Origin of the sequence: Vibrio xiamenensis, from assembly GCF_900100015.1 — a bacterium.
Classification (GTDB): domain Bacteria; phylum Pseudomonadota; class Gammaproteobacteria; order Enterobacterales; family Vibrionaceae; genus Vibrio; species Vibrio xiamenensis.
Genome location: NZ_FNDD01000033.1, coordinates 1 through 57,671, shown reverse-complemented (window position 1 = coordinate 57,671; position 57,671 = coordinate 1). Strand labels below are relative to the sequence as shown.

Below are 57,671 nucleotides of genomic sequence, written 5' to 3'. Positions count from 1 at the left end.
TGTTAACCCGGAATATTTGGTCGCGGAGCTACTTTACAGCGGTTTAACTCGTTTGCGCCCAGACATGAAAGTCGAGGCGGATCTGGCCGAATCATGGACCGCGAACGACGATTTAACCGAGTGGACGTTTAAACTGCGCTCAAACCTTAAGTTTCATGACGGCTCAGCGTGCAGCGCCAAGGATGTTGCCGCCTCGCTGTTGGCGATTCTTGACCCGAATAACGCCGCCAGTGGACGTAAAAATATTGGCCCAATTCAGTCAGTCAGCGCGAAAGGCACAGACTTAGTCGTTATCACCCTGACCCAGCCTTATGCTGATCTTCCGGTTAATCTGGCTTACCCATCGGCGAAAATTGTTCCTGCCGCCATTGTTGAGCAAGGTATGGATGCACTCGCGCAAAAAGCCGTGGGTACCGGGCCGTTCAAACTGGTGTCATACGAACCAGAACGTAAAATCGTGGTAGCGCGTAACCCAGATTATTACGACCCAGCGCGTCCACACTTAAACGGTGTGGAAGTGGTGGTCTATCCAGACTCAACCGCAGCCGGTTCAGCGCTGATTTCTGGCGATATCGATTTGATGATGGCGATCTCTGCAACCGACTATCAACGCTTCCAAGGCGAAAGTCAGGTGGATGCGCTGCGTGTGCCATCGGGTCAGTTCCTTAACATCAACATGGCTTGCGACCAAAAGCCATTTGACGATCCAAAAGTTCGCGAAGCATTAGCACTGAGCATTGACCGCGATGCGATGCTGCAATTCGTCGCCGACGGTTTCGCCACTGCGGGTAACGACACGCCAATCAGCAAAGCTTACCAGTACTTTGATGCGTTGCCGCAGCGTAAAGCCGATCTTGCTAAAGCCAAAGCGCTGCTTAAAGAAGCCGGTTACAGTGACGGTTTGAATATCAAATTGGTGGCGTCAGACAAACCGGAAACTCGCGCCCAATTGGCGATTGCGGTTCGTGAAATGGCTAAACCTGCTGGCTTTAACATCGAAGTCGAAACCATGGCTCACGCCACCTATCTTGACCAAGTGTGGAAGAAAGGCAATTTCTACGTCGGATTCTACAACATGCAGCCTACGGTTGACGCGGTATTCTCGCTACTTTACACCTCAGACGCGCCATGGAACGAAACACGTTGGAACAACGACAAGTTCGATGCGGCAGTGAAAGCGGCGCAGAAAACCACCGATAATGCAGAGCGCACCAAGTTATATGCCACCGCGCAAACGCTAATGCACGATGAAATCCCATCCATCATTCCAACCTTCTTTGACATTTTGGCGGCGCAGCGCACCTATGTTGAAGGTTATCAGCTTCATCCACGTGGCGCCGTGTTCCGCCTCGATGAAGTGTGGTTCGGCCCGAAAGCGCCTAAGCGCTAGTTAACGCGCAAAATAGACTGCCACGCAGTGTGCGTGGCAGTGCTTGCGAACAGTTGGAGAAAATGGACGTATGACTCCTACGTATCTTGTTAAACGGCTGCTGCTGGTCGTTTATACCTTGCTGGTGGTTTCGATGCTGGTATTTGGCATTACCCAAATTTTGCCTGCCGATGCCGCCGTGACCATGCTTGGCCAAAACGCCACACCCGAAGCGCTGGCTGCGCTGCGTGAACAGCTTGGCCTCAACCAGTCAATTTGGAGCCAATATTGGCATTGGTTTAGCCATGTTCTTGAACTTGATTTCGGCACCTCAATGCGCACAGGTCAACCGGTTGCAGGCGCGATGTTTGATGCGCTCGGGCGTTCACTGCTGCTCGCGGTGTTGTCATTAAGCCTAATGCTGATTATCGCCATACCGCTCGGCGTTTGGGCGGCGCTAAAACGAGGCAAAGCCGCCGATTTAGTGGTGAGTTTTTTCTCTTACATTGGCGTGTCGTTTCCGGAATTTGTGACCGCCACGCTATTGATGCTGCTGTTTTCTAACTACTGGCATCTGTTACCCGCGACAGGCTATGTGCCGCTGGGTGAAGATTTTGTTGATGGCCTTTTGCATCTGATTTTACCGGCGATCACGGTATCGATGATTTTGGTTGCTCACGTGTCACGCATGGTGCGCTCGGAAATGGTTGATGTGATGAAGACCGACTACATTCGCGCCGCGACACTCAAAGGCCTATCGCGCCGCCGAGTAATTTTTCGCCATGGTTTGCGCAACGGCTTGTTACCAACCATTACCATCGTCGCCCTTGATGTCGGCTATTTGCTTGGCGGGATTGTGGTGGTGGAAGAAATCTTTGCCATTCCCGGTATTGGCCGCGCCTTGATTGTTGCGGTGACCTCACGCGATTTACCCTCAATTCAAGCGGGCGTGATGATTCTTGCTACCACGTATTGCGTGGTCAATTTCCTAGCTGATCTCGCCTATGCCTGGCTCGATCGCCGTATTCAGTTTTCATAAGGAGGCGTAATGTTAGATGTCGTTAAACGTCTGCTCAAGACGCCGCAAGGCCTGATCGGGTCTGTGATTGTACTCTTGGTCATCATTATGGTGTGCGTTGGGCCTTGGCTTGCGCCATATCAATACGATCAGCTATCGATTTTGGCGCGTTATAAAGCGCCGAGCAGCGAATATTGGCTCGGTACCGACCAGTTTGGTCGCGATTTGCTAAGCCGTATTTTGGTCGGTGCACGGCCAACGATTTTACTGTCATTGTTTGCCACTCTTATGGCGACAGTGATTGGCGCCGTGATTGGCACTGCCAGTGCTTATTTGGGGGGCAAAATCGACGAGTTCATTATGCGCACCATGGATGCGATTATGTCGATCCCAAGCCTTTTATTTGCGCTTTTGATTGTCAGCACTCTTGGCAAAAGTGGCATGAACGCGGTGCTGGCGATCACCATCGCGTTTGTGCCCGGAATGGTGCGTATTGCGCGCAGCGTGTCGCTGGCGGTGCGTCGCCAAGACTATGTCAACGCGGCGATTGCGCGTGGTGAATCGACCCGCTTTATCATTTTACGCGAGATGCTGCCTAACATTGTCGCACCCATTATCGTCGAATCCACCATTCGCGTGGCGTTCGCTATCATGCTGTTTGCGACCTTGAGCTTTCTAGGCCTTGGCACTCAGCCGCCAGAGCCGGAATGGGGATTGATGGTGTCAGAAGCGCGGCGTTATTTCTTTCAAGCGCCATGGGGCATGTTGATGCCCGGGCTGGCGATCGCGATTGTCGCGATTGGTTTTAACTTGCTGGGCGATGGCCTGCGCGATGCACTCAATCCGAGGAATCACTGATGAGCAATATTTTAGAAATCGTTGATTACAGCCTCGAATTTGAGGTACCAAACGGCACGCTGCGAGTGCTCGATTCAATCAATTTGACCGTTAAGCGCGGCGAAGTGGTGGGGCTGGTGGGGGAATCCGGCAGCGGAAAAACCACCTTAAGTTGGTCAATCATGCGCCATATGGCAGAAAATGCCCGTGAAGTGAGCGGTGAAATTCGTCTTGAAGGGGAAGATCTGACCAAAGCATCGATGCTGCGCATGGAAACCTTGCGCGGCGGCAAATTGGGAATGATTTTTCAAGACCCAAGCGCATCGCTTAACCCAACCATGACGCTTGGCGAGCAAGTGGTCGAAGTGTTAATGCGCCATCGCGGTCTAGATCAAAAAGCCGCGTGGCTTCTTGGCGTGCAGTTGCTCACCGATGTGGAGCTGAAACAGCCGGCAGAGATGATGAAACGTTATCCTCATGAAGTATCTGGCGGCGAAAAGCAGCGCGTATTAATTGCCACCGCATTTGCCTGCGAGCCCGATTGCTTGATTTTTGATGAGCCGACCACTGCGCTGGATGTAATCAGTTCCGCGCAAATTCTCGCTTTGTTCGACAAATTACGCGAGCAGACTCAAGTGGCGGCGCTATACATTAGCCATGATTTGGCGTTGGTATCGCAAGTCGCTGACCGGGTTTGCGTACTTAACAAAGGCCGCATTGTCGAACAAGCGCCAGCTCGCGATATTTTTGCCAATCCACAAGACCCGTATACACAGAAATTGGTTTCTGCGGTGCCAAACCCGAATCAGCGTCTGCTCGATGAACCCAGCAAACGCTTTAGCGATCTGCTGAGCGTTAGTGATCTCAGCGTCTATTACGGCGGACCAAGTTTTGTCGACCGTTTGTTAAGGCGTCCTAAAGCGCCGATGTGCGCGGCCAACAAGCTGAATATTCAAGTTGGAGAAGGGGAGATCGTTGGCGTGATTGGTGAATCGGGCTCAGGGAAATCCACTCTCGCCAAAGCGCTTTCTGGGCTGGTCGCTTATCAAGGCAATATCGATTATTGCGGCAGTGAAATCAAAAGCGCCGCGGATATGGACAAAGACTATCGCCGCCGAGTGCAAATCATTTTCCAGCATCCGGATGCCTCGCTCAATCCTCGGCACAAAATTCGCGACATTCTTGCTCGCCCGCTGCGACTATATAACGGCTGTCAAAAAGGGGAAACCGAAGCGCAGGCGATAGCTAGGCTATTGGTGGAAGTAGATTTGCCTGCTGAATTTGCTGACCGTTATCCCCATGAGCTGTCCGGCGGGCAAAAACAGCGTGTGGCGATCGCCAGAGCCTTTGCGGCAAAGCCGCAGTTAGTGATTTGCGATGAAATTACCGCCGCGCTTGATGTCTCTGTTCAAGCTACGGTGGTGAAGCTGCTGCTCGATCTGCGCCGTCGCCACGGCACAGCTTATCTGTTTATTACCCACGATTTGAACCTCATTCGTCAAATTGCTCACAAGCTGGTGATCATGTATCGCGGCGATCTGGTTGAGACCACCGATGTGGAAACCTTAGCCAAACAGGGTGGTCAGCACCCTTATACCCAAGCATTGATGGAGGCGATTCCAAAACCCGCCAACACGTTGCAAGGTAAAGTTATTTAAAGGAATAAAGCGTTTTTATGAATCAAAAACAGTTGTTGGAACAAATCGATCGCAAGGCGTGTATCGAATTTCTCGCTCGCATGGTGCAGCACAAAAGCTACAGCGAAACCGAGGGTGAGCGCGAGTTAGCCCGTTATATGAATGAGCAAATGCTCAACCAAGGTTTAGACAGCGAGTTGCAACCGGTCCCCGGCGAGCGGCTTAATGCCATCGGGCGTTGGGCTGGTCAAGGCGGCGGTTCGAGCTTGCTGTTTAACGGTCATTTGGATACCAATCCGGTAACCGAGGGTTGGACGGTGGATCCGTGGGCAGGCAAAGTCGATGCGCAGTTTATCTATGGCATTGGCGTTTCGAATATGAAAGCTGGCGATGCGGCGTATTTTTGCGCGGTGAAAACCTTGATGGACGCGGGAGTGAGACTCAAAGGCGATGTGATTCTGACTTATGTGGTTGGCGAACTGCAGGGCGGCATCGGCACCATCGCCGCGATTGAACAGGGCGTGCGCGCCGATTACTTTATCAATAGTGAGCCGACCGACCTTAACGCCATGACGATGCACGCGGGTTCGTTGATGTTTACTATTGAGCTCATCGGCGATACGCGCCATTTGTCTAAGCGTGAAGAGGCGGTTGACGCCCTTGCTGCGGCGTCAGAGTTAGTGCCTATCATCAACAGCATGACGTTCAGCGGCGCGAAATCAGACGAGCATTTAAAAATTAACCGTGGCCATATTGGTGTGGTTCACGCTGCGCTGGGTCGCAACCTTGAAGAGTGGCGTCCACCGCAAGTGGCTGATTTTGCCAAGCTGCGTGGCTCGGCACGTTTCGCGCCAGGACAGAACGTGGATAGCGTCGTGGCCGATATGCAGCAAAAAGTTGACGAGCTGTGTGCCCGTCACCCCGGCCTTAAAGGCAAAGTGATCAACGACAGCGCGACCATGCCGCTGATGCAGCCGTTTGAAGTCTCAGCTAGCTCCAAGATTGTGAAATCGATTAATCGCGCCTATCAAGAAGTACGCGGCTGCGATCAACCGACGGGCGCGATCACGCCGCCGGCATTTTACGGCACCGATGCGGCGCACTTTTACCAAATGCTTGGCATGGAAGGTGTGGTGTGCGGCCCAGGTGGTAAGTACAACACCATGCCCGACGAGCGCGTCGAGCTCGATGACTTTATCGATATGATTCGCATCTACATGCTAACCATCATCGATATCTGTCAGTTAGCATAAAGGCAGAAAAATGAGTGACCAACCAGATTTAGCCGCAGAATACGCGCCGCGTATCGCCAGAGTACGCGACGCTATGCAAGCGGTGAACGCCGATCTTTTGGTGGTGGATCAAGCTGAGTTGATGCAGTGGCTTGGCGGTTTTACTTCCTCAGAAACTTTATATCGAGTGCTTTTAGTCCCCGCTCAAGGTGAGCCTTGGTACGTGATTCGCGATATTGACCGCGCGCCTTGTGTCAACGCGTCGTGGGTCAGTGACATCGTCAGTTATGAGGATGAGAACAACCCTTGGCAAGTGGTGATGGACTCCATCATCGCCAAAGGGTTTGCCAATGCCCACATCGCATTTGACCATCACTCCTATGGTTGCACGGTAGAGAGTTGGTCTAAATTGTCTCACGGTTTAGGTGAGGCGCAATTCGTGGCGCTTGACACCAGTGGCGATGTGCTTCGCCAAGTGAAATTTACCAGTGAAATCGCCAACCTTAAACGCGCCGCGCGTATTGCTGACCATACCATGCAGACCATCAGTGAGCAGATCCGCCTTGGTGATAGCGCCCGCGAAGCGGCCGCGATTGCATCCGCGAGCTTTATGCGGCTAGGAGCCGATAGCGGCGATGCCGGGCCAATTGTGCGCTCAAGTGGTGACAACGAGTTTTTGCACTCGCATCAACTTGATGAACCACTGCAAACTGGCGATGTCTTGCATGTTGAATTGATTCCGAAAGTCGCTAATTACAGCGCGCGCTTAATGCGGCCGATGGTGTTTGGCGCAGCGAGTGAAGCGCTCAAGTACACCGCAAAGCAACTGATTGATATTCAAGACCAGCAGATTGCTGCGATGAAACCCGGTGTCAAAGCGTGCGATATCGACCGAATTGTTCGCGAGCAAGTGTTGGCTGCGGGGCTGAGGTCGAGTTACACCAATGTCACTGGTTATGCGCTTGGCCTGTATGCGCGCACGCCTAGATTGTCAGATTTCTCGCTCTGTTTTCATCCCAAAGCCGAATGGTTGCTGGAAGAAAACATGGTATTCCATATGTATATCTCGGCAGGGCGTTTAGGTTTTAGTGAAACGGTGCGGGTTGGTAAAGAGGGCGGCGAACGTTTAACTACAGCGCCGAGAACCTTATTGCAGTGTTAATATTTTTCTGAGTCCCTTAAATTAAATGTCTTAATCCAATGGCGCTAAAACAGCGCCATTGTTATTTGTTCAATCGTGAAGATTAGAGAAATATTATCGATATAATCACTTGTATCCTTTAATTAAAGTTGGTTTTAATTTTATTATTAATGCCGTGTATGTTTAGTCTAAAAATACGTAAGTTAAGCGTTTAAAAATTATTTTCATCGCAATGTCGAACTTAAATTTAATGAAATAAGGTCATGTATTATTGTTTTTTGTTTAGCGGTTCTTTTTATTGTATTGATATATAGGGATTTATTGTAAATATTGGGCTGGTTTTTTGACAGTGTAAGCGCTGTGTTTCTCAATCATCCTGTGTAGATTTTTTCTAAACGGTTTTTATTGATTAACTTATTGTATGTCATTCTTTATCTTCATATTGCTTTTCGATTTCAGAATCTTCATTTCATTTTAATCACTTCAACGATACCGTTTATCTAGGTTGCTATATCAAGACTTTAATTGAATTTCCTATTTCGAGATTGAAAAGTAGATGTGTCAATTTTGTCTTTTAGGGTTCGCAGCAGTTATGTATTTCGCAACTGTTTAGTTTTCAAATATTACGCTTTTAACTCGTATTGAATAACAAGCGCTGAACGGAACGAAGATTATGGAAAATATCACCCCTGTGATCATGGCAGGCGGCGTTGGCTCGCGGCTTTGGCCAATGTCACGCACGCAAAGACCCAAGCAATTTTTGAAATTGGTCAGTGATAAAAGCATGCTGCAAGAAACGGTGCTGCGTGCCGACGCGCTGGCATCTTTGCCCAATATTGTCATTTGCAATGAAGAACATCGGTTTTTAGCCGCTGAGCAGCTGCGTGAAATTGACCGGCTTGGACAGATTATTTTGGAGCCGCAAGGTCGTAATACCGCGCCGGCGATTGCCCTTGCCGCCCTTTACTTGCGGGCTCACAGCGAAGATTCGCTCATGCTGGTATTAGCCGCTGACCATGTCATCACTGAGCAAGCGGCGTTTGAGAGCAGTGTTAAACAAGCGGTGAAGGCTGCCAAACAGGGCAAGATGGTAACCTTTGGTATCGTCCCCGATCATCCGGAAACGGGTTATGGTTACATTAAGCGCGGCAAGGATTTGGGCTGCGCCTATCAGGTTGAGCAGTTTGTTGAAAAGCCCGATTTACCATTAGCTGAGCAGTATGTTGCCAGCGGCGAGTTTTACTGGAACAGCGGCATGTTTCTGTTTAAGGCATCGCGTTACTTAGATGAGCTGGCGCAATATCGACCAGACATCTTTGAAATTTGCCAGCAAGCGGTCAGCGACCCAACTAGCGATATGGATTTTGTGCGCGTGGATGAGGCGATATTTGCCACTTGTCCGAGTGATTCGATTGATTACGCGGTGATGGAGAAAACCCAAAGTGCGGTTGTGGTACCGCTTGATGCAGGTTGGCATGACATCGGTTCTTGGGATGCGCTGTGGGACATGGTGGTCAAAGATGACTCAGGCAATGTTAAACGCGGCGATGTGCTGACTCACGATTGTCTCAACAGCTATTTCAATGCAGAAGATAAAATGATCGCTGCGGTGGGGGTTGATGACATTGTGGTGGTGGAAACCAAAGATGCAGTGCTAATTGCCGATAAGCATCACGTGCAAGACATCAAGCAAATTGTCGAACAGCTGAAATCGACTGGGCGCAGCGAACACAGTGTTCATCGCGAAGTGTATCGACCTTGGGGTAAGTACGATTCTGTCGACGTTGGTGCGCGCGATCAAGTTAAACGTATCACGGTGAATCCCGGCGAAAAACTCTCACTGCAGATGCATTATCACCGCTCTGAACACTGGATCGTGGTTTCTGGTACTGCCAAAGTGACCAACGGTGAGACAACCAAATTGGTCAGTGAAGATGAGTCGATTTATATTCCGCTTGGCTCGGTTCATGCCCTTGAAAACCCAGGCAATATTCCTCTTGAAATGATCGAAGTGCAAACCGGTAGTTACCTTGGTGAAGACGATATTGTGCGTTTCGATGACCGTTATGGCCGAAAATAGTCAAAGGAGAGCTCATGGCAACTACTCAATTACTGTCGTGTTTTAAAGCCTATGATATTCGCGGCAAATTGGGCGAGGAGTTGAATGCCGATATCGCCTACCGAATTGGCCGTGCCTATGCCCAGTTCACCAAAGCCAGACGAGTCGTGGTCGGTGGTGATGCCCGTGAAACCAGCGCTGGGCTCAAACAGGCATTAGCCGATGGGTTGCTTGATGGCGGCTGCGATGTGATTGATATTGGATTAGTGGGCACCGAAGAGATCTACTTTGCAACCTGGCAGCTGAATCTCGATGGTGGAATTGTCGTGACGGCGTCACATAACCCAATTAATTACAACGGCATGAAACTGGTGCGTGAGCACTCAAAACCAATTAGTAATGATTCTGGGCTGAACGAAATAAAACGTTTAGCCGAGAAAAATGAGTTCGATGCAGCGCCAGTTCGCGGTGAATATCAAACTCGCAGCAACTTAACCGCTTATGTTGATCATCTGCTGTCGTACATCGACGCCACAAAGCTCAAACCGCTTAAGCTGGTGGTGAATGCGGGAAATGGCGTAGCAGGACATGTGATTGATGAGATTGAACGCCGCTTTGAAACGCTCGGCGCTGCTGTCGAGTTTATCAAAATGAATCATCAGCCGGATTCAAGCTTTCCTAACGGCATCCCCAATCCACTTTTGGTCGAAAATCGCGCGCAAACGGCACAGACGGTGCGCAACCATCAAGCCGATATTGGCATCGCATGGGATGGCGATTTTGACCGCTGTTTCTTTTTCGATCAGCACGGTGATTTCGTTGAAGGTTATTACATTGTCGGTCTGCTCGCCGAAGCTTTTTTGCAAAAAAATGCTCATGAAACCATCATTTACGACCCGCGCGTCTACTGGAACACCGAAGCCATTATTGCCGAGTGTGGTGGCCGAGGCGTGAAATCGAAAACGGGTCATGCTTATATTAAAGCGCGCATGCGCGACGAAGATGCCATTTATGGCGGTGAGATGAGTGCGCATCATTACTTTCGCGACTTTGCTTATTGCGATAGCGGTATGATTCCCTGGCTGCTATTGATTGAACTGCTAAGCATTAAAGATAAACCGCTCAGTGACTTGCTTGGCGATTGCAAGGCGCGTTTCCCAAGTTCAGGTGAAATCAACTTCACAGTCAATTCACCAGAGCAGATTATGAGTGGCATTGAGCATTATTCGTGGCCTCAAGCTGCGACCATTTCTTATATCGACGGCTTAGATGTCTGCTTTGACACTTGGCGGTTTAATTTACGCATGTCCAACACCGAACCTGTGCTGCGTTTAAATATCGAAACTCGCAAGGATAGCAAGTTATTATCAGACAAACTGACAATGCTCACCTCGCTCATCAAGCACTTTGATGACAAGGGTCTATCGGATGTCACTCTAAGCCAAACTTGGTCAGTGAAATAACCTCTTTTGGCGAGGTTTATTTGTCTCATCACTATCAATTTCTCTTCCACTAACACGCTACGATCAGAATATTAACCGTACGCTAATACAGCCTTGGCGTTTGTTGATTACGGTTAGTTAAGCCGCACAAAAAATGTTCGGCTTAGCCGTAAACGTCGTTCTTGATCGAACTTTTTAAGGCGTGTGAGGGAGCAAGGCTATGACTCAAAGTGACGCATTTACCACAGTGTTTGGCATCCGCTTTTTTAATACCGGTTTAAACACCATGGCGAATGACATATTAGGCGGGAAATACAATCACAAAATGATTGTGACCCCCAATGTCGACCACGTGATTCGCTATGAAAAGGATCGCCAATTTCATGATATTTACGCCAAAGCGGATGTGTATTTAAACGATTCTCGGGTTCTCAAGTTATTCTCACAAGCGATAGGCAATCCCATCAACAGTTTGGTTTCGGGCAGCGATTTAACCGCGCGGCTGTTTGAACAACTTGTGAGTCATCAATCGATATCGATCGCCATTATCGGTGCCAGCGACGAAGTGGTCGAGAAAATCGCCGCGATTTATCCCATTGCCAAGCTCACCCATCATAATCCGCCGATGGGGTTTGATAGCGATGAAGGTCAAATCGATAAATGCGTTGCGGTGTGTCAGCAAGCCGATGCCGACATTATTTTTCTGGCGGTAGGTAGCCCTAAACAAGAGATTGTGGCTGATCGGTTACGTGCCCGCGGGGTGAGTGGTTGCTATCTGTGTATCGGCGCATCGCTTTTGTTTCTGGCAGGTGAAGAGAAGCGCGCCCCGGAGTTTGTGCGCCGAGCAAATTGCGAATGGCTGTTTCGACTGGCGCAAAGTCCCAAGCGTTTGGCGAAGCGTTATCTGGTCGATGGCTGGCAGATTTTTCCTATTGTGCTCAAAGAGCGCCAAGCGTTAAAAAGGCCGCGAGCGTAGTAACGTCACGCGCAGCCAAATTAGCGGGAAACAGCAAGGTGAGTTATTGCTGGTGGAACGGCAAGTAGCTTGCAAGCTCGACCATTTTATCCTGCATATATTGCTGTTCTTGCTGCAAAAAACGCTCCACAGCAGTGCGAAACGGCGCGGTGGCAATCCAATGTACTGACCAAGTGGCAATGGGCTCAAAGCCGCGTTGGATTTTATGTTCGCCTTGAGCGCCGGGGTCAAAATGGTCCAGTGAGTGGGCGATGCAGTATTCAATACCTTGATAGTAGCAAGTCTCAAAATGCAAGCTATCAAACTCTTGTTCACAGCCCCAATAACGGCCGTATAACGTGGTGGTGTCTTTAAACGACCACGCTGCTGCCACTGGGCGCTCATCAATGTAAGCCATCACTAACACGATTTGCTCAGGCATACAGGTGATCAAACGCGAAAAAAAGTCTTTATTGAGGTGACCATAGTGGCCGTGTTTGAGGTAAGTGAGTTGGTAGAAATCAAAGAAAACATCTAGCAAATCAGGTGTGATGTCTTCACCGTGATAATAGCGTAATTGAATGTTTTGGCTTGCAATTTTAGCGCGCTCTTTGCGCACGTTTTTGCGCTTTCTGGAAGTAAAGGTTTGCAAGAAGTCATCAAAATTCTGGTAGCCGCGATTATACCAATGGAATTGACAATCTTGGCGCGTCATCAACTGTGCGCTTTGCCAAGTTGGCAGCGAGTCTGATGGGATAAACAGCCCAGACCAACTGGAAAATTTGTGCTCATCACAAAGCTCTCGCACCGTGGAAACGAACAGCGTTAGTACTTCATCAAAGGTGATTTTGTCGCGAGCGTAAATTAGCCGCGGGCCGGTTGATGGGGTAAAGGGGATCGCCGTCACCAGCTTGGGAAAATATTCATAACCGGCTTGCTGCCAAGCTTCTTGCCACGACCAATCAAACACGTACTCGCCCCAAGAATGGGTTTTAAGATACAGCGGCATGGCGGCGATAAGCTGGTCATCTTGATGCAAGCTTAAATGCAGTGGATGCCAGCCGGTGTCATCGCAGACGCAACCGCTTTCCTCAAGCGCCAGCAAAAAAGCGTGGCGCAAAAAAGGGTAGTCATTGTCGCAAAGCGCATCCCACTGGTTTGAGTCTATTTCATTGATCTGATGGTGAATGCGGAGTGTGGGCATGGCGAGTTCCTAAGCTTCCTTGCTTGAACAAGTTTCTATCCTAGCGAGCGTGGCGGGCCATTTCAATCTCGGCTTGAGCAGAAAATTGCCAGTGCCTTGATGGCCAATCTTAATCGTTAATGGCTGAGGTTGCGTTCCATCACACCAAGCCATTGCTGCAGTTGTTGTTGCTGTCCATCGCTTAGGCCTTGAGTCATTTGCTGTTTGATTTCTGCCCGTAGCTGCTTAATTTGAGCAAATAACACGATTCCCTCATCCGTTAAGCTGAGCAGTGATTGGCGCTTATCTTGCTGCGATTTTTCTCGCACCACCATCTTTAGCTCAATTAATTCGTTTACCAGGCGAGTAATTTGCGCCTTGTCCTTTTTGGTTTGCACCACCAAATCGTGAGCAGTGCAACGCTCGAATTCGCCAATATGTAGCAAGATTAAGCCTTGGAAAAAACTTAATGAAATGTGCTGTTTAGCCATTTGAGTGGTGATGGTTTCGCGCAGGCATTGAGACAGGTGCGCGATGTGACGTTCAATACTACTACTTTTCATATGGTTGATATTGTCAACTACCTAGAATATGGTTGACTATATCAACCAACTACTGCGTGCGACAAATGAATTTACGTAAAATTGCGATCACATTACCGGCACCGATATGCATCGTGGCTAGCATTACTTGTTTTATGACCTACCTCAACCACGGCATGAATCAAGAATTTTGGTTCAATTGGCTAAGTGCATTCGTGTTTTCACTGCTGGTGATTGTGCCGATTGCGGGATTGATGATCATGAAAATATCGATATGGGTGGCCAAAATGCTCCCTAATATTAACCCACTGTACCAAAAGCTGATTCAGTGTGTATTTATTGCCTTGTGCATTGAATCGATTCTGGCAGTGATTTCAGCTCTTGGTACGCAGAATGTGACAGACGTTGCGAGCTTTGTTTCAGTTTGGGCGTTTACCTTAGTTCGCGCGTTGCCACTAGGCTATGTGATTGCAATGATCATGGTATTTATCGTCAAACCCCGTATTCAACGAGCTTTAGCGCAAGCTTAAGCCGCGATTCATCCATTATTCAAAAGTTCATAACTGTTACTAGATAGCCGTCAGCCGTATTGTGTGGCGGCGGGTTGAATGGATTGAAACTCAATGCTGAGTTTAACGTAGGAATCCTCTGTTATTGCTTAGTCGATTTGATATCGAAGTTAGGATATCGGCGAGAGCGCTGAGCGGAGGGGAAAATGACGATCGATTTTGCAAATTACACTGTGTTGGTGGCTGATGACTCACGGCTGGTGTGCAGCAGTATCAGCTCCCATCTGAAAAAGAATGGTGTAGAGCATGTTGATCTTGCCTATCGAGCCTCAGAAGCGATTGGGCTTTGCAAAAGCAAACATTACGATTTGATTATCTGCGATTACAACTTTCACTCTGAGTTAAACGGTTACCAAATTCTCGATGAGTTAAAGTATTATCGCTATCTGCAAGCCGATACGGTGTTTATGTTTTTGACTGGCGAAAACGATCCGAAAATCGTGCGTTCGATTCTCGATAGTGAACCCGATGATTATCTGCTGAAACCACTGAACATGCGCTTTTTCCTTAAACGCTTGCAAGCCGCGGCCAACAAAAAAGCTGAATTGCTGCCCATCTACCAACACTTGTTTGAACAAGACTATAAACGCGCGGTAGTGGCGTGTGACGCTTTGATTGCCAAGGGCAGCAAATACATTAAGTTGATTCGCAAATACAAAGCCCAAAGTTTGATTCAGCTTAAGCAGTTCAATTTGGCTCGGTCAGAATATGAAATCCTGCTGAAAGCGGATGATTTTGACTGGATTAAAACCTCGCTTGCCAATACCTTGATTGAAACCAATCAAATGGACAAAGCGCTGGTGGTACTCGATAGCGTTGCTGATAAGCAAGCCAACCCTTATTACCATGATGAAATGTCCAATATTGCGGCGCTGGATAATCAGTTGCCGCAAGCGATTGATCATCTCAAGAAGTCGACCATGCTGCTCGATGCAGGCGCAGAGCGTGACCTAGTGATTGCTAACTTATCGCTGGCAGTTCAGTCGTACGATGATGCGCTAAGTTATATCAAGCGTTATTACGACAAAAATATTCATACCTTTCGCGGCGGTGATTACACCAAAATCAATTATTTACGCTGTTTTCTGTACAAATTTACCGATCATGGTGACAAAAAGCTGTTTGATCATTATTTAGAATGTTTAAAAACCATTCTATTTTCAGTGAGCAAGAATGAGAACTTAGGCGACCAATACCAGTTGATTTTGGCGCATATTGATATGATTAACCATGACTATCATTCGGCTATCGATAAAGTGAAACGCGCACTGCCAAATATTCAAGACTTCCACTTTTATGACTTGTTTCACCTGTGCTTCTTATTAGAACGTTTTTCGTTTTTCAATGAGGTCAAATACTTGCTTCCGCAGTGTCGCCGCGCGATTAACCGAGAGCAGCACGCGAGCATCTTTCGTAGCCAAGTCTTGATGTTAAACGCGCTTGAGCAGCATTTGCATCGCACTCTGCAGGCTATCTCCGGGTTGAAAAATAGGATAGTCAGTCGCGGCAAAGTCATCACTAAAAACGAAACGAACGCCTGCCTTGATGATTATTTGGGATTACATGATTTATCGCCGACGTCGAAGAAGTTGTGTCTCTCCATTGTGCAATTTATTGCCAAGATGTCGGCTGGGTATCAAGGCAAATACGATGTATCGAGCAAGCTTGAACAGTGTCATTTAGTGATGACGAAACTCTATAGCGTCAAAGAGTTACGCGATCTCAATTATTTGCCACTTTACCAAGCCGCGCGTGCCAAATTTCCTATCGCAGAGTTTGAGCAGGCGGTCGTGTGAAGAGCAACAAGGAATATGAATGTGCAAACAGGGCTCGCTACATGGCGAGCCCTGCGCTTTATGCCACCTCTTCATTCAGCGAAATTTAGCTAAGTTTTCGATTAATATTCATTATCTCTTGTTGCCATTGCGCTTGTAATTGCGGCTTTTGGTGCTTGGGCTTGCGCGCCAAATCATCATTCAGGCGCTGCTCAAGTTCAATTAAGCGCTCGAGTAATGCGTCTTGGTTACATTCGCCATCATCGACTTTACCCATTTCTAAAAGGGAAGGGCAAAGCGAAGTATCCATTTGGCCTTGAGACGCATCGTGATTCTCATCGAGCTGTTGATAGACCTGCGCTATGTCCAAATACTCGGATAGCGTTTGATTTTGAATCAGCCAAAAACGGTTGCAAGCGTGCTCAATGACGTTGCGGTCATGGCTAACAATCAGAGCTGCACCTTGATAATCATTGAGGGTTTCAATTAGCTGCTGCTTACCTTCAATGTCCAAATGGTTAGTGGGTTCATCCAAAAACAGCATGTGATAGCGCGCAAGGCTTAAGCCGATAAACAGCAGCCGAGCCCGTTCGCCGCCGCTTAACGCTGAAACTTTCTGGTTGTGTCTTTGATATTCAAATCCAGCGCTTATCAACGCTTGTTTACGCAAGTCATCACTGAGCGCGCAAAACGGCATAAGTGCATCGCTAAGGTTTAACTTATCGTCCACCTGCTCAAGTGATTGGTCGTAATAACCAAGTGTGCATTTGGGATGAAACGCTATTTTCCCAAATACCGTTTGGTCGAGGATTGACGAATGTTGAGCGGCTTCTTGATACGCGCTAAACAACCGCTTAAGCAGGCTCGATTTGCCTTGACCATTGGCACCAATAAGAGCGATACGATCGCCGCTTTTGATTTGCTTTAACGCCATGCTAAACAGTATTTGGTCGCTGGATGGCGGCGTGACATCAAGCTGCTCGATATCGAGTAAGCGGTTTGCCGGCAGTGACTCACCTTGCAAGCTCAAACACCAAGGCGCAGCTTGCGCCAGTTTGGTTTGTTGTTCTTCGAGGCGCTCTTTACGCGCTTGTATGGTTTTGGCTTTGCGCGCCAAATCTTCGTTGTCATACACCTTGCCCCAAGTGGCGAGACGCTTGGCGCTTGACTCGAGGCGGTCAATTTCCTTTTGCTCGGCGTAATGACGCAGTCTGTCGGCTTCATTACGTTCGCTAAGGGCGAGACGCGCTGCAGAGCAAGGCAGGTTGAAGTGGTGCAAGCGTTTATCTTGCACTATCCAACTGCTGGTGGTGACGTTATCTAACAAACGCTCATCATGTGACACCAGCACAAATGCGCCTTTCCAAGTGCGTAAATAGTGCTCAAGCCACAGCAGCGCAGGAAGATCAAGGTGGTTACTTGGCTCATCAAGCAGCAACACATCTGGGCGATGAATCACGGCGCGCGCCAGCAATAACCGCATTTGCTGACCACCGCTTAGGTGTTTAGCTTGCTGATGCCAGCTTTGCGGCGCGAAACCCAGTTCGCTAAGCAGAACGTCGACGCGCCAATGCTCTTCGGTATCAAGATGTTCGGCAAGCGCCTGATGGGTAGTGGCGTTGGCAACGCTTGGCGGCAATTGTTGCTCGACATAACCGACGACACAGTGATGAGCGATAGCGATTTGGCCGTGATAGCCGTCTAACTGCTGACTGAGGATTTTTAGCAAGGTGCTTTTGCCGCAGCCGTTATGACCAATTAGGCCAATTTTATCGTGGCGATTCAGGGTTAAGTTAACCTCTTCAAACAAAGACGTTTGAGGGGATGAAAAGCTCAAGGATTGGGTGGTTAAAAAAGTACTCATAATAAACTCAAGAATTTGGCGCGTACGCGACTGTTGTCAGTTGCTGACAATAATTCTTTGAGCTCGAGGAAAAGGAACTCGCTGATTGTGCGATTTAAATGGACGTTTCGCTCAAGCCAGAATTATCGCAGCGCGATAAAACAAACTCTTGAGCGAGCCTCAATACCAAATAAACGTGGATGAATTGAATTCCACATAAGCATAGATGACCTCCTTGTTTTTATTGGGAAAACCGCATGGTTTTCGATGAATCGATAACGCGAGTATATAAAAAATCGCCGCTGACGGTAAAGAGCAAACCAATCAAGATGACCATTTTATATAACATATAATCCGTTAATTGAGGTTTGTACTGGTTACTAAAGCGCTGTAAATTAAGGCTCTTAATCCCAATATCTGCCGTTAAATCGCAGTGACTCTCACACGGGCGAGCTTTTAAGCTTCTGCCGACTTGATTGGTGTCATGCGCTTTAGTGCGGCGAAAGCCAAGTGTAAGGATACCTATGTTAACGGCGTTTATTGCGGCCATTTTGCCAGTGATGATCATTGCTCTGCTTGGCGCGGTGCTCAGTGCCAGAACCGAATATCTTGATGATCCCAACTTACCGAAACTGATTGTTAACGTCGGCATGCCGTGTCTTTTGTTTCACTCAATGCTTGGCAGTCATATTGATTTTCTTGGTATGACCAAGCTGGTTCTCGCCAGCAGCGCGACTTTGGTTGCCATGATGGTGGTTTCTTGGTTGCTACTTAAAATCATGAAGCTGGATATTCGTTTCTATTTGCCGGTTTTGGTCAACCCAAATACGGGCAACTTAGGGATTCCGATTGCTTATGCGCTGCTTGGTGAACAAGGCCTTGCTGGCGCGGTGATCATCTCTTCGATCATCGAAATCAGTCACTTTACCCTTGGGCTTGGGTTGATGTCGGGCAGTTATTCGCCGAAAAAACTGGTCGCCAACCCGCCAGTGATCGCGTTGATTGTGAGTGGATTACTGCTTGGCTTAAATGTGCCCATTCCTGATTTCATGCTGCGGGTGTTTGATTTGCTTGGCAGTATCACGGTGCCGATTATGCTTTTGATGCTGGGTCGTTCTTTAGCGCATATGCGCGTGCATGATACCCGTTGGGGACAACTGCTGTTTTTGGCTTTCTATCGCCCAGGTATGGGGCTGTTGATGGCGTGGATGGCCGCGAGCTTGTTTGGTTTGTCGCCGCTGCATACGGCGAATTTGTTGATTGCCAGCTCGATGCCAGTGGCGGTGCTGAATTATATTTTCGCGACCCGCTACAACGGCCCAGTCAACGAGGTAGCGGGGCTGACATTTCTTACCCTGCCAACGGCGCTCATCGCGCTGGTTATTATCAAAGTGTTTGTGATTGTGTAATCAAGAAAAAAGCCGCGTGCAGATGGCCGAAAAGAGATCGGCGCGCGGCTTTTTAGTGTGAATGCGTAGCGGCGCTTAGGCGGCTCGATGCATAATTGGATATGACTGCGAAACTACAGTGAGCGCACTGCGCGTGATGCTTGATCATAAAACCCAGATAGGGTGCGCATCATGGTGGCGACTTCGCCAAGTTGATCGTTAAGATTCATCCGTTTGAGGGCATCGACCAAACATTGCTCGCGCACATCGCGGTACTGGTTACAAAACTCCGCGCCCTTATCGGTTACACCGTAAAAGGTGTCTTTGCCTTGGCGCGTTCCTTCAACCAATTCAAATTTGGCTAATTTTCGCACCGAGTACGAGACGGTGTGCAAATCGTCAATGTTGAGAGTAAAAGCCACATCGGCGATACGTTTTGGGCGATTGCGATGATAGATGTTGTGCACCACCAGAATGTCGAGTGGGCTGAGCTCTGGCATACCCGAAGTGGAACTGCACGACTGCATCCAGCGTTGGAACGCGTTGTTCATCATAGTCAGCGCATATTCAAATTCGCTCAGCGCCATCGCATCTTCGCTGGCAAGGTGGGAAGAAGACACGATCGGCATGTGTTGAGAAGGCGTTGGTTCGTCGCTCATGAGTTATCCTTGAGTCATGGTCATTGGCAGCCAAGTGACGATTTGCGGAAATACGGTAATGATCGCCACCGCGGCCATCAGCAAAAAGAAAAACGGCAACGCCGCTTTGGCCACGTAGAGGATATTTTTACCGGTTAAACTTTGAATCACAAACAAATTAAACCCAACCGGTGGGGTAATTTGTGACATCTCAACCACCAGTACGATGTAAATACCAAACCACAGTGGGTTAATGCCCGCTTGTGTCACCATCGGCAGCACCACGGAAGTGGTCAGTACCACCACCGAAATGCCATCCAAAAAGCAGCCTAAAATCACAAACAGTATGGTTAAGCACAGTAGCAGCATATAGGGCGAAAGGTTAAGCAGCGCTATTTGTTCTGCCAGCAGGCGTGGCAAGCCGATAAAGCCCATCGCCACGGTAAGAAAAGCCGCGCCAGCGAGAATAAAGATGATCATGCATGATGTCTTTACTGCGCCCATGAGGCTGTCTTTGAAGGTTTGCCAGCTTAATGTGCGACTGCTGGCGGCTAATACCAGCGAGCCTAACACGCCAAATGAAGCGGCTTCGGTTGGGGTGGTAATACCCGCATAGATCGAGCCTAAAACAAACGTCACTAAACAGGCGACGGGCACCAGCTTAATGATGCCCGCAAATTTTTGCGCGCGAGTGTAGTGAGTATCATCAATGGGCATGCGCTGATGGTTTTTCAGCGACCAAAACACCGTGTAGCCAATAAACATTAGTACCAGCATTAAGCCGGGCAATGCGCCGGCGATAAACAGGCGGCCAATCGATACTTCTGCCGACACGCCGTAAACAATTAAAATGATTGAAGGTGGGATAAGTAGCCCCAGCGTGCCTGAGCCCGCCAGTGTGCCGATTGCCATATGGTCATCGTAACCTTTGCGTTTTAGCTCCGGCAGGGTCATTTTGCCTATGGTCGCTGCGGTCGCCGCTGACGAACCAGACACAGCGGCAAAGATGCCGCAGCTTAAAATATTAACGTGAAACAGGGCGCCAGGAATGCGGCTTAGCCACGGCGTGAGGCCTTCAAATAAGTCATCGGAAAGCCGTGAGCGAAACAGAATCTCGCCCATCCATATAAACAGTGGTAGCGCGGCCAAAGACCAATCAGACACTGCACCCCAGGTGGTGGTGGCGTAAATTAGGCCAAAGGCGTCATTGCCAATCAGTAACATGCCCACCGCGGCGACCGATACCAGTGATAGTGCGACCCACGTGCCACTTGCGAGCAGCGTAAATAGCACCACTAATAAAACGCTGCCGATCCATAATTCATTCATCAGCGTCACCCAATTCAATGTGGCTCGATTCTGCCAGTTGTTCTTCTTCTGATTTGGCAATCAGAGTGCCAAATAACCAGTTACACAGCGCACTGTCGATAACCGACAGGGCAAAAATGGCAGCCCCGACTGCCATTGGCAGTTGCACTGCCCAAAGCGGCATCGGAATGTAGCCGGAAGTGACTTCTTCAAACTCCCAAGATTCCCACACCATGTTGCCAAGGTGGTAAGCAAGAAAACTGACAAACAGCGCGGCAAGGGTTAGCACCGCACGCTCTACCCACAGCAAGCTGCGTTGGGGTAGGCGTGAGGTAAACAGGCTAACGCGAATGTGCGCGCCGCTTTGAAATGCATAGGCGAGCGCTAGAAAGCTGGCCGATGCGAGTAAATAACCGGCCAGATCATCACTTGATGGGATCACCACGCCAAACCAGCGTCCGACCACTCGAGTGAGAATAACTAGGCATATCAGGACGATACAAAATCCAGATAGCACACCAGAGCCAAGATAAAGCGTATTCAATCCGCGACGCATCGCTACCCCCTAAACGCCTACTGCCTATGAAATCGAGTTAAAAAGCTTGCTATAACCCGAGTTTAAGGATGGTAAGCGTCGAGTACCGCTTTACCTTCAGCGCCGGCTTCGTCAGCCCACTCTTTGGCCATCACATCGCCGACTTTTTTTAGTGACGACATCAGCTCAGCACTTGGTTTAGCGACTGTGATGCCGTTATCTGAGAGCGCTTTGGTTTTTTCAACCGTCTCTTTTTCGGCCATTTCCCAACCGCGTTTTTCGGCTTTATCTGCCATCGCAAGTAGCTCACCTTGCACTTCTTTTGGCAGGCGTTTAAATGCGCGCTTATTGACGATAACCATGTTCTTCGGAATCCACGCCTGAACATCGGTGTAGTTAGAGAGGTAATCCCACGCTTGGCTGCTCACGCCAGTGGTTGGCGAGGTGATCATCATATCTATGATACCAGTTGAGAAAGCCTGAGGAATTTCAACGGTTTGTACTGTGGTTGGTGTGGCGCCAAGCAGTACTGACAGGCGAGACAAGGTTGGGCTGTAGGCGCGCATTTTGCCGCCTTTCAAGTCGTCGATAGTTTTGATTGGCGCCTTGCTGTAAATGCCTTGTGGTGGCCAAGGCACAGAGTAAAGCAGCATCATACCATCTTTATCGAGTTTCTTTTCCAGCGTTGATTTGGAGGCGGCGTACAGGGCTTTGGCTTGCTCAAAGTTAGTGGCAAGAAAGGGAATATTATCCAGCTTATAGATCGGATCGCTGTTACCCAAAATACCGATAAACACTTCGCCAATCGTCACTTGTTGAGTGCGGACCGCACGTGCAATTTCGGTATGTTTAATTAGTGATGCGCCAGAGTGAACGACGATTTCCAGCTCACCCTTGGTGGCTTGTTTTACGTCTTTAGCGAATTGAATCACGTTTTGGGTATGATGGGTGGCGTCGACGTAAGGGGTTGCCATGTCCCAGCGAGTGGCGGCAAAACTGGCGCTGCTGACGAGTGCGGTGAGTGTCAGCAGTGACTTAGTTAACAATGTAGAGTGTTTAAAAAAAAGGTGTGTTGCTGAGATATTTTTTGCTGAGTTAGCCGTCGCAAGTGGTTGCGCACTCACTTTAACAAGTGTTTTGAACATGGCCTTTGTCCTTATCCAGTTGGGTTCCTTGGCTCATCACGCAAAATACGTCCTATCCATTTTTGCGTACTTTGATTGGGATTTGAGTGCGATAAATATTCATTCACCGCGTCAATTTCATCCCAATTGAATGATTACAATAGCGATATACAAACAAATTGACAACAATTGAAAAGCGAATAGGATGTAATTTACATTCAATTTGTATTTGGTGGCCATTCGGTAACCAGTAAGACGTAGCAACGGCATCGAAGGGAGAATCGATAATGAAGCTCAATTGTGATCTTGGGGAGAGCTACGGAATTTGGCAGATTGGGCGAGATGACGCCGTCATGCCCCACATTGATATGGCCAACATTGCCTGCGGCTTTCATGCCTCTGACCCTGACGTAATGGCGAAAACCATTCAAAGCGCGCTAGAACATGATGTTCAAATCGGTGCGCATCCCGGTTATGACGACAAAAAAGGTTTTGGCCGTCGCTCAATTGCTCATCAACCGGATGAACTCAAACATCTGTTTATTTATCAAATCGGTGCGATGCGCGGCATGTGCCAGCTGTTTGGTACTGATATCAGCTATGTTAAGCCTCACGGCGCTTTGTATAACGATATGATGGCGAATCAAGCCGTATTTCAAACTTTGATTGAAGCTATGGCTAAGGCCAGAATCGGTGTGCCGCTGATGATTTTAGCGCGTAAAGATAACCAAGCGTATCAGAAAATAGCGAAGGAACATGGCGTTGAATTGTTGTTTGAAGCGTTTGCCGATCGCGCCTACAACGCCGATGGTCAATTGGTGGCGCGCACTGTCAACGGTTCGGTGTATCACGATGCGCAGCAGATCATCGCGCAAGTGACGCAGTTGGTGCAAAGCGGCACGCTGACCACTATCGATGGCGAAACCTTGGCGTTGCATGCCGATACCGTGTGTGTGCATGGCGATAACGATCAATCGGTGGCGACCATCGCCCAATTACGAAAAGCGCTGTCATGACCAAACGAGTGATTCGCTTGTCGGAAACCCACATGATGGCGTACGTCGGCGATAAGATTAACGTTGATCGCGTGTCAAACATCGCAGCGCTGTGTGAATTGCTTGGTGAGCAATTTCCGCATTTAATCGAAATCATTCCCTCGTATACCAGCGTGATGGTGGCGTTTTCGCCGCTGGAAGTCGACGGTGATGTGCTTGAGCAGCATTTACATGCGCTGCTTAGGCAGTTTGAATCGCTGCAAAGTTCGGTTGAGGCTAACTTGATTGAACTGCCTGCGTATTATGATGTATCAGTGGCACCAGATTTGAACTTCGTGGCTGAGCGCAATCAATTGTCGGTTGAGCAAGTGATCGACATTCATAGTCAAAACCACTACACCGTATGCGCAATAGGTTTTGCACCTGGATTTGCGTTTCTTGGTTCAGTGGATGCGCGCATTGCCACGCCGCGCCATTCAGAGCCCAGACTTAAGGTGGCCAAAGGCAGTGTTGGTATTGCCGACCAGCAAACGGCGGTGTATCCGGCGCAGTCGCCAGGCGGCTGGCAGATCATCGCCAATTGCCCGGTGTCTTTGTTTGACCCAGACCAGACGCCCATGACGCCATTTCAAGTTGGCGATAAAGTGCGTTTTAAGCCTATTGACCGGCAAACCTTTATCGAGCTTGGAGGTGTGTTATGAGTCGCTTAATTGTACAAAGCCCAGGCATGCTGTCCTTGATTCAAGATTTAGGCCGCAGCGGCGTCGGTCACCTTGGCTTAAGCGCGGGCGGGCCGGCAGATTTGCATGCCTTTTGCTGGGCAAATCGTTTACTTGGCAATCCAAGCGGTGCCGCGGCACTGGAAATCACCCTCGGCCAAGCGAGTTTTCGCGCTGAGCAGGAAATCGCTCTAGCACTGACTGGCGCGAATATGTCGGCAAGCATCGATGGCGAGCCGATTGAGCATTGGCGCTCGTTTGTGCTCAGACAAGGGCAAGTACTTAAGCTTGGTTTTGCGCGCCGCGGGTTTCGCGCTTATCTTGCGGTCGCAGGAGGGATTCGCGGTGCCATTGCATTTGGCAGCGTCGCAACCGTAGTACGTAACCAAATGGGCGGTTTACCACAGTCGCCGGGGCGCGCGTTAATCAAAGGTGATGTGCTTGAAAGCGCAGGGTTGCGGTTTAATTTGGCAAGCTCTCATGAGCAATGGGTGCCAAGCCGATTTATTCCCGATTATCGCGAGCACATCGACATTGGCATGTTTGAAACGTATCAGAATTCGCTGTTTAGCGATGAGCAGAAACAGCAATTTTACCAAACCGATTACACCATCAGCGATAAGCTAGACCGCATGGGGATTCGCCTGCAAGGAAACGCGATTCACCCCGCGCAAAACGGTGTCATTTCCGAAGGTATTGCGCCGGGTTCGATTCAGTTTCCGCCAAGCGGCCAGCCGATCATTTTGCTTAATGATCGTCAAACCCTAGGTGGCTATCCCAAAATTGGCTGTGTGTCGAAATTGAGTTTGATGCGCCTTGCTCAAGCTCGCCCGGGTACGACGCTAAGGTTCTATCGCGCCGACATCGCCGATGAGAGTCAAAAACTGCAACAGTTCATGCGCTTCTTTTCGTTATAACTTCTTTCGCATTTACTTGCGGCGTCGTCCTCTTACGCCGCACTTACCTCAAGTGACCAACCGCCAAGTCGAATGTGAAGGATTGGCGGTTTGTCTTCTATCTGCAGCAAATTTCATCCGTCATTCGATGACAAGAAAATCGTCATGTTCCTGAAATCGTTACATGAAAGCTTATTAGCCTCGTATTGCGCGTGGCTAGGTGTTGTCGGCGCGCGACACGAAAAACGGCTTTTATTTAACGACACAACCAGAGGAATGGTAATGAAAGGACAGATTTTTTCACGCGCTGCGCTTGCCGTAGTCATGCTAAGTGGTTCATCGCAGGTCTTAGCAGACGATTTTGCTAAGTTAGATCAAGCGTTGCCAACACAGACAGATGCTAGTTCCATCGCGCCAGTATTTGATTTTGACAGCGATAGCTGTTTGCCAAGTGCTGGGGTTAGCCGCAGCGGCGAACAAAACGGCGGCCTGAAACCGAGTGGCGGATTGACAAGCGGGTGTCGCAGTGAAAACTTTCTCGATCTCTCAAATAGTTATCATCGTTACGCGTGTATTGAAAGCGATGGTGATCAGTACTGCGGCCATTTTTATGCACTCTATTTTCTTAAGGATCAGATTTTAGATGGCATCGAAAGCGGCCATCGTCATGATTGGGAACACGTGGCGATTTGGACCAAAAATGGCACGGTTACTCACGGTAGTTACAGCGCGCATGGTGATTTGACGACTGAGGCTAAAGCGGATCTCGATAGTGAAGGGGACCACATCAAGTTTGTCTATCACAAAGATGGTTTGCTGACTCACGCGATGCGCTTTAGCAAAACCGATGAACAGGCGGAAAACCCATATGGCGAGTTTGTGACGCCAGAGATTGTCAGCTGGTACAGCATGGAAGGTGACAGCGTTAGCAACAGCGAGCTGCGCAATAAGCTCAATACTTTTGATTACGGTTCAGCCAATGTGCCAATCAAAGACAGTAATTTCCTCACCAACCTCAATGACGGTAAGCCAGATAGCTATCCGACCTTTACCAGCGACAGCGTCACCAATGCGTAATAAATACGCGAATATCAACCAGCTCATGCAATAGCAGTAAAGTGGTGATTTTGTATTTCACTCAAAATGCTGAGTTTTGGTGGTTATTCGGGCGCCGAGGTCAAATTCGGCGCTTTTTTGTATAAGGTGTTGTCGATACTTGGCTGAAAAATATCCTAAGTATCATGCCTTTAATAATAATTCCCGCTCAACATGGTGATAAAAATGAACAACACTCTAAAAACTTTGGGACTTGGCTTGGTGATATTGAGTAGCAGTTTTGCTGCTTTGGCAGAGGAGCCGACCTTGTGCCAGGCCAAAGAATATCAAATGGCGCTGCGCTATCAGCAGCAGTCCGCTGAAATCAAGGCGATTCAATTGCAAACCTATCGCTTTGCTCGCCAACGTTTGGCCGAAATTCTTCAAGCGGATCAGGGCAAAACTGACCACAAAAGACTGGCGGTGGTGATGGACTTGGATGAAACCATTCTCGATAACACACCGCTGCTGGTGCGTGATATGCAAAACTGCCAAGATTACACTACGTGGGATACTTGGGCGGATTGGGAAATTAATGGCCATCCTGAGTTGATTCCAGGTGCTAAAGGATTTATCGAATACGCCGACCAGCAGGGCGTGAGTCTTTACTATGTGTCTGACCGTTACGATGAAAACAAAGCCAGTACTATCAAGACTCTAGAAGAACTTGGCTTACCACAAGTCTCGGAAAGCACGGTTTTGCTGTATAAATTATCCAAGCAGCAACGCCGTGACAGTATTGCCAAAAATCATCGTATCATCATGTTAATGGGTGATAGCTTGCCAGATGTGTCGGCGGAATTTAAGAACAAACAAGACACTCAATATAACCGGGATTTGGTAGAAAAAAATGCCGTCCACTTTGGCCAAGATTGGATCATCTTTCCCAACGCCAGTTACGGCGCGTGGAAAAAAGCCGAGCTTAGTGCATGGCAAAGCAAATAGTCATTGTAAGAAGCTAGAAATAGCATATGTAAACGGGCCGTCGGGCTCGTTTTTTACCCAAAGTGTTCGTTTGAGTATCACTGGCTAAGGTAAAAATGTTGCGTGGATTCACGAAGCGCGGTGATGAGATTCGATGTACCTAGGTTTTCGGCGCGCACTCTGATAAAGTCGGCTTTGATCGCAGGCTAAAACCCTGCCACGGTCGAATATCATTTCACTCAAATAAGGAGAAGACCATGATTGTATTACAAATCCACCCGGCGAAAGTGAGCATGCAGGGCTAAAACCTACTTTTTCAACTCTGTTGTTCCACTTCTCGCCCGGTGCTATCTAACCGGGGAAACACATCTATCAGTTCATATCGACCACAATTTGGTGGCGTATTACTTGTTGTTTGCCCTTATTCTATCTCGCAATGCGTGTGCATTGACGAGCTGTTTATTTGTTTAGGGAACCTCAATGAGTACTTCCAAAACGTTACACCAATTAGGGTGGCAAGCTTTTTTCCAACAACAACTCAATCTTGAAGAATTTGAACAGGCGATCATCGCTCGAGTTATTGCGCATCATCGCAGTGAGTATCGAGTATTGAGCCCGCAAGGCGAATTCACCTTGCCAAGGCTGACATCAATGCCCGATTTAGTGCTTGGTGACTGGCTGCTGCTTAGCGTCGAAGGGCAGTTTCAACGCCTGCTGGAGCGCAAGTCACTGTTTGCTCGTAAAGCGGCCGGTGCCAAAGTCGAGCGGCAGCTTATTGCATCGAATGTCGATAGCGTGTTTATTGTCAGCTCGTTAAACCAAGATTTTAACCTTAGTCGTATTGAGCGCTATTTAGCGCTGGCGTATGAGGCGCAGGTCGAGCCTATCGTAGTGCTCACCAAAGCCGACTTATGCCAACACAGCGAGCAATTGGCAGAGCAAGTGCGCGTTCTCGATCCACTGTTGTGCGTTGAGGTGGTGAATGGCTTATCATCGCAATGCCAAACTCAGTTGATGCCATGGTGCGGCGCAGGTAAAACCGTCTCGATGCTCGGTTCATCCGGAGTGGGTAAATCGACGCTGGTCAACGCGCTACTTGGCGAAAATGTTCAGCTGACCTCCGGCATTCGTGAAGATGACAGCAAAGGCCGTCACACCACGACGTCACGTTCGATGCATTTTATGACCAATGGAGCGGTGCTTATCGATACTCCGGGAATGCGCGAGTTGCAACTGGCGGATTGTGAGCAAGGAGTGAAGCGCGCGTTTGCTGATATCGATGCGTTGGCGGCAGAGTGCAAATTCCAAGATTGCCGACATGGCGCTGAACCGGGTTGTGCGGTGCTCGCGGCGATAGAGAGTGGTGAGCTTGATTCGCGGCGTTTGGTCAATTACCGCAAATTACTTGCCGAGCAGGCGTATAACCAATCAAGTTTTGTTGAGCAGCGGCAAAAGGCCAAGCAGTTTGGCAAAATGGTTAAGTCGGTGAGCCGTCAAACCCGTTATATCAAAAACAGTTACGAGCGTTAGTGATAAGTAAAGGTCGAGGTTATTTTCTGCCTCACCAAATAAAAAACGAGCCAATGGGCTCGTTTTCTTATGTTTAACCGAATGTCAGGTTTAACCGAATGTTAGGGTTAGAAATCGAGGTTAACACCAACAAACACACCTTGAGCTTTGCTGTCTAGGTCGACATGGTCAAAGTCATTGAGGTCAAATTTCTGAATGCGGTAACCGCCTTGCAGTTCAATATCAAACAGACCCATACCAAATGAGTACTGCACGCCGCCTTGTAGGTCGCTGCCCGTGTCGCCGTCAAACGATGCCACCCAACCTTTTGCAAACAGGAACAGTGGTGTGGCTGGAATGCCGATTTCAGCGGCGCCGTATACGTGCGGTAGGTAACCTTCAAAATCGGTCGAGTTGACTTTAGCGTCAACTAAACGCGAGATACCCGCACCAACATCGACAGAAACTAAATCGTTATCAAGAATTTCGTAGTACAGCGTGAAATCTTGTTTGGTGTACTCAAAGTTATCGGCATCAACTGCAGATTGAGCGATTTTTACGTTTGGAACCAATGGAATAGGGTGCTCAAGAGACGCTTCGATAGTGTAAGTCATCTCATCACCGTTATCTTGCTGGTTATACTCGTAGTTTTGTTGCCAAAGGTTCATTTCGACATCGCCACCGAGAAGCATATCCGCGTGCGAAGAAAAAGCAGTTGCTGCGAGTAGCAGGCTTAGAGCAGTTTTTTTCATGGTATTTTCTTTCCAAATCATAAGCCTAACATCAGGCTGGCAAGAGTTTAATGCTTTCCAATCAGTCTTGGCTAATCATTTTTAACTAATGACTTACCCTATCATTACCATGCTTTAGTGCGAGCTTTATAATGAGTAATTGTTAATCAGGTTCAAAGATTTGTGATTTCGGGCATTGATATTTGCCTCAATAACGCATTTTTTAAGCACTTGAATTGCTTAGGTTAAAAACTCTAATCTGGCGCTTTGTACCGACCTTCATCTGCCAGCTTCGCACAATTGCCCAAACGCCGTTTCCATGCAGGTTTATAGCGTTTTTCTACATGTCTGACGGTTTTTCCTGCTCTTTATAATGGTGGCTTGTGCGCTTTGGGCTAGGGAATCGCAATGAAAAAAGCAAAATGTATCGTAAATCAACACTTTAAGTTGGCAGATATCGATGAGCGTATTTACGGCTCGTTTATCGAACACATGGGCCGAGCGGTGTACACCGGCATTTATCAACCTGAGCATCACAGTGCTGACGAGCAAGGTTTTCGCCAAGATGTACTGGAAGCGATTCAAAGTCTGAACGTGCCGATTGTGCGTTATCCGGGCGGAAATTTTGTTTCGGGCTATGACTGGCAAGACGGTATTGGACCAAAAAGCGAGCGTCCGACTCGGCTTGACTATGCGTGGCTGTCGATTGAGAACAACCAATTTGGCATCAATGAATTTGCCGACTGGGCCGCGAAAGCACATACCCAAGGTATGATTGCCGTCAATCTGGGCAGCGGAACTCCGCAACAAGCGGGGTATCTGGCGGAATATTGCAATATCGATAAAGGCACTTATTGGAGTGATAAACGCCGCGAACACGGTTATGAGCAGCCCCACAATTTCAAAGTTTGGTGTTTGGGTAATGAAATGGACGGCCCGTGGCAAACCTGCGCGCTCAGCGCTCAGGAGTACGCCAATAAAGCGCGAGAAACCGCAAAAATTCTCAAATGGGTTGATCCAAGCATTGAGCTAGTCGCGTGTGGCAGTTCATCAAAAGAGATGGCAACCTTTCCAAGCTGGGACAGAACCGTACTTGAGGCTTGTTACGAGCATGTCGACTACATTTCTCTGCACCGTTACTACGAATATGAAGGGGACAAGCTGAGTTTTCTTGCCGCGTTTCATGACCTCAACGATTTTATTCACACCATTAAAGCCACCGCCGATTACGTCAAAGCTGAAAAGCGCAGCGACAAGGTGATGATGCTCAGTTTAGATGAGTGGAATGTCTGGTACATCAAACACATGGACACCAAACGTTGGCAGTGGGCGCCCGCAATCGCCGAAGATGTCTACTCGCTGATGGACGCGTTGGTGATGGGTGGATTGCTGACCACCATAGTCAACAACGCCGACCGCGTAAAAATGGCCTGTCTTGCCCAATTGGTGAACGCACTGGCGCCGATTCACACCAGCGCCGAGGGTGGGGTGCTCAAGCACGCCACTTACTATCCTTTTATGCAAGTGAGTAATTATGGCCGCGGCAGTGTGTATAAAAACATCGTGCTGTGCGATGAGGTGCAAACCGAGAAATACGGCGCCGCGCCGCAACTGGCTACCCTAACCACCTTTGATGCTGATAGCGGTGAAATGGCGTTTTTTGTCCTCAATACCGATCTTGACCATGACGTTGAGCTTGAACTGCGGCTTGAAGAATTTGGTGCGCTGAAAATGATCGAGCGCCAAGTCCTGACCGGCGATGACCTGTTTGCGGTCAACAGCTTTGATGCGCCGAATAATGTGGTTCCGACCACACAAGAATGTATTGAACACGCTGGCTCTCAGTTCTCGATTACGTTGCCGAAAACCTCCTGGACCATGCTACGTTTTCGCGTGGTGTAAATCGTGTTTCGCGCACTTAGCTGATTCTAAGATGCGCGAAATTTTGCCAAACGTGACATCGGCAAAAGTTTCGCTAACGGGCATTTAATCGCTGTGTTTGAGTCGCCGCATTTTGGTTGAAACACGACTGCGTCTGTAACAAAGACGTATCAACGGTTAAGGGGATACCATGCGAAACCATATTTTGCGAAAAAATGTCACGCGAAAACATGTCACGCTTTTCACTCTCGTATTGCTGTCGGTTACGGGGTGCGCACGTTCAGTGTCTTGGAGTGAATTTTCTCAACATAATGATGATGCCAATTATTGTCAGTCGGCATATCAAGAAACGCAAGACGCTGAGCAATGCTCGATCGAGTACATCGCTTATCAGCATGCCAAAAGTGAATGTCAGAAAGCGGAGAATCCAGATTACTGTGTGCTGTTAGCCAGACACGGATGGGATAATTACAAAGATATCATTCTTAATGATAAACCGACTAAAGAGCATGCTGGGATTTATCCGGTATTTTGCAGCTATAAAAACGATCAGTTAACGCTGTGTTCTGATTTATAAATGGCAACTTAGCGTTCATCATCAAAAAAAGAGACTCATTGAGTCTCTTTTTTACGCTTTGGGTAAAGCTTATTCCACAATCGCGTTGGCGATATCATCAAATAAACACGGGCCGTTTGGCGTCCAACCAAGCAGTTGTTTAGTGCCCTGCCCAGATGCGTTTAGATTTTCCTGCACCAGACGACTCATTGCGCCAAAATGGTTTGATGCATCATCTGAGCTCAAGCTTTGCGTAGGTACATCCAAGCGCTTGGCAATGGCGCTGGCAATATCGCAAAAGGCGATATTTTGCTCTGCCGCCGCGATGTATTTCATGCCGCTTTGACCCTTTTCTAACGCCAGACGATACAAGCGGGCAATGTCTTGCAAGTGCGCGGCTGACCACCGGTTGTTGCCTTGTTCAACGTAGCAAGAAACGCCGCTTTGACGCGCGATATTGAATAAATAACTCACCAGTCCAAGTTTATGAGGATTATGTACCTGAGGAAGACCAACCAGCAAGGCGTTTACTCCTAACGCAGCGCAGGCCAGCGCGGCTTCGTCGGAGGCGGCTCTTGGCATTTGGTCGCTAGTGAGACGAGGGGTTTCGGGCTGGGCATTGTGCTCAGCGCCGGTCATAAATGCTCCCGAGGTAACAATCAGCGTTTTGTTGGTACCCGCAAGCGCTTGGCCAAGTTGCATGATCACCTGTTTATCATCTTGGCAGTTTTGTACAAAGGTTGAAAAATCGTGGTTAAACGCGGTGTGAATTACTGCATCGCACTGCGCAGCAGTAGCTTGTAATAATTCACTTTGATCCAAACTTGCGAGCACCGGCTTAACGCCGATTTGGCTAAGTGCATCAGCGCCCTTTTGTGAGCGAGTCAACCCTAGCACTTGGTAGCCGTGGGTAACGAACTCTTGGCAGATCGCATGGCCAATAAAGCCGCTAGCACCCGTAACAAAAACGTCAGTCATAACACTTTCCTTTATCAGAGAACCCGGCCATTGTAGGGGCGTGGTGAACGCGATAAAGTAGTGACTTTATCATGGTATAAGGACTAACAGGATAAATGAAAGCGAGTAACGAAAGCCATCTTGGTGAGTTTCTTAAAGATAAACGTCAGCGCCTTGACCCGTTGGCCTTGGGTTACTCGGCGGCGCGGCGGCGTACGCCGGGATTACGCCGCGAAGAAGTGGCCGCGCGAGCCAACATCAGCGTGACTTGGTATACCTGGCTTGAACAAGGACGTGGTGGCACACCATCAGGTGAAGTGCTGGGAAGAATTGCCAAAGCGCTGCTGCTCAGTAGCGCCGAAACCGAATACCTATTTTTAACCACCTTGGGCCGTCCGCCAGAGAGCAACTATCAACTTAAAGCGCAAATCGCACCGCGCCTGCAACAGATTCTCGATGCGCTGTCGCCGAATCCGGCATTGATCCGCAACTTAACTTGGGATGTGCTGGCTTGGAATCAAGCCGCCGCCTGCGTACTAACCGATTACGCCAAATTGCCAGTGGACGAGCGAAATATTTTAAAGTTGTTTTTTCTGCGCCATGAGGTTCGATTGCACAACCCGGATTGGCATGACACTGCGCGTTTATTGGTGAGCGCGTTTCGCTCTGATATTGCAAGGCTCGGGGAAAACCAACGCACCGCCGATTTTATTGCTGATCTCAGTGAGCAAAGCGCCGAATTTAAACAGTTTTGGCGTTCTCATGAAGTCAATGAATTCACGGCAGGGGTCAAGACACTGCATAACCCCAGCGCAGGCGAGCTTAACCTCGCCTATTCATCATTTTCTGTGTCCGGTAGTCCAGAGCTGAGCTTAGTGGTTTACACGCCCATCGCCGCGCAAGATCAACAAAAAATTGCCGACTTAGTTTCAGGCTGCCCTTGAAGAAAGCGCCTCGCTTACAGCCTAGACGCCAACTTCGTGACTATTGCATGTGCTTAAATTGCAGCGCGACGAGGCGCTGATACAGTTCGCAACTTTGCATCAGTGATGAGTGATCGCCAATATCCACTATAGCGCCATCGTCTAAGACTGCGATTTTATCGGCGTGTTGGATGGTGGATAAACGATGAGCGATGATAAGCGTAGTACGACCTTTCATTAACGCTTCTAACGCTTGTTGAACGTGGTGTTCGCTTTCACTATCAAGGGCGCTGGTGGCTTCGTCGAGCAGCAGAATTTTTGGGTCTTTAAGAATCGCGCGAGCAATCGCGATGCGCTGTTTCTGCCCGCCAGATAGCCTTACGCCGCGCTCGCCAAGAAAGCTATGGTAGCCGTCGGGAAGCTTTTCAATAAACTCATGGGCATGCGCTTTTTTCGCCGCCGCGATCACTTGCTCGTCGGTAGCAGTCGGATTGCCGTAGCGAATGTTGTGAAAGACATCGTGGCTAAATAGGGCGGGCTGCTGCGGCACCAGCGCCATCTGGCGGCGTAGGTCGCTCGGGTCTAAGTTGCGAATATCAATACCGCCATACAGCACTTGGCCCTGCTCAGTATCGTAAAAACGTTGCAGCAGTTCAAACAGTGTGGTTTTACCCGCGCCTGATGGGCCGACCAGTGCCAACACTTTGCCTTGTTCAGCAGTGAGATTGAGTTCTTTGATCGCAGGCTGGTCAGGGCGCGAGGGGTAGTTGAAACTTACCGAGTCAAAGGTGACTTCGGCAGGCATAGTTTCGGTTATTGTCATTGGCTGGCTTGGCGCTTGAATATCGCTTTCAACGTGCAGGATTTCAATCAGTCTTTCGGTGGCACCTGCCGCGCGTTGCAGCTCGCCCATCACTTCGGAAATGGTGGCGGTGGATGAAGCGACCATAATCGCGTAAAACACAAACGCCGCCAGATCGCCGGCCGACATTTGGCCTTGAATCACGTCACTGCCGCCGACCCAAAGCATGCCGGCAATGGCGCTAAACACAATCACAATCACGCCTGAGATCAGAATCGCTCGCTGCTTGACGCGCTGGCGTCCCACTTCATAGGCTTTCTCTACCTCATCGGCAAATGCGGCTTTTTCATACTGCTCAGAACTAAAGCTTTGCACCGTTTTGATCTGCTCGATTGCCTCGCCAGCATAGCTGCCAACATCAGCCATCGAATCTTGGCTTTGGCGCGATAGTGCCCGCACGCGGCGTCCGTAAATCAGAATCGGTATCAAAACCAAGGGCACCGAAATCAGCACAATCAGAGTGAGCTTAACGTTGGTGGCAAACAACATCACAATCGCGCCAACGCACATTAACGCGCTGCGCATCGCCATGGAAAATGACGAACCAATAATGCTTTGCAGCAGCGTCGTATCGGTGGTGAGGCGCGACATGATATCGCCGCTACTGTGGGTTTCAAAATAGCTTGGATGCAGGGTCACCACATGGTTAAACACCGCCAGACGAATGTCGGCGCTGACTCGTTCGCCAACACAAGAGACCAGATAGAAGCGAAAGAAGGTGCCGATAGCAATGCACAGTGTCACGCCAATAATAAACTTGATGGCGTTGCCAAGCTCATTCAACGACTGTTGAGCAAAGCCTTGGTCGATAAGCAAACGCACGCCGTAGCCCACTGATAACGTCAGGCTTGCGGTCGCCATCAGAGCAATAAGCGCGGCGATAACGCGCCATTTATAAGGGGCAATAAAGCTGCGCAATTGCAGCAGAATACTGAGGTTCTGATTGTTTTTACGGCTCATGAGTCGCTCACAAAGCTGGACTGATAATTGGCATACTAAGCCACTTTGTTGTTTGCAACCAGTGACTTTCAAGTCGTGATAAGTGATTTTGGTTGTAAAACAACCTCAAGTTTTACCCGCGCTTAGCGCGATGCATGAGTGAGTAGATATTGGACAATCGCTGTCTGTACGGGCAACAGCCAGCGCTTTTGCTCGTAGCCAGCAAAATGTGCATAAGTGCTGGGTTTAAACAGCACTTCATTGCCGATGGTGACTGGCGGTGTGGGAAGTAATTGCGGATGCCCCAGTTTTGCAAGATGAGCCATGGACATGGAGTAAGTGTTATCTGCAAAGCCTTTTGGCCACGCGTCGGTGATGACCACATCGAACTCGCCATCAAGCTCATCGATATAGTGGACGTACTGCTTCTCACAGCCAGAGTGATCAGCAGAGACAGAATGCTTATCGCTGTGTTCAGAGCTTGGACAAAAGTGAGTAATAGTGATGCCAAGAACTTGCGCCAATGAGTGCCAAGACTTAAATACGTTGGTCATAGGCCCCCACAATAAAATCCGCAGGTTATCAAGGGAACCATGTTGTCGATACAAAGAGTAGCCATCGGTTAACACTTCGCAGGGATGCGCCTCACTCGACATGGCGTTAATCACCGGTTTGCTGGTGGCATTGGCAAATTCTGTCATGCGCTGATGATTGCCATCACGAATCACATACAGCGAGTAAAAGGGGTCCAAATAACCGGCCAAGTCATCAACCGCTTCTGCGGTTTTTAGAAAATTGGGTAATTCAACATAATTCAAACCAAGCTTTTGAAACGCTTGGATAAACGTGGTGCGAGTACGAATGCCGTTGCCTTCAAACGACCAAGCCACGCTGCCTTGAAGCGGCTCGGTGACTTGGTCAGACACCTGTTGCCAAATCTCTAAGATCTGGTGTTTTTCAAGGCTATTGATATCGAGTAATTTCATTGAATCCCTATGTTATTCATAACGCTCCCTTTAAGCATTAACATAACACAGGGGGTCAATTGACACTATTCCACGTCTACAGTTCACCCATGCGAATTCTCTCAGAGCGCGCTCTTAAGTATTCAAGGGTTAACAGCAGCAGCATTGAAACCACCACCAATAGCGTCGCAACCGCCAAAATGGTTGGGCTGATTTCTTCGCGAAGACCAGAGAACATCTGCCGCGGAATGGTTCGCTGCTCTGGGCCTGCCAGAAATAGCACCACAATCACTTCGTCAAATGAGGTCACAAAAGCAAATAACGCCCCGGAGATAACTCCCGGACGAATCAGCGGCATGATGATTTTAAAGAAGGTGTAGGTGGGTTTTGCGCCCATCCCAAGTGATGCGTTAACCAAGGAGTGATCAAACCCAGCAAGCGCGGCGTTCACGGTAATAATCACAAATGGTGTGCCCAGAGCGGCGTGGGCGATAATCACGCCAAGATAACTGCCCGCAAGGTTAAATTGAGTGTAGAAAAAGAACATACCGGCGGCGGTGATGATCAAAGGGACGATCATCGGTGACAGCAGCATTGCCATAATCGCGCGCTGAAACGGCATGTCTGAATTGCTCATGCCGATGGCGGCCAACGTGCCGAGCACAGTCGCGATCACCGTCGCGCAGATGCCGATAAAGAAGCTGTTTTTAATCGCCAGTAGCCATTGGTCATCGGCAAAAATTTGCTGATACCATTTTAAGGAATAGGCATCAGGGTCAAAGGCCAGCATGCCTTTGGTAAAGGTGAAAAACGGCTCAGCGTTAAACGACAGCGGAATGATCACCAAAATTGGCAGCATCAAGAACGCCAACACTAAATAGGCCGATGCCGATAGGCTGACCGAGCCGAGTTTTTGCAGTGGTGAATAGTAGCGAGGAAATCGAAACATAGCTTAACCCAACTTAATGTTGTTGACGCCAACTAGGCGATCGTAAATCCAGTACAGTGCCACGATAAGGATCAGCAGCAAGCTACCCAGCGCCGCGGCTAACTCCCAGTTATTTGAAGACTGCATATGAAAGGCGATAATGTTACTGATCATCTGGCCGTCGGTACCGCCCACCAGCGCGGGGGTAATGTAGTAGCCAATCGAAATAATAAACACCAGCAGTGCGCCGGCGCTTAAACCGGGCAGTGTCATTGGGAAATAAATCTTAAAGAATGCGGGCATCGGTTTTGAGCCCAGTGATAACGCGGCTCTAAAGTAGCTTGGGTCAATATTTTTCATCACGCTGTAGAGTGGCAAGACCATAAACGGTAATAGAATATGGGTCATGGCAATCACGGTGGCGAACTCGGTATAGAGCATTTCCAGCGGTTTACTGATGATGCCGATGCTCTCAAGTGTGCTGTTCACCACGCCATTGGTTTGCAACAGCGCAATCCATGAGGTAGTGCGCACTAACAGTGAGGTCCAAAACGGCAGTAGCACAAATACCATCAATGTGTTGGCTTTGCGGCTACTGGTATTGGCCAAGTAGTAAGAAAGCGGGAATGCTAACAGCGCGGTCAGGAGCGTAATGGTTAACGCAATTCGCAGACTGCGCCAGTAAAGCTTGAGGTAAATTTGAGTGCTGCGCGCCTCGATATCACCTGATGGCGACAGTTTGAGATCCAGAGCGGTGAGGTAATAGCGTTCGGTCCAAACACTACCGAGCTTTTTCATCGCGATCCAAATCTTAGGGTCGTGCCATTTTTTGTGGATTGCGAGTAGCTGTTTTCCTTCGCCGTCCAGCAATTCCTGCTGATCAATGCGTTTGAGTTTTCGCGCACTGGACTTAATCAAGCTCGATGAACCGGGCACGGCGCGGTTGAGCTCTTCCGCCAGTTTGCCTGAGTTACGTTCGCTGGCAAGAGTTTGTAGCTCGGCGCTAAAGGTTGCCAGCACAGGCGCGGGCGGCAGGGTTTTGCTTGATGCGTCCCATTGCTTCATCTCGGTAAGGGTCTGCGGAATTAACTGCGACACGGTAGGATGATAGACACTGCGATACAGCATGGTCGCAATCGGAGCGAGAAATGCCAGCGTCACAAAGCACAAAAGTGGTAGGGTAAACGCCAGTAACCGAATTTTCTTACGCCTAAGCTGTTTCTGGCTATGGGCTATCTCTTCAATACTTAAATGCGCTGACATCCTGTTCTCCTAACTGATTCGAGTCACGACTATTTGAGTAGCCACTCGTTGAACTTCTCGCCCAGTGATTCGCCATAGTCGGCCCAGAATACGCTCGATGCTTTCAAGCCTTCGTCTAGGTGAGAAGAGGGCAGCATAGGGATCACGCTCTTATCAACATATTTGTATGATGAGGTACGAGTCGGACCGTAGGCGATATCCGGCATGCCAGAAAGTGGTTTGGAACCTGTGGCGTAGCGAATGAAATCTTGCGCAGTTTCTTTGTGTTTGGTGCCTTTTACTACGGCCCACACATCCAAATCGTACAAGTTGCCATCCCAAACCATTTCAAACGGTTTGCTTTCAGCTTTGATCGCGCTAAAGATACGGCCATTAGCGGCTTGCACCATTACCGCGCCGCCATCGTTAAGCAGTTGTGGCGCTTGAGACCAAGAGTCGAACCACACAATGTCATCTTTGATGGTGGCCAGTTTATCGAGGGCGCGTTGTTGACCTTCTTCGGTTTCTAGCACGTCATAGACTTCGGATTTTGGCACGCCATCGGCAATCAAAGCCCATTCCATATTCACTTGAGGACGTTTGCGCAGCGCGCGTTTGCCCGGGAACTTTTTGGTATCAAAAAGATCCTTGATGGTCATTGGCTTACCGCCTTTGATGGTGTCTTTGTTGTAGGCGTAAAGTACGGTCCAAACGATGTTACCGACGCCACACTCGTTCGCTAATGCTTCGCCAGCGAAGTCTTTGGCCGCAGGTGTACCGTCATCGCCAGCCGGTAGGGTGTCCATCGGGAAAGGTTCTAGCAAGCCTTCAGAACAGGCACGCTCAAGGTCGATCACTTCCATATCGATAACGTCCCACATTACGTTACCGCTTTCGACTTGCGCTTTCAGTTCAGCGACACCGCCAGAGTAGTTTTCAAATAGGATTTTGTTGCCGGATTCTGCCATATATGGGTCAAGCATGTACTTTTGCTGGGTTTCGCCATATGAGCCACCAAAAGAGACGGCAGTAATCTGTTCGGCTGCGACACTTGTGCTTATTGCACCTGCAAGCAGCAGGGCTATGGTTTTTTTACTGATCATACTGATTCCTTTCAAGTTGATAGTTTGGGGTATAAATCTGAGTTACGGCCTTTCCAATGCTCTCCCAGTGATGGCAGACCAAGTGAGGTTGGTCATCTCGCCCGGTTTGAAACTTGGCGCTTGTTGGTCGTTAAGTACCTTGACCATGACTTCGGTTTTATCGCCGAGTTCAAACAGGTAACGAATGAAGTCGCCGACATAAAGATGGGTAATGAATTTGGCTTTGATGCTGTTGTCGTTGTGTGAGCTTGGTGTGCCGATAAACAAGTTTTCCGGTCGCACCGTTAAAATGCACTCTTGGCCGGGTTCTAACTTACTCGGTGATATCGCCCGAACTCTCGATTCATCACCAAGGGTCAGCTCAAAGTAATCGCCGTTGAGTTCATGAACCGTGGCGGGAATGTTGTTGTTTTCGCCGATAAAGTCGGCGACAAACGCATTGGCTGGCTCTTCATAAAGAGTATCTGGGCTGGCACATTGTTGCACCACACCGTTATTAAATACCGCAATGCGATCAGACATGGTCAGCGCTTCGGTTTGGTCATGGGTGACATAGATGGCAGTAAAGCCGATTTTTTCGTGTAGGCGTTTGATTTCAAATTGCATCTGTTCGCGAAGGTTTTTATCCAACGCGCCGAGCGGCTCATCCATTAACACGATAGAAGGTTCAAAAATCAGTGAGCGAGCCAGAGCGACACGCTGTTTTTGGCCGCCAGAAAGCTGGCCTGGGTAGCGTTTGCCAAACTCTTCCAGTTCGATTAGCGCCAGTGAATCCGCCACGCGGCGTTTGACTTCATTGTCTGGCAGTTTTCTTACCGTTAGAGGGTAGGCGAGGTTTTCCGCGACCGTCATGTGGGGGAACAGTGCGTAGTGCTGGAACACCATGCCGATATTACGATCGTAAGGAGCGACATCGGTAATCGGTTTGCCATCGACCAGAATCTCGCCGCTGGTGACGTCTTCAAAACCGGCCAGCATCATTAAGCAAGTGGTTTTTCCTGAACCGGAAGGGCCGAGTAGAGTGACAAATTCGCCTTGGCGAATGTCTAAGTTAAACTCTTTGACCACTAACGTGCTTTGATCGTAGCTCTTTTTTACTTTTCTAAATTGAACGTATTTTTCGTTACCCGTGTCGCTCATCGATTCCTCACTCGCGTGTTGTCACGTCCTCTTCCATATTGAGGACCGATGTCTACGTGCAAACCCAAGTTATTGAAAATAAGCACCAAAAATAGTCAATCCGGGATTCATTCTGGTGCAAATTGGTCTGAAATAACTCTGATTTGCGCTGACCAATAGCAGTACTGCAAGACCCATACCAGATAGATAATTATCTGCTTTGCTTGAATATATTTGCGTGAAACGCTAACCAAACGCCGTCAAGTAAGTTAAATCCGCTTTCGGGTTTTGGCACGTGCAAAATGAATTGCTGCGTTTGCCCATTTCATTTAACCCACTTCACAGTTCGAGGTTTGCTGTTAACAGATATCGAGGTTTTGTAACGAAAATGTGATTTAGATCTTTGTAAGTTTATCCTTGTTACCGGTAACATTGGCTTCGAAAGTTACCGGTAACATAACAACTACAACCGGTCGTCAACCGCGCTTTGGGCGTGATTGAAATAACGGAAACAAAACAAGGATACCCCTACTATGAAAGCGATGACCAAAACTCTGCTTACTGCCTCGATTGCTGGTCTATTTTCTGTCTCTGCTTTGGCAGCGGACTTCAAACTAAAAATCCAATCATCAGACCCATCTGGCGACCTGAACTTTAAAATTCAGCAGCACTGGGCAGATCGGGTTGAAAAAATGTCCAACGGTCGCATCGATATCGACTTGCTACCTGTGGGCTCTGTGGTCAAACACACAGAGACGCTTGGCGCGATCAAAATGGGTATTTTGGACGGTCAAGTGACGGCGACGGGCTACTTTTCTGGTAAAGATCCAGCGTTTGGTTTGATCGGTAACATGGTTGGCGCTTGGTCTGACACCACGCAATTGCTGCAATACATGAACTACGGCGGCGGTAACGAGTTGATGACCGAACTTTACGCGCCTTACGGGGTGAAATTTGTTGGTGCATCGACCACTGGCGTTGAGTCTTTTGTCTCGAAAAAGCCTCTTGATGGTGTGGCGGATTTGAAAGGCCTGAAACTGCGAGCGCCAGAAGGTTTGGTGCAACAAGTGTTTGCCGCCGCGGGCGCGACACCTGTTAACTTGCCAGGTTCAGAAGTGTTTACTGGCCTGAGCAAAGGCGTCATCGATGCTGCGGATTACACGGTATTTTCTACCAACCAAAAAGCCGGTATGAACGACATCGCGCCGCACCCAGTACAGCCAGGCTTCCACTCTTTGCCGCTTATCGATATCTCTATTTCGCAAAAGAAATGGGACAAGATGCCTGAAGATCTGCAAGCCATTTTGCAAACTTCCGTTCGCGATTTCTCTTACGACATGACCACTCAACTGAAAATGGCGGACATGGCTGCGGTGAAAGAAGCCCAAGCCAATCCAAACATCACGATTCATAATTGGTCGGATGAAGAGCGTAAGAAATTCCGCGAAATCGCCAAGACGCAATGGAAAGTGTTTGCTGAGCGCTCACCAAACGCGCAGAAAGTTTACGACTCTGTCACCGCGTTTCTTGAAGCCAACGGCCTGCTTTAATCACTTGTTTTGCACTGCGTAGGAGGGCATCGCCCTCCTCATCCTGAGAGCATTTTATGACGGATAATACTCCCCACACACCGCCAGAGCCGGAAGAGCAGCCACGCAACCTGCTTGATAAAGCGGTAATAAAAATCAGTAACCTATTGAGTTGGTTCTTTATTTTTACGGTTTTGATCTCCTTTTACGAAGTGGTGATGCGCTATGTGTTTGATGCGCCGACCACTTGGGTGCATGAAACGGCATCATTCATCGGCGGGTCGCTGTTTATCGTTGGTGGTATCTATGCCTTTGCGGCCAACAAGCATGTGCGTGTGGTACTGATTTACGATGCGGTTTCCGGTCAAACTCGTAAATACCTCAATTTGGTGCACCACATTGTCGGTTTAGCGTTTGCGGGCATGTTGGCTTATGCCTCTTATTCTCTGGCCAAAGAAGCGTGGTTTACTCCTTGGGGAGAGCTGCGACTTGAAACGTCTGGTTCGGTGTTGAACGCACCGTATCCTGCGCTGTTAAAAGGCCTGATTTTTGTTGTTCTGTGTATTCTTGTTATCCAGTTTGTATTGCACTTAATCCAAGAGATTATGGGGCTAAGGAAGCATGACGATGTTTGATTTGTCTTCGATAGGCCTCGCTTGGGGCAGCGTTTTGATGCTGGTGATGATGATCGGCTTGCTGCTCACCGGTATGCAATTGGCATTCGTCACCGGTTTTGTGGCGATTTTCTTTACCCTATTTTGGTTTGGCCCGGATGCGTTGCCGCTGATTGCCAGCCGAACATACAGTTTTGCATCGGGGTATGTGTTCCTCGCGGTGCCAATGTTTGTGTTGATGGCGGCGCTTTTAGACCGTTCGGGCATTGCCAAAGATTTGTTTGATGCGATGAAGTCGGTTGGGCGAAAAGTTCGCGGCGGTGTTGCAGTACAAACCTTGATGGTGGCGATTTTGCTGGCGTCGATGTCGGGCGTGATTGGCGGTGAAACTGTCTTGCTTGGGATTTTAGCGCTGCCGCAAATGCTGCGTTTGGGCTACGACCGCAAACTGGCGATCGGCACCACTTGTGCTGGTGGCGCGCTAGGCACCATGCTGCCACCAAGTATTGTACTGATCATTTATGGCATGACTGCCAGTGTATCGATTGGCGATCTGTTTAAAGCCTCATTCTTACCGGCATTCATTTTGGCGGGCTGCTACATAGGCTACGTGTTGATTCGTTGTAAGCTCAATCCTGCGCTGGCTCCGATTCCAAGCGATAGCGATGAAGAGCTAGAAGCGCCACAGGTGAGCTATTTTAAAGCGCTGTTTTTCCCGTTGCTGTCGGTGGCTGTCGTACTTGGCAGTATCTATACCGGTGTTGCCTCGGTAACTGAAGCGTCAGCGCTTGGCGTGGTGGGTATTATGATTTCAGCGCTGATTCGCGGCGAAATGAATTTCACCATGCTTAAAGATAGTGCGATTGCCACTATGCGCACTTGCGGCATGATCATGTGGATCGGTATCGGCGCCAGTGCTCTGGTGGGCATCTATAACCTGATGGGCGGTATCGATTTTGTTGAAGAAGTGATTTTAAGCGTCAGTGGCGGTAGCGCTATCGGTACTCTGCTGATCATGATGGTGATTTTACTGGTACTTGGTATGTTCCTTGACTGGGTTGGCGTTGCACTACTCACCATGCCGATTTTTGTACCGATCATCACAGGTCTTGGCTTTGATCCGATTTGGTTTGGTGTGGTGTTCTGCCTCAACATGCAGGTCTCATTCCTGTCACCACCTTTTGGCCCAGCGGCGTTTTATCTCAAATCTGTGGCGCCGAAAGACATTAGCCTTGGGGAAATTTTTAGCTCACTGTTGCCATTTATCGGCCTGCAAATTCTAGTGCTTGCGCTGGTGATTATATTCCCTGAACTGGCGATGTGGTGGAAGTAAGCCAAGCCGATTCAAGACCTTAAATCAACAGGTCGCAAACGTATTAAGAAGTTCACAGCCTTCGTGATTGGGCGAAGGCTAAGGATGGTATTGTCCAATGAAAGCGAAAAAAATATTAGTGATGGGCGTGTCAGGTAGCGGAAAAAGCCTGATCGGCAGTGAAATTGCGAAAGCCCTAGCGCTGCCTTTCTACGACGGAGATGACTATCATCCCGAGTCTAACGTTGAAAAAATGCGCCAAGGTATTCCACTTAATGATCAAGACCGCAGCGGCTGGCTTGAAACCTTGAACCATCTATACACAGATAATGATGCCGCAGTGATCGCCTGTTCGGCGCTGAAACCGGAGTATCGCGATGTACTGCGTCGTAATAATCAGCAGTTGGTGATTATCTATTTAAAAGGCGATTTTGACACCATTTGGTCGCGTCACCAAAAGCGTGCCAATCACTATTTTAATGGTGAAGCGATGCTCAAAAGTCAGTTTGAAGCGCTGGTGGAACCGAGTGAAACCGAGGCGATACACATCGATATTGCGCCTTCATTTGAACAGGTGCTTAACCAGGCGTTAAATGCAATTGCGGAGCGTCAGGCATGAGCAAATCCGATATTGCGCTACTCGGGCTTGGAGTGATGGGCAAAAGCCTTGCCTTGAATCTGCTTGATCATGGCTTCAACGTTGCAGGCTTTGATATCAACAGCCTAAACCGCGATAACGCCGCCAAGAAAGCCAGAGAGCTAAGTCAGCAGTCGGGTAAAGGCGATTTTTATAACGCGTCAAATCTTGGCGAATTGCTGGCAAACCTTGCCACACCAAGAGTGATTGCACTGTCGGTGCCGGCAGGAAGCATCGTCGATAGCGTGATTGACCAACTCATCGCCGCAGGCCTTGAGGCGCAAGATATTGTTATCGATACCGGCAACAGCCTATGGACCGACAGCGAGCGCCGCGAGCGTAACTACCAAGGCAAGCTGCGTTTTTTCAGCACGGCGGTGTCTGGCGGTGAAGTGGGCGCGCGTTTCGGGCCTTCTTTAATGGCAAGCGGCGATCTCAGTGCTTGGCAAGTGGTTAAGCCGATGTGGCAGGCGATCGCCGCCAAAGTTGATCAACATGGTCAGCCACTAGGCCAGTTTGAAAGCGGAGAGCCATGCGCTGCGTATCTTGGCCCGGCTGGGGCAGGGCACTACGTTAAAATGGTGCACAACGGCATTGAATACGCTGACATGCAGCTTATCTGCGAAGCGTATCATGTGATGTCGCAACTGCCGCTTAGCGCGCAGCAAATCGGCGCAACGTTTGCCAAATGGAATCAAGGCGTTTTAAGCAGTTACCTGCTGGAAATCAGCGCTGAGATTTTACAAACATCCGATCCTGTCACGCACCAACCTTTCGTAGACATCGTACTGGATAAAGCCGGGCAAAAGGGTACTGGGCTGTGGACTGCGGTGAATGCGTTGCAGGTGGGCGTGCCAGCGCCAACCATCGCGCAGGCGGTCTTTGCCAGAGCGCAAAGCGGGCAAAAAGCGCTCAGGGTGAAAGCTGCTGATATGCTGTCGAAGCCTTCGCCGCTTGCGCCTAACGATTTCGATGCGCTGCTTGACGATTTGCACGATGCGCTGTTTAGCGCCAAAGTTGCGGTGTATGCACAGGGGTTCGATTTAATTAAAACCACGGCACACGCTGAGCAGTGGCCGCTCGATTTTATCGCGATCGCTAAAATTTGGCGTGCGGGCTGTATTATTCGCGCCCAAATCCTGCAAGATATTAGTCAGGCGTATCAAGACGATTCACAGCTCGAGAATTTACTGCTGGCGCCAAGTTTCAGCGCCCAAATTTCAGGCAAAGCCCCGGGCTGGCGAAGAGCGGTGGCGCACGCAGCACTAAGTGGCGTACCTATGCCTGCGATAAGTTCGGCGCTGAGTTACTACGATGGACTACGCAGCGCGGTGCTGCCCGCCAATCTGCTGCAAGCGCAGCGCGATTATTTCGGTGCCCACAGTTATGCGCGAGTGGATGAGCCAGAACATCGCCGTTACCACTTGACTTGGAGCGCGAGCGACAAACAGCAGATCGAACTTTAAACCAAGGCGCTCATGTTGTTGAGCGCTTTTGTCTTTTTACGCCAATGAAGTTACGTCAATGAAGGTTTGCGTTACAAGACACTAAAAAATAGATCCGTAAAAATACGCGCAATAAAACTGTTGGTATTCACGTCACTCTGTGACAGATTATGTTACTGGTAACATTATTCGTAACTGATTGTTTAACTGATTTGAAACCGTCATGGCTACTAAGAAAAAACGTCCTACATTACAAGATATCGCCGATCGCGTCGGAGTGACCAAAATGACGGTAAGCCGCTGTTTACGCGATGCTAGCCAAGTCTCCGAGGCGCTAAAAGATAAGATCAACCAAGCGGTTGAAGAACTTGGTTATATTCCGAATCGCGCGCCGGATATTCTCTCTAATGCCAAATCCAACGCGATTGGCGTATTGGTGCCATCCCTGACCAACCAAGTATTTGCCGAAGTGATTCGCGGTATCGAATCGGTCACCACACCGGCTGGCTATCAAACCATGATTGCCCACTATAGTTATAGCAACGAGCTTGAAGAACAAAGTATCGCCTCGCTGCTGTCTTATAACGTCGATGCGATCATCTTGTCGGAAAATGTCCACACCGAAAAAGCGCGCAAAATGCTGCAAACGGCGGCGATTCCGGTGATTGAAATTATGGACAGCTACTCTGCGCGCATTGAGCAGGCGGTAGGGTTTGATAACACTCAAGCGTCATTCGATATGACTTGTGCGTTACTGGCCAAAAAGCGGCGCCGCATCGCCTATTTTGCGGCGCGAATGGATGGGCGTACTCGATTAAAACTTGAAGGTTATCGTCTGGCGGTTAAGCAAGCCGGATTAGAGCCAATAAGTTTGCAAACCGAAGATGCTTCGTCATTTACCTTAGGCGCCAAGCTGCTGGGTCAATTGATCGAACAATATCCCGATGCTGACGGCATCGTCTGTACCAATGATGACTTGGCGATTGGCGCGCTGTTTGAATGTCAGCGCCGCGGCATCAAAGTGCCTGAACAAATGGCGATTGCTGGTTTTCATGGTCACGATATCAGCCAAGCCATGATCCCTAAACTGGCCACGGTAATGACCCCACGTGAAGAGATCGGCCGCGTCGCGGCAAGTGAGTTAATCGAGCGACTCAAAGGCAACGAAGATTGGCAACAAGTGATTGACCTTGGTTATCGCATTGAAGTTGGTGAGAGTATTTAACGATTTTCTATATCAAGCTTGATGTTAAAGGTTTTGCCAATTTGAGCGAACATGACGCCCAAAATAATATCAGTATTCGGACGTCAAACTTTATGAGTAGCTAACTTAGCTTAACCGCCAATATCGCCTTAATTATCGCTTCTATTTGGCGTTGAATTGCTGGCGCTTTCTGGCTATCAAGTTGATATCGACCTTGTGCTAATGCTTCATTATTTAGATAGGTATCTTGCGACAATTCAAGCTGAATCGCATGAATATTGTCACCGGGATTGCCAAAGCCGCGGGTAATAAAACCGCCTTTAAAGCGGCCATTTACCACTTGAGAATACTCATCTGTGATGGTGCTGGTGACGGCATCAACCAGACCTTGCTTACACGACTCACCTTGATTGGTGCCCCAGTTAAAATCGGTCAGTTTGCCTTCAAATAGCATGGGTACGTGCGCCGCGATACTGTGGGCATCAAATAAAATGGCGTAGCCAAACGTCGATTTAAGCCGTTCAAGCTCGCTGGCGATTTGGTCATGGTAGGGGTGCCAGATTTGCTGTTTGTAACGTTCGCGATCTTGCGCACTAGGCGCTTTGCTATCAGCAAATACGGGTGTTGAATCAAACAAGATTTCAGGAAACAGACCGGTGGTTTTGGTGGTGTAAAGCGGCTTGTCATCAACAGGTCGATTAAGGTCAACCACATAGCGTGAATAATTCGCCGAAATCATGCTCGCACCGAGTTTTTCAGCGCTTTGATACAGGGTCGGAATGAACCAATCGGTATCTGGCAATGCTTGGGCGGCAGGGGTTAAACCTTGCTCGACTTCCGGGGTTAATTGGGTGCCAGAGTGAGGCATGCTGATCAATAGCGGCACACTGCCGGAGTGAAATTCAAATGGCGAGGCAATTTGGGACATAAAACGCAGCGCTCCTTGCTCGAAATTATTGCTTTGAGAATAGTGGTTTAGTTGAAACTCACGTTTGCTATGAAAATAGAGGTTCGCGAGTGATTTTTCGGTTGACCTCAGAAACTGGCAAAGGTAACAAGGATAGCCACCAGAGTGGCTATCCGAGAGCGAGGTTATTTCCCCGAGATCATTGGCAGATTAAGACCTTGCTCGATAGCGCAGTCAACGGCGATGTCGTAACCCGCATCTGCGTGGCGCATAACGCCCGTTGCTGGGTCGTTATGCAGCACGCGCGCGATGCGCTCTGCAGCTTCGTCGCTACCGTCACAAACGATGACCATACCAGAGTGTTGAGAGAAGCCCATGCCGACGCCGCCGCCATGGTGCAACGAAACCCAAGTCGCGCCCGATGCGGTATTGAGTAGCGCATTGAGCAGCGGCCAATCCGATACCGCATCTGAGCCATCTTTCATGCCTTCGGTTTCTCGGTTCGGGCTGGCAACAGAACCCGAGTCTAAGTGGTCGCGGCCAATCACGATTGGCGCAGAAAGCTCGCCGCTTCTGACCATTTCGTTAAATGCGAGGCCTAGTTTGGCGCGTTGCCCCAAACCGACCCAGCAGATACGCGCAGGCAAACCTTGGAATTGGATACGTTCACGCGCCATATCGAGCCAGTGATGTAGGTGCTCGTCATCGGCAATCAGCTGTTTGACTTTGGCATCGGTTTTGTAGATATCTTCAGGATCGCCCGACAGCGCAGCCCAGCGGAACGGACCCACGCCACGACAAAATAGCGGACGAATGTAAGCCGGTACAAAGCCTGGGAATGCAAACGCGTTTTCTACGCCTTCTTCCAGTGCCATCTGACGAATGTTGTTGCCGTAGTCAAAGGTTGGAATGCCTTTGGCGTGAAACGCTAGCATAGCTTCAACATGTTTTGCCATCGCCTGTTTCGCTGCTTTTACCACTTCTTTTGGCGATGTTTGCGCTTTATCGCGATACTCTGCCCAGCTCATACCGATAGGTAAGTAACCGTTAAGCGGGTCGTGAGCCGAGGTTTGGTCGGTGACCATATCTGGGTGAACGCCGCGGAGTACCAATTCTGGCAAAATTTCTGCCGCGTTGCCGCAAAGACCAATTGAAATCGCTTGACCAGCTTTGGTGTATTTTTCGATTCGCGCCAGTGCATCGTCTAAATCGTTGGCTTGTTCATCCAAGTAACGAGTTTTAAGACGAAAATCGATGCGGCTTTGCTGACACTCGATGTTGAGTGAACAAGCGCCGGCAAGTGTTGCTGCGAGCGGCTGCGCGCCACCCATGCCGCCAAGGCCTGCGGTTAACACCCAGCGACCTTTCAGGTTGCCACCAAAGTGCTGACGACCAGCTTCTACAAAGGTTTCATAGGTGCCCTGAACAATGCCTTGGCTACCAATGTAGATCCACGAACCTGCCGTCATCTGACCATACATGGCAAGGCCTTTGGCATCGAGCTCGTTAAAGTGTTCCCAGTTGGCCCAGTGTGGCACGAGGTTAGAGTTGGCTATCAGAACGCGCGGCGCATTGCTATGGGTTTTAAATACGCCAACGGGTTTGCCCGATTGCACCAGCAGAGTTTCGTCTTCTTCAAGATCTTTTAGGCTCGCCACGATGCGATCAAAACACTCCCAATCACGCGCGGCGCGGCCAATACCGCCGTAGACGACGAGCTCTTCTGGGTTTTCAGCAACCTCAGGGTCGAGGTTGTTCATCAGCATGCGCATTGGCGCTTCGGTAAACCAAGATTTGGTATTAAGTGTTGAGCCAGTCGGGGCTTTGACGGTGCCTGCACGGTAGCGACGGTCACTAGACTTGTGCTGAGTCATAGTCGATGATCCTTATCTGAGTAGTACATGTATATACAACCAAATGTAGCGTCGAAAAAGTAAGCTGGCAAGGGTTATTTTGCACTCAAAGTCGAACAATATTGTCTATCACACATCTTACTCATGAGACGGTTGCATAACGTTAAAATTGCTTGTATATACATTTTAGTTCAGTACAGGGTAGCACCACAGTGCATACCAGGATTAGGAAATCATAATGACAGGGAATTCACACAGTCATACTGTGTTTGCCGAGCGTGCTTGGCTCTCGTCTGGCTGGCAGCGCAATGTTTTATTAACGATTGAGCATGGCCAAATTACGGCGCTTGAAACCGACGCCACGCCTTCTTCCAGTGCGAAGCGCCTTAATGGGCCGCTGTTGCCGACCATTGCCAATGTTCATTCTCACGCGTTTCAACGGGTGATGGCTGGCATGGCGGAAGTCAGTTTGAACCCCAACGACAGCTTCTGGAGTTGGCGCGATTTGATGTACAAAATCGTTGCCAAGCTGTCACCAGAGCAAGCCCGGGTTATTGCTACCGCGTTGTATATCGACATGCTCAAGGCTGGTTACAGCCAAGTGGGCGAATTTCATTATTTGCATCATGATGTGGCGGGCAAAGCCTACGCCAGCCGCGCCGAGATGTCACAGCAGCTGATTGATGCCGCCGATGCTAGTGGGCTAGGTTTAACGCTACTACCGGTGTTGTATTCACATTCGGGTTTTGGTGGTCAAGCGCCAAACGCAGGTCAAGCACGGTTTATTCATAGCGTCGATTCTTATCTTGACCTGCAGCGCGAGTGCCAAACCCGAATCAAGGCAGCGCCACTTAATCAACTTGGTATCTGCTTTCACTCACTGCGCGCGGTGACAGAGTCACAAATGCGCACGGTATTGGACGAGTTACCAAATCGGTCACTGGTGCATATCCACATTGCCGAGCAGCAAAAAGAAGTCAATGACTGCATTGACTGGTGCGGCCAGCGTCCGGTCGAGTGGTTAGAGCGCAATATCGGTTTAGATAAGCGCTGGTGCTTAGTGCACGCTACTCACCTCAATCAAGATGAAGTGCGCGCGATTGCCAATAGCGGTGCAGTCGTTGGGTTGTGTCCAACCACCGAAGCTAATCTCGGTGACGGAATTTTTCCGGCGGTGGATTATGCCAATGTTCAAGGACGCTGGGCGATTGGCTCTGATAGTCACGTCAGTTTGTCTTTGGTTGAGGAGCTTCGCACTCTTGAATACGGGCAACGTCTTCGCGATCAGCAGCGTAACCGCCTGTATGATGCGCAGCAACATCGAATTGGCGATCATCTGTTTTCGAATGCGCTTATCGGCGGCAATCAAGCCTGCGGCGTGACGCTCGGGCTTGAAGTCGGAGCGCGCGCTGACTTTATGGTGCTTGATGAAAGTCATCCATTTATCGCCGCCAGTCAAGACAGTGACATTCTCAATCGCTGGCTGTTTGCGTGTAACGAAAATTTGATTAAAGACGTGTTTGTGGCTGGCAAGCAGGTCATCTTTGATGGTCATCATCCGCTTGAACACGAGAGTCGTCAGGCGTTAACCGAAGTGATTAAGCGAGTGATATATGATTTGTGAGCCGGTTTCTTTATACCGTTTGTTAACCCCAAGCGATTATGTGCGTATGCCATGGAAAAACGGTTTGGGTGAAACCTTAGAAATTGCGGTGAAATCGGATCACCTCGGTATTGCGTATCGCGTTAGCCAAGCTGCGGTGGTTAATGATGGTGAATTCTCCGATTTCAGCGGATTGCAGCGCACCTTAGTGTTGCTTGGTGGTAAAGGCATGAAACTGACCCACAGCACTGAGCGTGGCTATCAAGTGGTGCATGAACTGTATACACCGCTTGCGGTGGCGCGTTTTTCCGGTAGTGACAAAACCTACGCGACATTGGTTGATGGGCCGATAGCGGATCTGAACATCATGGTGCGTGAAGGGCAGGTGAGCGCAAGTGTCGAACCACTTTGTCCTGCAGCAAGTGTTAAATTGCACCAACATACTCACGCTTTGTACGCGGGATTTTTTGCCAGCAGTGATAGTGAAGTTTTGATTCAAGATGCCGATAGCAAGGGCATTCCTTTGCATGTGCAGCGAGTTCAAGTACCGAGCGGCCATACGCTGGAATTTACCGCAGCGGTTAAAGTCAGCGTCGTGACGGGGTTTGGCGTAGCGGTTGATATTCGAGGTAATAGTGAGCCAAACCATGGCCGCTATTTTAACTATTCTTACTAAGCTTTGTATCGAATAGAAAGCGTGTGGAGATGTTTTGTACTCTCATCGTGCTGGGTATATAATCCCCGCAAATATCAACGACTTTGGAAGGTTTCGTGTCTGATTCGACTGCTGCAATGCTGAATGATTTGTTGGCTGACTTGCCAAGCGAGCCATTGCCGATTTATGCCAAGGTAAAGCTTGCGATCACCACCAAAATCCAAAGTGGTGAATGGCAACAAAACCAGCGCGTACCTTCTGAGTTGGAGATGGTTAAAGCGCTGGGCGTTAGCCGTATGACGGTCAATCGCGCATTGCGAGAGCTTACCGCTGAAGGCGTACTGACGCGTCAGCAGGGCGTAGGTACCTTTGTTGCCGAGAAAAAAGCCCACTCAGCGTTGTTTGAAGTGCATAGCATCGCAGAAGAAATCACCGCACGCGGCCATGTTCATCGCGCTGAGCAACTGCAATTGGAAGCGGGACGCGCAAGCGTAGAAGAGGCGATGATGCTTGGCGTTCGCACCAATCATCCTATTTTCCGTTCCGTGATTTTACACTTTGAGAACGATTTACCCATTCAGCTTGAAGAGAGAATCGTTAACGCCGATTTGGCGCCAGACTACGATCAACAAGATTTCACCCATCGTACCGCGTATGAATATCTCACCAGCGTCGCGCCGCTCAGTGAAGGCGAGCATTTGGTTGAAGCTGTGCTGCCAACGCCATTTGAATGTCAAAAGCTCAGTGTGTCATCTTCCGAGCCGTGCTTGCAGATCAAGCGCCGAACATGGTCCGGCGAAGATATTGTTACCGCTGCGCGTCTGCTTCATCCGGGCATGCGTTTTCAGCTGTTTGGTCATTTTGGCCGGCCAAACAGCATTTAAGTGATAATCTCAGCTAATAATCGATTCATGAAAAAACGCCCAAGCAGATTGGATTGCTTGGGCGTTTTATTTTTAAATTGGTGCGGAGAAACAAAATCGCACCTTAAGACGTTGTTAGTATTTGTTTGTTTTAATTCTGTACTAAGCCGCGTTGACCTGCTTGCCCCAGACTTGGTCCGCAACGTGTTTAACCAGAGCAATTTTGTCCCATTGCTGCTGCTCTGTTAGCGCGTTGCCTTCTTCTGTCGATGCAAAGCCGCATTGAGTGCTGAGGTACAGCTGGTCTAAAGGTACGTATTGGCTCGCCTCACTGATGCGCGCAACAATCGATTCTACTGACTCCAACTCGCCTGTTTTTGACGACACTAAACCAAGCACCACTTTTTTGCCCGGCGCAAGCTCTTTAAGCGGCGTGAAGTCGCCAGCGCGGTCGGTGTCAAACTCGAGATAAAATGCAGCAAAGTTTTCTTTACCCAGTAACGCATCAGCAACTGGCTGATAACCACCGGATGCAGCCCAAGTTGAGCGATAATTACCACGGCATACATGAGTGGTGAGTACCAAATCGTCCGGAGCACCCGTCAGCGCTTGGTTGTTGACGGTTAACAGCTGCTGTTTAAGCGCAGCAATGCTACCTGCGTGATCAAAATCGTGGGCGTCTCCACAGCCGCATTGTGACTGACCAACGCTTGCCGCGGCGACTTTCGGGTCAGTTAGCATGCCCCAAGTACAATCATCTAGCTGTAAGTTACGACAACCCGCTTGATAGACTTCTTGAATAAAGATTTGGTATGCAGCGGCAATATCATCGACCAGCAAATCTGGGTTGGGGTAGATGGCGCGAGTGTTCTCAATATTACACGGACGCAGCAATTCTTTAAGAAATTGCGCCGGCGCCGGTGCGGTCAAGCGCGCGACGACATTGTCATCGGCAAGGCTTTGCAAGAATTTAAAATGCTCGATGAACGGATGGTTATGACCGGTAATCTTGCCAGTCAGTCGTACGCTTTCCGCACGCGTCTCTACTTTGGCAAATTGGTAGCCTTGTTCGATTTCGGCTTTTTCAACCCCGCCAAGACCCCACATGAAATCTAAATGCCACCAACTGCGACGAAATTCGCCATCGGTGATCACGTTGAGACCAGCCTGTTTTTGTTTTCCGACCAACTCGGTGATCGCTTGGTCTTCTATTTCGGTCAGTTGCGCTTGGGAAATGCTGCCAGCAACAAAATCACGGCGGGCTTGGTGTAAGTAATCAGGGCGTAAGTAACTGCCAACAACGTCGGCGCGAAAAGGCGGTTTTAAGTTCATGAATACAGCGCTCTCTGGCAAAGAAATAAGTCACAAAAAGAGTAGGGTAAACGTTGCGCATGACCAAGCGACACTTTCTCATGCTGATGATGAAGAAATTTCATGCTTTGGAGGCAAAAGAAATGTGAGATTTTTAGCAGTGGTAAACAGTCGCCACGATTGGTTGAATTTGATTCAGCCAATCGCGGCGTCGATATGGAATTTAGCTCGCAGGATTTCTTAATGTGGTCACTTTACCCATCAAAGATTTGAATGAGTTTGGGGGAGTGAACAGGTAAGGACGCGCCAATTTACCAAAGCTCACACAAGTTAAAGCACATAATACCACTGGCAATACCGTGATTACCACGATCTGCAGATAAGGGTTATCGGGCATATTGTGAGTTTTGGCCAGATGGTGGACATAAGCGATAAAAAATTGGTGGGTAATAAAAATTTCCAGTGAATATGCACCAATATGAGAGAACACTTTGGTGAACCATGGCATTTTCGAACCCATGACTATGGCGTAGATAAATACTAACGTCAGTGGGAACGTTAAAAGCGCAATTTGTAGGTAGCCATCCATTTCGCCAAACATGGTGTAGACGATTAGGAAAAAAGCCACCATCGAGAGTGCGATTGATGTCGCTTTACGTGTCGATTTTAGTGTTTCAATGATATTAGGAGCAAACCATGTACCGAACATAAAGAACACTAAGCCTTTATAAGCTAAGTTTTTCATTAACATCATTTGGCTATTGTCTGGATATGGGAAATATCGACAAGAAAGCATCAGTATAAAAGAACTTGCGGCGGTAATGAGGATTTGTTTCTGAACGTTAAAACGTGAAATCATTATCGCATAACCACTGAGAAGCAAAATCGCGTATAAGAACCATAAGTTGCCATACGGTGCAGTAAATACGAATATACTGCTGTCAAAAAAGGGATGAGATTTCCAAGGATACATGTGGATACCAGCCAGCTCGAAACTATATGAAATGGCTGTCCACAAAATGATGTTCCAAACGATAAACGGCACGCGTTTGGTAAACAACCATTCAAACTTATTGCGACTAACTAGGCTAAATACAATTCCTGAACAGATAAAGAAAGCGGGCATACGAGCAAGACCGATAAAAAAATCTGCGCGTTCTAGCGCATTGGCTAGAGTTCCAATTTGTTGATCTAGATAAGGGTTATACAGAGAGAGCGATAACCAACCATGATGTAGAGCGACTAATAGGACGGTAATTCCTTTAATTGCATCAACCCAGTCAAGACGAAGCTTTGTACGTTTATTCATTATTCGATTCATTTATAGCTTTGTGAGTATTCATAGCAATTACAACAAATTTCACAGGCTTAGTGTTAAAAGTGGTCCAAACCTATCTCATTAAGGTTAAAGTGAGATTTCTAATGTTAATTTTTAATTAATTCAAATGGTTATCTGGTTTTGCGTGAAGTTTGAAGCATTTTTTGCTATGTCTGTTACAAAGCTAATAATTAAATAAATATCAGTTAGTTAACCTTTTAAAACCATCAAGTGAATGGAGATTTTATCGAATATGAGAAAATTGCTAAGTATTATTTGGTCTTATTTGTGAGAGGTTCTTTTTTGCTGATACATCTTAATTCCATGCAATAGGCGGTATGCTTATTATTAACGCGGTAAACGTTAAGCACTAAATATAGAATTGAAGTCGAAAGAGTCATGAACTAATTGGGTTGCTCGGGTCATAGGTAAATAGTCTTTTCATGGCTAACCGGAAAAGAAGCGTCATGGTTTAGCGCTCGAGAAACGGTAGAGGGGCGACGCCTGCTTGCTGCGCTAAATCATGCGCAGCAAACTGAGAGTAAAAAGCGAGTTAAGGCAGGTCAAACACCAGCGCTTTAACCGGTGCTTGGCCAAGATTGCGCAGTTTGAGCGCAGTTTGCGCTTCGACTTTAGCGCCATCGCCAGGCTGCAGCGAGGTGTTGTCCACCATCAAATTACCTTCAATCTGATGAACATACACGCAGCGTTCCTCGTTAATTGGGAATTCGACTTCGCTGCCGACGGGCAGAATCAGTTGGTGCAGGCTGGCATCTTGTTTGATCATCAAGGTGCCATTTTCGCCCGTTGGGGTTGCGATAGCGGTCAGGCCGCTGTTTTGACCAAAATCTTTTTGCTGATAGTCTGGCTTTTGGCCGGTCACGTTGGGTTGAATCCAGATCTGTAAGAAATGCAGCGGCGCACTGTCTGAGTGGTTAAACTCGCTGTGATAAATGCCTGAGCCTGCCGACATCAATTGAAACTCACCGGCCGGAAGAACTTTAATATTGCCTTCGCTGTCTTTATGGGCGATTTCTCCGTCTAGCACATAGCTGATGATTTCCATGTCGCGGTGACCATGAGTATCAAAGCCAGCACTTGGGGTTACGGTATCATCGTTAATTACGCGCAGAGCCGAAAAGCCCATGTGTTTTGGATCGTAATAGTGACCAAATGAGAAGGTGTGTTTGCTGTCTAGCCAACCAAAGTTGGCGCGGCCGCGATCGTCGGCGTGTCTTACGGTGATCATAGTAACTTCCTCTTTCATTCCTGTCTCAGCGCGTGATTGCGCTGAAGTTGGCATCAGTATAGGCAGGGAGTTTGACGAAGAGAATCTGGGTGTTTTGACGAGCAAGTTCAAAAAATTCGAATGGGTTATTGTGGTGATTAACAATAATAAAAATGACGCCATGAAAGCTTAGGGAGCCATTGAGGCTCCCTGAGTCACTATGTACCTATTTACCTATTTACCTATTTACCTA

General features: G+C 48.8%; 50 protein-coding genes (1 of these 50 running past the window's edge). 30 read left to right on the top strand and 20 right to left on the bottom strand.

Annotation, left to right across the window (positions count from 1 at the left end):
• From BLS03_RS20995 to BLS03_RS20955, 9 genes are all read left to right on the top strand, one after another.
• Window positions 1-1,390, top strand: the 3' portion of a protein-coding gene (locus BLS03_RS20995; protein ID WP_093278576.1) for an ABC transporter substrate-binding protein. 179 nt of this gene lie to the left of the window's left edge; the window shows 1,390 of its 1,569 coding nt (coding positions 180-1,569); its start codon lies off the left edge, out of view; its stop codon occupies window positions 1,388-1,390.
• Between the two features lie 70 nt (window positions 1,391-1,460).
• The gene (locus BLS03_RS20990) at window positions 1,461-2,408 is read left to right on the top strand and encodes an ABC transporter permease (RefSeq protein WP_093278574.1); all 948 of its coding nucleotides are present in this window, start codon (window positions 1,461-1,463) and stop codon (window positions 2,406-2,408) included.
• 9 nt (window positions 2,409-2,417) lie between these two features.
• Window positions 2,418-3,245 (top strand): ABC transporter permease, encoded by an 828-nt coding sequence (locus BLS03_RS20985; RefSeq protein ID WP_093278572.1) that lies wholly within the window; start codon window positions 2,418-2,420, stop codon window positions 3,243-3,245.
• Window positions 3,245-4,882: a dipeptide ABC transporter ATP-binding protein gene (locus tag BLS03_RS20980; protein ID WP_176765658.1), complete on the top strand. Its 1,638-nt coding sequence runs from the start codon at window positions 3,245-3,247 to the stop codon at window positions 4,880-4,882. Before BLS03_RS20985 ends, BLS03_RS20980 begins: the two co-directional genes overlap by 1 nt.
• Window positions 4,883-4,899: 17 nt before the next feature.
• Entirely contained in the window at window positions 4,900-6,114 is a 1,215-nt protein-coding gene (locus BLS03_RS20975) for a M20 family metallopeptidase (protein ID WP_093278569.1), read from the top strand.
• 10 nt (window positions 6,115-6,124) lie between these two features.
• Window positions 6,125-7,255 (top strand): M24 family metallopeptidase, encoded by a 1,131-nt coding sequence (locus BLS03_RS20970; RefSeq protein ID WP_093278567.1) that lies wholly within the window; start codon window positions 6,125-6,127, stop codon window positions 7,253-7,255.
• A 652-nt stretch (window positions 7,256-7,907) separates the two neighbouring features.
• Window positions 7,908-9,314 carry a mannose-1-phosphate guanylyltransferase/mannose-6-phosphate isomerase gene (locus BLS03_RS20965; RefSeq protein WP_176765657.1) on the top strand — a complete coding sequence of 469 codons (1,407 nt, stop codon included), beginning with the start codon at window positions 7,908-7,910 and terminating at the stop codon, window positions 9,312-9,314.
• 14 nt (window positions 9,315-9,328) lie between these two features.
• On the top strand, window positions 9,329-10,756 hold the full coding sequence (locus BLS03_RS20960) for a phosphohexomutase domain-containing protein (protein WP_093278565.1): 1,428 nt from the start codon (window positions 9,329-9,331) through the stop codon (window positions 10,754-10,756).
• Between the two features lie 199 nt (window positions 10,757-10,955).
• The gene (locus tag BLS03_RS20955; RefSeq protein WP_093278563.1) at window positions 10,956-11,711 is read left to right on the top strand and encodes a WecB/TagA/CpsF family glycosyltransferase; all 756 of its coding nucleotides are present in this window, start codon (window positions 10,956-10,958) and stop codon (window positions 11,709-11,711) included.
• A gap of 43 nt (window positions 11,712-11,754) precedes the next feature.
• Here BLS03_RS20955 and BLS03_RS20950 read toward each other — a convergent pair whose 3' ends face one another.
• Both BLS03_RS20950 and BLS03_RS20945 read right to left on the bottom strand, forming a co-directional pair.
• Window positions 11,755-12,894 (bottom strand): GNAT family N-acetyltransferase, encoded by a 1,140-nt coding sequence (locus BLS03_RS20950; RefSeq protein WP_093278561.1) that lies wholly within the window; start codon window positions 12,892-12,894, stop codon window positions 11,755-11,757.
• Window positions 12,895-13,010: 116 nt separating this feature from the next.
• Window positions 13,011-13,436 (bottom strand): MarR family winged helix-turn-helix transcriptional regulator, encoded by a 426-nt coding sequence (locus BLS03_RS20945; RefSeq protein WP_093278560.1) that lies wholly within the window; start codon window positions 13,434-13,436, stop codon window positions 13,011-13,013.
• 65 nt (window positions 13,437-13,501) lie between these two features.
• On the opposite strand from BLS03_RS20945, the gene BLS03_RS20940 reads away from it, so the two are divergent.
• A complete protein-coding gene (locus BLS03_RS20940; protein WP_093278559.1) occupies window positions 13,502-13,945 on the top strand; it encodes a DUF2798 domain-containing protein in 444 nt (147 codons plus the stop codon).
• Window positions 13,946-14,130: 185 nt separating this feature from the next.
• On the top strand, window positions 14,131-15,780 hold the full coding sequence (locus tag BLS03_RS20935) for a response regulator (protein WP_093278557.1): 1,650 nt from the start codon (window positions 14,131-14,133) through the stop codon (window positions 15,778-15,780).
• Between the two features lie 85 nt (window positions 15,781-15,865).
• On the opposite strand, the gene BLS03_RS20930 is transcribed toward BLS03_RS20935, so the two are convergent.
• Entirely contained in the window at window positions 15,866-17,623 is a 1,758-nt protein-coding gene (locus tag BLS03_RS20930; RefSeq protein ID WP_093278556.1) for an ABC-F family ATP-binding cassette domain-containing protein, read from the bottom strand.
• A gap of 503 nt (window positions 17,624-18,126) precedes the next feature.
• Here BLS03_RS20930 and BLS03_RS20920 point away from each other — a divergent pair.
• Window positions 18,127-19,011, top strand: a complete 885-nt coding sequence (locus BLS03_RS20920) for an AEC family transporter (protein WP_093278553.1) — start codon at window positions 18,127-18,129, stop codon at window positions 19,009-19,011.
• 113 nt (window positions 19,012-19,124) lie between these two features.
• Here the strand turns inward: BLS03_RS20920 and BLS03_RS20915 are convergent, their stop codons facing one another.
• The 4 genes from BLS03_RS20915 to BLS03_RS20900 form a co-directional block, all read right to left on the bottom strand.
• Complete coding sequence (locus BLS03_RS20915) at window positions 19,125-19,649, bottom strand: winged helix DNA-binding protein (protein WP_093278552.1); 525 nt, start codon at window positions 19,647-19,649, stop codon at window positions 19,125-19,127.
• A 3-nt stretch (window positions 19,650-19,652) separates the two neighbouring features.
• Window positions 19,653-20,957 carry a TRAP transporter large permease gene (locus BLS03_RS20910; RefSeq protein ID WP_093278550.1) on the bottom strand — a complete coding sequence of 435 codons (1,305 nt, stop codon included), beginning with the start codon at window positions 20,955-20,957 and terminating at the stop codon, window positions 19,653-19,655.
• Window positions 20,950-21,492, bottom strand: a complete 543-nt coding sequence (locus BLS03_RS20905) for a TRAP transporter small permease (protein WP_093278549.1) — start codon at window positions 21,490-21,492, stop codon at window positions 20,950-20,952. Before BLS03_RS20905 ends, BLS03_RS20910 begins: the two co-directional genes overlap by 8 nt.
• Window positions 21,493-21,554: 62 nt before the next feature.
• Complete coding sequence (locus BLS03_RS20900; RefSeq protein ID WP_093278548.1) at window positions 21,555-22,616, bottom strand: TRAP transporter substrate-binding protein; 1,062 nt, start codon at window positions 22,614-22,616, stop codon at window positions 21,555-21,557.
• Between the two features lie 266 nt (window positions 22,617-22,882).
• Between BLS03_RS20900 and BLS03_RS20895 the strand changes: the two genes are divergently transcribed.
• The 6 genes from BLS03_RS20895 to rsgA all read left to right on the top strand — a co-directional run bounded on the left by BLS03_RS20895 (window position 22,883) and on the right by rsgA (window position 28,754).
• A complete protein-coding gene (locus BLS03_RS20895; RefSeq protein WP_093278547.1) occupies window positions 22,883-23,611 on the top strand; it encodes a 5-oxoprolinase subunit PxpA in 729 nt (242 codons plus the stop codon).
• Entirely contained in the window at window positions 23,608-24,291 is a 684-nt protein-coding gene (pxpB, locus tag BLS03_RS20890) for a 5-oxoprolinase subunit PxpB (RefSeq protein WP_093278545.1), read from the top strand. Before BLS03_RS20895 ends, pxpB begins: the two co-directional genes overlap by 4 nt.
• Complete coding sequence (locus BLS03_RS20885) at window positions 24,288-25,226, top strand: 5-oxoprolinase subunit C family protein (protein WP_093278544.1); 939 nt, start codon at window positions 24,288-24,290, stop codon at window positions 25,224-25,226. The genes pxpB and BLS03_RS20885 overlap by 4 nt, the downstream gene beginning before the upstream one ends.
• A 261-nt stretch (window positions 25,227-25,487) precedes the next feature.
• Window positions 25,488-26,282, top strand: a complete 795-nt coding sequence (locus tag BLS03_RS20880; protein WP_218122028.1) for an NPP1 family protein — start codon at window positions 25,488-25,490, stop codon at window positions 26,280-26,282.
• Between the two features lie 204 nt (window positions 26,283-26,486).
• Complete coding sequence (locus BLS03_RS20875; RefSeq protein ID WP_093278542.1) at window positions 26,487-27,245, top strand: 5'-nucleotidase, lipoprotein e(P4) family; 759 nt, start codon at window positions 26,487-26,489, stop codon at window positions 27,243-27,245.
• A gap of 459 nt (window positions 27,246-27,704) precedes the next feature.
• A complete protein-coding gene (rsgA, locus tag BLS03_RS20870; RefSeq protein WP_093278540.1) occupies window positions 27,705-28,754 on the top strand; it encodes a ribosome small subunit-dependent GTPase A in 1,050 nt (349 codons plus the stop codon).
• Between the two features lie 107 nt (window positions 28,755-28,861).
• On the opposite strand, the gene BLS03_RS20865 is transcribed toward rsgA, so the two are convergent.
• The gene (locus BLS03_RS20865; protein ID WP_176765656.1) at window positions 28,862-29,485 is read right to left on the bottom strand and encodes a TIGR04219 family outer membrane beta-barrel protein; all 624 of its coding nucleotides are present in this window, start codon (window positions 29,483-29,485) and stop codon (window positions 28,862-28,864) included.
• Window positions 29,486-29,872: 387 nt separating this feature from the next.
• On the opposite strand from BLS03_RS20865, the gene arfA reads away from it, so the two are divergent.
• Window positions 29,873-31,366, top strand: coding sequence for an arabinosylfuranosidase ArfA (arfA, locus tag BLS03_RS20860; RefSeq protein WP_093278536.1), 1,494 nt, complete (start codon window positions 29,873-29,875; stop codon window positions 31,364-31,366).
• 169 nt (window positions 31,367-31,535) lie between these two features.
• Window positions 31,536-31,922, top strand: coding sequence for a hypothetical protein (locus tag BLS03_RS20855; RefSeq protein WP_093278534.1), 387 nt, complete (start codon window positions 31,536-31,538; stop codon window positions 31,920-31,922).
• A 69-nt stretch (window positions 31,923-31,991) separates the two neighbouring features.
• Here BLS03_RS20855 and BLS03_RS20850 read toward each other — a convergent pair whose 3' ends face one another.
• Window positions 31,992-32,879, bottom strand: a complete 888-nt coding sequence (locus BLS03_RS20850; protein ID WP_093278532.1) for an SDR family oxidoreductase — start codon at window positions 32,877-32,879, stop codon at window positions 31,992-31,994.
• Window positions 32,880-32,974: 95 nt separating this feature from the next.
• Here BLS03_RS20850 and BLS03_RS20845 point away from each other — a divergent pair, with 95 nt between their 5' ends.
• A complete protein-coding gene (locus tag BLS03_RS20845; RefSeq protein ID WP_093278529.1) occupies window positions 32,975-33,802 on the top strand; it encodes a helix-turn-helix transcriptional regulator in 828 nt (275 codons plus the stop codon).
• 40 nt (window positions 33,803-33,842) lie between these two features.
• Here the strand turns inward: BLS03_RS20845 and BLS03_RS20840 are convergent, their stop codons facing one another.
• From BLS03_RS20840 to BLS03_RS20815, 6 genes are all read right to left on the bottom strand, one after another.
• A complete protein-coding gene (locus BLS03_RS20840) occupies window positions 33,843-35,603 on the bottom strand; it encodes an ABC transporter ATP-binding protein/permease (protein ID WP_093278527.1) in 1,761 nt (586 codons plus the stop codon).
• Window positions 35,604-35,725: 122 nt separating this feature from the next.
• Entirely contained in the window at window positions 35,726-36,568 is an 843-nt protein-coding gene (locus BLS03_RS20835; RefSeq protein WP_093278524.1) for a Rossmann-fold NAD(P)-binding domain-containing protein, read from the bottom strand.
• A gap of 76 nt (window positions 36,569-36,644) precedes the next feature.
• Window positions 36,645-37,496 (bottom strand): ABC transporter permease, encoded by an 852-nt coding sequence (locus BLS03_RS20830; RefSeq protein ID WP_093278522.1) that lies wholly within the window; start codon window positions 37,494-37,496, stop codon window positions 36,645-36,647.
• A 3-nt stretch (window positions 37,497-37,499) separates the two neighbouring features.
• A complete protein-coding gene (locus tag BLS03_RS20825; protein WP_093278520.1) occupies window positions 37,500-38,738 on the bottom strand; it encodes an ABC transporter permease in 1,239 nt (412 codons plus the stop codon).
• 29 nt (window positions 38,739-38,767) lie between these two features.
• Window positions 38,768-39,820 carry an ABC transporter substrate-binding protein gene (locus tag BLS03_RS20820; RefSeq protein ID WP_093278518.1) on the bottom strand — a complete coding sequence of 351 codons (1,053 nt, stop codon included), beginning with the start codon at window positions 39,818-39,820 and terminating at the stop codon, window positions 38,768-38,770.
• Window positions 39,821-39,862: 42 nt separating this feature from the next.
• Window positions 39,863-40,960 (bottom strand): ABC transporter ATP-binding protein, encoded by a 1,098-nt coding sequence (locus BLS03_RS20815; protein ID WP_093278516.1) that lies wholly within the window; start codon window positions 40,958-40,960, stop codon window positions 39,863-39,865.
• A 512-nt stretch (window positions 40,961-41,472) separates the two neighbouring features.
• Between BLS03_RS20815 and BLS03_RS20810 the strand changes: the two genes are divergently transcribed.
• From BLS03_RS20810 to gntR, 6 genes are all read left to right on the top strand, one after another.
• Complete coding sequence (locus tag BLS03_RS20810) at window positions 41,473-42,489, top strand: TRAP transporter substrate-binding protein (RefSeq protein WP_093278514.1); 1,017 nt, start codon at window positions 41,473-41,475, stop codon at window positions 42,487-42,489.
• Window positions 42,490-42,545: 56 nt separating this feature from the next.
• Entirely contained in the window at window positions 42,546-43,103 is a 558-nt protein-coding gene (locus BLS03_RS20805; protein WP_093278512.1) for a TRAP transporter small permease subunit, read from the top strand.
• Complete coding sequence (locus BLS03_RS20800; RefSeq protein ID WP_093278510.1) at window positions 43,096-44,415, top strand: TRAP transporter large permease; 1,320 nt, start codon at window positions 43,096-43,098, stop codon at window positions 44,413-44,415. Before BLS03_RS20805 ends, BLS03_RS20800 begins: the two co-directional genes overlap by 8 nt.
• Before the next feature lie 97 nt (window positions 44,416-44,512).
• Window positions 44,513-45,013, top strand: coding sequence for a gluconokinase (locus tag BLS03_RS20795; protein WP_093278508.1), 501 nt, complete (start codon window positions 44,513-44,515; stop codon window positions 45,011-45,013).
• Window positions 45,010-46,497, top strand: coding sequence for an NADP-dependent phosphogluconate dehydrogenase (gene gndA / locus BLS03_RS20790; protein WP_093278506.1), 1,488 nt, complete (start codon window positions 45,010-45,012; stop codon window positions 46,495-46,497). Before BLS03_RS20795 ends, gndA begins: the two co-directional genes overlap by 4 nt.
• A gap of 202 nt (window positions 46,498-46,699) precedes the next feature.
• Window positions 46,700-47,701, top strand: a complete 1,002-nt coding sequence (gene gntR / locus BLS03_RS20785; protein WP_093278504.1) for a gluconate operon transcriptional repressor GntR — start codon at window positions 46,700-46,702, stop codon at window positions 47,699-47,701.
• Window positions 47,702-47,801: 100 nt separating this feature from the next.
• Here gntR and hutG read toward each other — a convergent pair whose 3' ends face one another.
• Window positions 47,802-48,608, bottom strand: coding sequence for an N-formylglutamate deformylase (gene hutG, locus BLS03_RS20780; protein ID WP_093278502.1), 807 nt, complete (start codon window positions 48,606-48,608; stop codon window positions 47,802-47,804).
• A 164-nt stretch (window positions 48,609-48,772) separates the two neighbouring features.
• The gene (gene hutU / locus BLS03_RS20775; RefSeq protein ID WP_093278499.1) at window positions 48,773-50,461 is read right to left on the bottom strand and encodes a urocanate hydratase; all 1,689 of its coding nucleotides are present in this window, start codon (window positions 50,459-50,461) and stop codon (window positions 48,773-48,775) included.
• Window positions 50,462-50,678: 217 nt separating this feature from the next.
• Between hutU and BLS03_RS20770 the strand changes: the two genes are divergently transcribed.
• The 3 genes from BLS03_RS20770 (at window position 50,679) to hutC (ending at window position 53,582) form a co-directional block, all read left to right on the top strand.
• The gene (locus BLS03_RS20770; protein WP_093278497.1) at window positions 50,679-52,064 is read left to right on the top strand and encodes a formimidoylglutamate deiminase; all 1,386 of its coding nucleotides are present in this window, start codon (window positions 50,679-50,681) and stop codon (window positions 52,062-52,064) included.
• A complete protein-coding gene (locus tag BLS03_RS20765; RefSeq protein ID WP_093278496.1) occupies window positions 52,054-52,719 on the top strand; it encodes a HutD/Ves family protein in 666 nt (221 codons plus the stop codon). Before BLS03_RS20770 ends, BLS03_RS20765 begins: the two co-directional genes overlap by 11 nt.
• 95 nt (window positions 52,720-52,814) lie before the next feature.
• Window positions 52,815-53,582, top strand: coding sequence for a histidine utilization transcriptional repressor HutC (gene hutC / locus BLS03_RS20760; protein WP_218122027.1), 768 nt, complete (start codon window positions 52,815-52,817; stop codon window positions 53,580-53,582).
• A gap of 141 nt (window positions 53,583-53,723) precedes the next feature.
• On the opposite strand, the gene BLS03_RS20755 is transcribed toward hutC, so the two are convergent.
• The 3 genes from BLS03_RS20755 to BLS03_RS20745 all read right to left on the bottom strand — a co-directional run bounded on the left by BLS03_RS20755 (window position 53,724) and on the right by BLS03_RS20745 (window position 57,439).
• The gene (locus tag BLS03_RS20755; RefSeq protein ID WP_093278493.1) at window positions 53,724-54,893 is read right to left on the bottom strand and encodes a 5-methyltetrahydropteroyltriglutamate--homocysteine S-methyltransferase; all 1,170 of its coding nucleotides are present in this window, start codon (window positions 54,891-54,893) and stop codon (window positions 53,724-53,726) included.
• 202 nt (window positions 54,894-55,095) lie between these two features.
• Window positions 55,096-56,181, bottom strand: coding sequence for an acyltransferase family protein (locus BLS03_RS20750; protein WP_176765655.1), 1,086 nt, complete (start codon window positions 56,179-56,181; stop codon window positions 55,096-55,098).
• A 562-nt stretch (window positions 56,182-56,743) separates the two neighbouring features.
• A complete protein-coding gene (locus tag BLS03_RS20745; protein WP_093278490.1) occupies window positions 56,744-57,439 on the bottom strand; it encodes a pirin family protein in 696 nt (231 codons plus the stop codon).
• Window positions 57,440-57,671 lie beyond the last annotated feature (232 nt).

Bases quoted from the DNA above. Each gene is read 5' to 3' on its own strand.
- BLS03_RS20940 (WP_093278559.1), top strand. From the start codon at position 13,502: ATGAATTTACGTAAAATTGCGATCACATTACCGGCACCGATATGCATC.
- BLS03_RS20885 (WP_093278544.1), top strand. From the start codon at position 24,288: ATGAGTCGCTTAATTGTACAAAGCCCAGGCATGCTGTCCTTGATTCAA.
- BLS03_RS20915 (WP_093278552.1), bottom strand. From the start codon at position 19,649: ATGAGCGACGAACCAACGCCTTCTCAACACATGCCGATCGTGTCTTCT.
- BLS03_RS20755 (WP_093278493.1), bottom strand. From the start codon at position 54,893: ATGAACTTAAAACCGCCTTTTCGCGCCGACGTTGTTGGCAGTTACTTA.
- BLS03_RS20905 (WP_093278549.1), bottom strand. From the start codon at position 21,492: ATGCGTCGCGGATTGAATACGCTTTATCTTGGCTCTGGTGTGCTATCT.
- gndA (WP_093278506.1), top strand. From the start codon at position 45,010: ATGAGCAAATCCGATATTGCGCTACTCGGGCTTGGAGTGATGGGCAAA.
- BLS03_RS20970 (WP_093278567.1), top strand. From the start codon at position 6,125: ATGAGTGACCAACCAGATTTAGCCGCAGAATACGCGCCGCGTATCGCC.
- BLS03_RS20865 (WP_176765656.1), bottom strand. From the start codon at position 29,485: ATGAAAAAAACTGCTCTAAGCCTGCTACTCGCAGCAACTGCTTTTTCT.
- BLS03_RS20980 (WP_176765658.1), top strand. From the start codon at position 3,245: ATGAGCAATATTTTAGAAATCGTTGATTACAGCCTCGAATTTGAGGTA.
- BLS03_RS20875 (WP_093278542.1), top strand. From the start codon at position 26,487: ATGAACAACACTCTAAAAACTTTGGGACTTGGCTTGGTGATATTGAGT.
- rsgA (WP_093278540.1), top strand. From the start codon at position 27,705: ATGAGTACTTCCAAAACGTTACACCAATTAGGGTGGCAAGCTTTTTTC.
- BLS03_RS20930 (WP_093278556.1), bottom strand. From the start codon at position 17,623: ATGAGTACTTTTTTAACCACCCAATCCTTGAGCTTTTCATCCCCTCAA.
- BLS03_RS20880 (WP_218122028.1), top strand. From the start codon at position 25,488: ATGAAAGGACAGATTTTTTCACGCGCTGCGCTTGCCGTAGTCATGCTA.
- BLS03_RS20750 (WP_176765655.1), bottom strand. From the start codon at position 56,181: ATGAATAAACGTACAAAGCTTCGTCTTGACTGGGTTGATGCAATTAAA.
- BLS03_RS20900 (WP_093278548.1), bottom strand. From the start codon at position 22,616: ATGTTCAAAACACTTGTTAAAGTGAGTGCGCAACCACTTGCGACGGCT.
- BLS03_RS20830 (WP_093278522.1), bottom strand. From the start codon at position 37,496: ATGTTTCGATTTCCTCGCTACTATTCACCACTGCAAAAACTCGGCTCG.
- BLS03_RS20800 (WP_093278510.1), top strand. From the start codon at position 43,096: ATGTTTGATTTGTCTTCGATAGGCCTCGCTTGGGGCAGCGTTTTGATG.
- gntR (WP_093278504.1), top strand. From the start codon at position 46,700: ATGGCTACTAAGAAAAAACGTCCTACATTACAAGATATCGCCGATCGC.
- BLS03_RS20975 (WP_093278569.1), top strand. From the start codon at position 4,900: ATGAATCAAAAACAGTTGTTGGAACAAATCGATCGCAAGGCGTGTATC.
- BLS03_RS20985 (WP_093278572.1), top strand. From the start codon at position 2,418: ATGTTAGATGTCGTTAAACGTCTGCTCAAGACGCCGCAAGGCCTGATC.
- BLS03_RS20955 (WP_093278563.1), top strand. From the start codon at position 10,956: ATGACTCAAAGTGACGCATTTACCACAGTGTTTGGCATCCGCTTTTTT.
- BLS03_RS20990 (WP_093278574.1), top strand. From the start codon at position 1,461: ATGACTCCTACGTATCTTGTTAAACGGCTGCTGCTGGTCGTTTATACC.
- BLS03_RS20895 (WP_093278547.1), top strand. From the start codon at position 22,883: ATGAAGCTCAATTGTGATCTTGGGGAGAGCTACGGAATTTGGCAGATT.
- pxpB (WP_093278545.1), top strand. From the start codon at position 23,608: ATGACCAAACGAGTGATTCGCTTGTCGGAAACCCACATGATGGCGTAC.
- BLS03_RS20795 (WP_093278508.1), top strand. From the start codon at position 44,513: ATGAAAGCGAAAAAAATATTAGTGATGGGCGTGTCAGGTAGCGGAAAA.
- BLS03_RS20845 (WP_093278529.1), top strand. From the start codon at position 32,975: ATGAAAGCGAGTAACGAAAGCCATCTTGGTGAGTTTCTTAAAGATAAA.
- arfA (WP_093278536.1), top strand. From the start codon at position 29,873: ATGAAAAAAGCAAAATGTATCGTAAATCAACACTTTAAGTTGGCAGAT.
- BLS03_RS20815 (WP_093278516.1), bottom strand. From the start codon at position 40,960: ATGAGCGACACGGGTAACGAAAAATACGTTCAATTTAGAAAAGTAAAA.
- BLS03_RS20820 (WP_093278518.1), bottom strand. From the start codon at position 39,820: ATGATCAGTAAAAAAACCATAGCCCTGCTGCTTGCAGGTGCAATAAGC.
- BLS03_RS20805 (WP_093278512.1), top strand. From the start codon at position 42,546: ATGACGGATAATACTCCCCACACACCGCCAGAGCCGGAAGAGCAGCCA.
- BLS03_RS20770 (WP_093278497.1), top strand. From the start codon at position 50,679: ATGACAGGGAATTCACACAGTCATACTGTGTTTGCCGAGCGTGCTTGG.
- BLS03_RS20935 (WP_093278557.1), top strand. From the start codon at position 14,131: ATGACGATCGATTTTGCAAATTACACTGTGTTGGTGGCTGATGACTCA.
- BLS03_RS20855 (WP_093278534.1), top strand. From the start codon at position 31,536: ATGCGAAACCATATTTTGCGAAAAAATGTCACGCGAAAACATGTCACG.
- BLS03_RS20825 (WP_093278520.1), bottom strand. From the start codon at position 38,738: ATGTCAGCGCATTTAAGTATTGAAGAGATAGCCCATAGCCAGAAACAG.
- hutG (WP_093278502.1), bottom strand. From the start codon at position 48,608: ATGTCCCAAATTGCCTCGCCATTTGAATTTCACTCCGGCAGTGTGCCG.
- BLS03_RS20920 (WP_093278553.1), top strand. From the start codon at position 18,127: ATGTTAACGGCGTTTATTGCGGCCATTTTGCCAGTGATGATCATTGCT.
- BLS03_RS20950 (WP_093278561.1), bottom strand. From the start codon at position 12,894: ATGCCCACACTCCGCATTCACCATCAGATCAATGAAATAGACTCAAAC.
- BLS03_RS20960 (WP_093278565.1), top strand. From the start codon at position 9,329: ATGGCAACTACTCAATTACTGTCGTGTTTTAAAGCCTATGATATTCGC.
- BLS03_RS20945 (WP_093278560.1), bottom strand. From the start codon at position 13,436: ATGAAAAGTAGTAGTATTGAACGTCACATCGCGCACCTGTCTCAATGC.
- BLS03_RS20850 (WP_093278532.1), bottom strand. From the start codon at position 32,879: ATGACTGACGTTTTTGTTACGGGTGCTAGCGGCTTTATTGGCCATGCG.
- BLS03_RS20910 (WP_093278550.1), bottom strand. From the start codon at position 20,957: ATGAATGAATTATGGATCGGCAGCGTTTTATTAGTGGTGCTATTTACG.
- BLS03_RS20765 (WP_093278496.1), top strand. From the start codon at position 52,054: ATGATTTGTGAGCCGGTTTCTTTATACCGTTTGTTAACCCCAAGCGAT.
- hutU (WP_093278499.1), bottom strand. From the start codon at position 50,461: ATGACTCAGCACAAGTCTAGTGACCGTCGCTACCGTGCAGGCACCGTC.
- BLS03_RS20965 (WP_176765657.1), top strand. From the start codon at position 7,908: ATGGAAAATATCACCCCTGTGATCATGGCAGGCGGCGTTGGCTCGCGG.
- BLS03_RS20745 (WP_093278490.1), bottom strand. From the start codon at position 57,439: ATGATCACCGTAAGACACGCCGACGATCGCGGCCGCGCCAACTTTGGT.
- BLS03_RS20840 (WP_093278527.1), bottom strand. From the start codon at position 35,603: ATGAGCCGTAAAAACAATCAGAACCTCAGTATTCTGCTGCAATTGCGC.
- BLS03_RS20810 (WP_093278514.1), top strand. From the start codon at position 41,473: ATGAAAGCGATGACCAAAACTCTGCTTACTGCCTCGATTGCTGGTCTA.
- BLS03_RS20835 (WP_093278524.1), bottom strand. From the start codon at position 36,568: ATGAAATTACTCGATATCAATAGCCTTGAAAAACACCAGATCTTAGAG.